44 protein-coding genes and 2 pseudogenes are annotated in these 57,671 nt (G+C 65.7%); 21 read left to right on the top strand and 25 right to left on the bottom strand.

Annotation, left to right across the window (positions count from 1 at the left end):
* Window positions 1-149 precede the first annotated feature (149 nt).
* On the top strand, window positions 150-1,334 hold the full coding sequence (locus ACVW17_RS29230) for a S1C family serine protease (protein WP_456755085.1): 1,185 nt from the start codon (window positions 150-152) through the stop codon (window positions 1,332-1,334).
* Here ACVW17_RS29230 and ACVW17_RS29225 read toward each other — a convergent pair.
* On the bottom strand, window positions 1,327-2,343 hold the full coding sequence (locus ACVW17_RS29225; RefSeq protein ID WP_456755084.1) for an LLM class flavin-dependent oxidoreductase: 1,017 nt from the start codon (window positions 2,341-2,343) through the stop codon (window positions 1,327-1,329). The two genes, ACVW17_RS29230 and ACVW17_RS29225, sit on opposite strands and share 8 nt — an antisense overlap.
* A 555-nt stretch (window positions 2,344-2,898) precedes the next feature.
* Here ACVW17_RS29225 and ACVW17_RS29220 point away from each other — a divergent pair.
* Entirely contained in the window at window positions 2,899-4,029 is a 1,131-nt protein-coding gene (locus ACVW17_RS29220; protein ID WP_456799002.1) for a metallophosphoesterase, read from the top strand.
* Between the two features lie 336 nt (window positions 4,030-4,365).
* Entirely contained in the window at window positions 4,366-4,638 is a 273-nt protein-coding gene (locus tag ACVW17_RS29215; RefSeq protein ID WP_456756553.1) for a DUF2312 domain-containing protein, read from the top strand.
* Between the two features lie 152 nt (window positions 4,639-4,790).
* On the opposite strand, the gene ACVW17_RS29210 is transcribed toward ACVW17_RS29215, so the two are convergent.
* Together ACVW17_RS29210 and ACVW17_RS29205 are read right to left on the bottom strand one after the other, a co-directional pair.
* Window positions 4,791-5,117, bottom strand: a complete 327-nt coding sequence (locus ACVW17_RS29210) for a phosphoribosyltransferase-like protein (protein ID WP_456798169.1) — start codon at window positions 5,115-5,117, stop codon at window positions 4,791-4,793.
* Window positions 5,118-5,478: 361 nt separating this feature from the next.
* Window positions 5,479-9,258, bottom strand: coding sequence for a vitamin B12-dependent ribonucleotide reductase (locus tag ACVW17_RS29205; protein WP_456755082.1), 3,780 nt, complete (start codon window positions 9,256-9,258; stop codon window positions 5,479-5,481).
* An 815-nt stretch (window positions 9,259-10,073) separates the two neighbouring features.
* On the opposite strand from ACVW17_RS29205, the gene ACVW17_RS29200 reads away from it, so the two are divergent.
* Entirely contained in the window at window positions 10,074-10,967 is an 894-nt protein-coding gene (locus ACVW17_RS29200; protein ID WP_456755081.1) for a DMT family transporter, read from the top strand.
* Window positions 10,968-11,127: 160 nt separating this feature from the next.
* Here ACVW17_RS29200 and ACVW17_RS29195 read toward each other — a convergent pair whose 3' ends face one another.
* Together ACVW17_RS29195 and ACVW17_RS29190 are read right to left on the bottom strand one after the other, a co-directional pair.
* A complete protein-coding gene (locus tag ACVW17_RS29195; protein WP_456755080.1) occupies window positions 11,128-13,365 on the bottom strand; it encodes a CHASE3 domain-containing protein in 2,238 nt (745 codons plus the stop codon).
* A 21-nt stretch (window positions 13,366-13,386) separates the two neighbouring features.
* Window positions 13,387-13,791 carry a response regulator gene (locus ACVW17_RS29190; protein ID WP_076860141.1) on the bottom strand — a complete coding sequence of 135 codons (405 nt, stop codon included), beginning with the start codon at window positions 13,789-13,791 and terminating at the stop codon, window positions 13,387-13,389.
* 180 nt (window positions 13,792-13,971) lie between these two features.
* On the opposite strand from ACVW17_RS29190, the gene ACVW17_RS29185 reads away from it, so the two are divergent.
* A complete protein-coding gene (locus tag ACVW17_RS29185) occupies window positions 13,972-14,868 on the top strand; it encodes a DMT family transporter (protein ID WP_456755079.1) in 897 nt (298 codons plus the stop codon).
* 52 nt (window positions 14,869-14,920) lie between these two features.
* On the opposite strand, the gene ACVW17_RS29180 is transcribed toward ACVW17_RS29185, so the two are convergent.
* A complete protein-coding gene (locus ACVW17_RS29180; RefSeq protein WP_456755078.1) occupies window positions 14,921-15,481 on the bottom strand; it encodes a BA14K family protein in 561 nt (186 codons plus the stop codon).
* 267 nt (window positions 15,482-15,748) lie between these two features.
* On the opposite strand from ACVW17_RS29180, the gene ACVW17_RS29175 reads away from it, so the two are divergent.
* Both ACVW17_RS29175 and ACVW17_RS29170 read left to right on the top strand, forming a co-directional pair.
* Window positions 15,749-16,159, top strand: a complete 411-nt coding sequence (locus ACVW17_RS29175; RefSeq protein WP_456755077.1) for an NADH:ubiquinone oxidoreductase subunit NDUFA12 — start codon at window positions 15,749-15,751, stop codon at window positions 16,157-16,159.
* 424 nt (window positions 16,160-16,583) lie between these two features.
* A complete protein-coding gene (locus ACVW17_RS29170) occupies window positions 16,584-16,973 on the top strand; it encodes a VOC family protein (protein ID WP_456755076.1) in 390 nt (129 codons plus the stop codon).
* Window positions 16,974-16,986: 13 nt separating this feature from the next.
* On the opposite strand, the gene ACVW17_RS29165 is transcribed toward ACVW17_RS29170, so the two are convergent.
* A complete protein-coding gene (locus ACVW17_RS29165; RefSeq protein WP_456755075.1) occupies window positions 16,987-17,688 on the bottom strand; it encodes a DJ-1/PfpI family protein in 702 nt (233 codons plus the stop codon).
* 128 nt (window positions 17,689-17,816) lie between these two features.
* Between ACVW17_RS29165 and ACVW17_RS29160 the strand changes: the two genes are divergently transcribed.
* Window positions 17,817-18,755 (top strand): GlxA family transcriptional regulator, encoded by a 939-nt coding sequence (locus ACVW17_RS29160; protein WP_456755074.1) that lies wholly within the window; start codon window positions 17,817-17,819, stop codon window positions 18,753-18,755.
* 532 nt (window positions 18,756-19,287) lie between these two features.
* Here ACVW17_RS29160 and ACVW17_RS29155 read toward each other — a convergent pair.
* From ACVW17_RS29155 to ACVW17_RS29140, 4 genes are all read right to left on the bottom strand, one after another.
* Entirely contained in the window at window positions 19,288-19,611 is a 324-nt protein-coding gene (locus ACVW17_RS29155) for a hypothetical protein (protein ID WP_456755073.1), read from the bottom strand.
* Between the two features lie 235 nt (window positions 19,612-19,846).
* Window positions 19,847-21,070, bottom strand: coding sequence for an SLC13 family permease (locus ACVW17_RS29150; RefSeq protein ID WP_456755072.1), 1,224 nt, complete (start codon window positions 21,068-21,070; stop codon window positions 19,847-19,849).
* 163 nt (window positions 21,071-21,233) lie between these two features.
* Window positions 21,234-22,175, bottom strand: coding sequence for an alpha/beta hydrolase (locus ACVW17_RS29145; protein ID WP_456755071.1), 942 nt, complete (start codon window positions 22,173-22,175; stop codon window positions 21,234-21,236).
* A gap of 108 nt (window positions 22,176-22,283) precedes the next feature.
* Window positions 22,284-23,063, bottom strand: a complete 780-nt coding sequence (locus ACVW17_RS29140; RefSeq protein WP_456798168.1) for an SDR family NAD(P)-dependent oxidoreductase — start codon at window positions 23,061-23,063, stop codon at window positions 22,284-22,286.
* A gap of 246 nt (window positions 23,064-23,309) precedes the next feature.
* Between ACVW17_RS29140 and ACVW17_RS29135 the strand changes: the two genes are divergently transcribed.
* A complete protein-coding gene (locus tag ACVW17_RS29135; RefSeq protein ID WP_456755069.1) occupies window positions 23,310-24,320 on the top strand; it encodes a DUF2155 domain-containing protein in 1,011 nt (336 codons plus the stop codon).
* A 123-nt stretch (window positions 24,321-24,443) separates the two neighbouring features.
* On the opposite strand, the gene aat is transcribed toward ACVW17_RS29135, so the two are convergent.
* Window positions 24,444-25,124, bottom strand: coding sequence for a leucyl/phenylalanyl-tRNA--protein transferase (gene aat, locus ACVW17_RS29130; protein ID WP_456755068.1), 681 nt, complete (start codon window positions 25,122-25,124; stop codon window positions 24,444-24,446).
* 236 nt (window positions 25,125-25,360) lie between these two features.
* Here aat and ACVW17_RS29125 point away from each other — a divergent pair, with 236 nt between their 5' ends.
* The 8 genes and pseudogenes from ACVW17_RS29125 (at window position 25,361) to ACVW17_RS29090 (ending at window position 36,861) form a co-directional block, all read left to right on the top strand.
* Window positions 25,361-26,806 carry a DASS family sodium-coupled anion symporter gene (locus tag ACVW17_RS29125; RefSeq protein WP_456755067.1) on the top strand — a complete coding sequence of 482 codons (1,446 nt, stop codon included), beginning with the start codon at window positions 25,361-25,363 and terminating at the stop codon, window positions 26,804-26,806.
* Between the two features lie 268 nt (window positions 26,807-27,074).
* Complete coding sequence (locus ACVW17_RS29120; protein ID WP_456755066.1) at window positions 27,075-28,304, top strand: MdtA/MuxA family multidrug efflux RND transporter periplasmic adaptor subunit; 1,230 nt, start codon at window positions 27,075-27,077, stop codon at window positions 28,302-28,304.
* A pseudogene (locus ACVW17_RS29115) lies at window positions 28,301-29,425 on the top strand (efflux RND transporter permease subunit); the annotation flags it as partial. The gene ACVW17_RS29120 and the pseudogene ACVW17_RS29115, both read left to right, overlap by 4 nt.
* Before the next feature lie 70 nt (window positions 29,426-29,495).
* The gene (locus tag ACVW17_RS29110) at window positions 29,496-31,409 is read left to right on the top strand and encodes an efflux RND transporter permease subunit (protein ID WP_456798167.1); all 1,914 of its coding nucleotides are present in this window, start codon (window positions 29,496-29,498) and stop codon (window positions 31,407-31,409) included.
* A 3-nt stretch (window positions 31,410-31,412) separates the two neighbouring features.
* Complete coding sequence (locus ACVW17_RS29105; protein WP_456755064.1) at window positions 31,413-34,697, top strand: efflux RND transporter permease subunit; 3,285 nt, start codon at window positions 31,413-31,415, stop codon at window positions 34,695-34,697.
* Complete coding sequence (locus ACVW17_RS29100) at window positions 34,698-36,182, top strand: efflux transporter outer membrane subunit (RefSeq protein WP_456755063.1); 1,485 nt, start codon at window positions 34,698-34,700, stop codon at window positions 36,180-36,182.
* 8 nt (window positions 36,183-36,190) lie between these two features.
* Window positions 36,191-36,511, top strand: coding sequence for a hypothetical protein (locus ACVW17_RS29095; RefSeq protein ID WP_456798166.1), 321 nt, complete (start codon window positions 36,191-36,193; stop codon window positions 36,509-36,511).
* Window positions 36,512-36,522: 11 nt separating this feature from the next.
* Window positions 36,523-36,861 carry a BA14K family protein gene (locus ACVW17_RS29090; protein WP_456798165.1) on the top strand — a complete coding sequence of 113 codons (339 nt, stop codon included), beginning with the start codon at window positions 36,523-36,525 and terminating at the stop codon, window positions 36,859-36,861.
* Between the two features lie 23 nt (window positions 36,862-36,884).
* Here ACVW17_RS29090 and ACVW17_RS29085 read toward each other — a convergent pair whose 3' ends face one another.
* From ACVW17_RS29085 to ACVW17_RS29035, 11 genes are all read right to left on the bottom strand, one after another.
* Window positions 36,885-37,562 (bottom strand): hypothetical protein, encoded by a 678-nt coding sequence (locus ACVW17_RS29085; protein ID WP_456798164.1) that lies wholly within the window; start codon window positions 37,560-37,562, stop codon window positions 36,885-36,887.
* 140 nt (window positions 37,563-37,702) lie between these two features.
* Window positions 37,703-38,794, bottom strand: a complete 1,092-nt coding sequence (locus tag ACVW17_RS29080; RefSeq protein ID WP_456755059.1) for a sensor histidine kinase — start codon at window positions 38,792-38,794, stop codon at window positions 37,703-37,705.
* Entirely contained in the window at window positions 38,791-39,231 is a 441-nt protein-coding gene (locus ACVW17_RS29075) for a response regulator (protein WP_456755058.1), read from the bottom strand. The genes ACVW17_RS29080 and ACVW17_RS29075 overlap by 4 nt, the downstream gene beginning before the upstream one ends.
* Window positions 39,228-40,769, bottom strand: coding sequence for a sensor histidine kinase (locus ACVW17_RS29070; RefSeq protein ID WP_456798163.1), 1,542 nt, complete (start codon window positions 40,767-40,769; stop codon window positions 39,228-39,230). Before ACVW17_RS29070 ends, ACVW17_RS29075 begins: the two co-directional genes overlap by 4 nt.
* Window positions 40,770-40,868: 99 nt before the next feature.
* Window positions 40,869-42,227, bottom strand: a complete 1,359-nt coding sequence (accC, locus tag ACVW17_RS29065; protein WP_456798162.1) for an acetyl-CoA carboxylase biotin carboxylase subunit — start codon at window positions 42,225-42,227, stop codon at window positions 40,869-40,871.
* A gap of 86 nt (window positions 42,228-42,313) precedes the next feature.
* Window positions 42,314-42,811 (bottom strand): acetyl-CoA carboxylase biotin carboxyl carrier protein, encoded by a 498-nt coding sequence (accB, locus tag ACVW17_RS29060; RefSeq protein WP_456798161.1) that lies wholly within the window; start codon window positions 42,809-42,811, stop codon window positions 42,314-42,316.
* Window positions 42,812-42,863: 52 nt separating this feature from the next.
* Window positions 42,864-43,349: a type II 3-dehydroquinate dehydratase gene (gene aroQ, locus ACVW17_RS29055; RefSeq protein WP_456755054.1), complete on the bottom strand. Its 486-nt coding sequence runs from the start codon at window positions 43,347-43,349 to the stop codon at window positions 42,864-42,866.
* A gap of 300 nt (window positions 43,350-43,649) precedes the next feature.
* Window positions 43,650-44,504: a DUF1236 domain-containing protein gene (locus tag ACVW17_RS29050; protein ID WP_456798160.1), complete on the bottom strand. Its 855-nt coding sequence runs from the start codon at window positions 44,502-44,504 to the stop codon at window positions 43,650-43,652.
* 126 nt (window positions 44,505-44,630) lie between these two features.
* On the bottom strand, window positions 44,631-45,563 hold the full coding sequence (locus ACVW17_RS29045; protein WP_456798159.1) for a hypothetical protein: 933 nt from the start codon (window positions 45,561-45,563) through the stop codon (window positions 44,631-44,633).
* Between the two features lie 130 nt (window positions 45,564-45,693).
* Complete coding sequence (locus tag ACVW17_RS29040) at window positions 45,694-46,461, bottom strand: DsbA family protein (RefSeq protein WP_456798158.1); 768 nt, start codon at window positions 46,459-46,461, stop codon at window positions 45,694-45,696.
* Between the two features lie 86 nt (window positions 46,462-46,547).
* Window positions 46,548-47,957 carry a M48 family metalloprotease gene (locus ACVW17_RS29035; RefSeq protein WP_456755050.1) on the bottom strand — a complete coding sequence of 470 codons (1,410 nt, stop codon included), beginning with the start codon at window positions 47,955-47,957 and terminating at the stop codon, window positions 46,548-46,550.
* A 227-nt stretch (window positions 47,958-48,184) separates the two neighbouring features.
* On the opposite strand from ACVW17_RS29035, the gene ACVW17_RS29030 reads away from it, so the two are divergent.
* Together ACVW17_RS29030 and ACVW17_RS29025 are read left to right on the top strand one after the other, a co-directional pair.
* Window positions 48,185-49,372 carry a pyridoxal phosphate-dependent aminotransferase gene (locus ACVW17_RS29030; RefSeq protein ID WP_456755049.1) on the top strand — a complete coding sequence of 396 codons (1,188 nt, stop codon included), beginning with the start codon at window positions 48,185-48,187 and terminating at the stop codon, window positions 49,370-49,372.
* Window positions 49,373-49,557: 185 nt separating this feature from the next.
* Window positions 49,558-50,892, top strand: coding sequence for a dicarboxylate/amino acid:cation symporter (locus ACVW17_RS29025; RefSeq protein WP_456755048.1), 1,335 nt, complete (start codon window positions 49,558-49,560; stop codon window positions 50,890-50,892).
* A 13-nt stretch (window positions 50,893-50,905) separates the two neighbouring features.
* Here ACVW17_RS29025 and ACVW17_RS29020 read toward each other — a convergent pair whose 3' ends face one another.
* Window positions 50,906-52,138, bottom strand: a complete 1,233-nt coding sequence (locus ACVW17_RS29020; RefSeq protein WP_456755047.1) for an NAD(P)/FAD-dependent oxidoreductase — start codon at window positions 52,136-52,138, stop codon at window positions 50,906-50,908.
* Window positions 52,139-52,243: 105 nt separating this feature from the next.
* The gene (locus ACVW17_RS29015) at window positions 52,244-54,778 is read right to left on the bottom strand and encodes an Rne/Rng family ribonuclease (protein WP_456755046.1); all 2,535 of its coding nucleotides are present in this window, start codon (window positions 54,776-54,778) and stop codon (window positions 52,244-52,246) included.
* 21 nt (window positions 54,779-54,799) lie between these two features.
* Between ACVW17_RS29015 and ACVW17_RS29010 the strand changes: the two genes are divergently transcribed.
* Window positions 54,800-55,537 carry a hypothetical protein gene (locus ACVW17_RS29010; protein ID WP_456755045.1) on the top strand — a complete coding sequence of 246 codons (738 nt, stop codon included), beginning with the start codon at window positions 54,800-54,802 and terminating at the stop codon, window positions 55,535-55,537.
* A 615-nt stretch (window positions 55,538-56,152) separates the two neighbouring features.
* Window positions 56,153-57,479 (top strand): annotated as a pseudogene (locus ACVW17_RS29005) (N-acetylmuramoyl-L-alanine amidase).
* Window positions 57,480-57,671 lie beyond the last annotated feature (192 nt).

Raw genomic sequence — 57,671 nt, 5'->3', positions numbered from 1 at the left:
TTCGCGATGATCTCGGGAATCGGTGGAACGGTCTGCTCCGCGCTCCGTTAGCATCGGTCGCTCGGTAGTGCGGCCCGCCGCGTGCGGGGACGGTCCGCCGACGTCGCGCCTCGCTCAGCAGCTGGCTGATCCAACCACGGATGCGAACAATGATTCACGGAACCTTGGCTTTCGCCGGCCTTCGTACGTCACTGATCGGTGCCGCCGTCTCGTCGGCATTGTTCGTGATCGCAAGTCTCGCCCACGCGCAGCCTGCGAATTCGCCTGCGGATCATGGCGCTGATGCCGGTCCCGGCGGCTTCGCCGACCTCGCGGAGAAGGTCGGGCCTGCCGTGATCGGTGTCGCCGCCAAGGTGGTGGCGGCAGACGATGACGACTCTGCGGGCCAGTCCGATGCGCCGGACGGATCCGATCAGGACATGCCGGGGAAGATCGTTCCGGGTCCCGGCAAGCGTGGTCCGGGCTCGACGTCGACGCCAACCGAGATGACCTCGATCGGTTCGGGCTTCTTCATTTCCGCGGACGGCTATGCGGTGACCAACAATCACCTGCTGGCGGGCAGCGACACCGCCGATGTCCGCACCAGCGACAACAAGATCTACAAGGCGAGAGTCCTGGCCAAGGACCAGGTCAGCGATCTGGCGCTGCTCAAGGTCGATGGACGGAGCGACTTCGCCTACGTCAAAATGGCGGATCAAGCGCCGCGCGCCGGCGATTGGATCCTCGCGGTCGGCAATTCATTCGGACTCGGCAATACCGTCAATGCCGGCATCGTCTCGGCGCGTGCGCGCGATCTGGAGACGGGGCCTTCGGAAGACTTCGTGCAGATCGATGCGCGGATCAACCGCGGCGATTCCGGCGGACCGAGCTTCAACGCGCAGGGCGAGGTGATCGGCGTCAACAGCATGATCGTCTCGCCCTCGGGCGGCTCGGTCGGTGTCGCCTTCGCGATCCCCGCCGACACCGTGAAGACGGTGATTCCGCAGCTGAAAGAGAAGGGCGCGGTCACGCGCGGCTGGATGGGCGCGCAGGTGCAATCGATCACCCCCGACGTTGCCGAGAGCCTCGGTGCCAACAATCTCCGCGGTGCGGTCGTGGTCGGCGTCCAGAACGGCGGCCCGGCAGCGCAGGCCGGATTGAAGCGCGGCGATGCGATCACTTCGGTCAATGACGAGCCGATCAAGAGCGCGAACGAGCTGACCAAGAAGGTCTATGCGGCGGCGCCGGGCAGTTCGGTCAAGCTGTCGATGGTGCGCGACAACGCGCAGAACTCGCTCAACGTGACCGTGGGCAAGCTCGCGCAGTCGCAGGCGCCCGGCGGCGCGCTCAAGTAATTCCGCCGGTCTTAATTCCGCCCGTCTTGATCCCACCAGCCTCGGCGATCAGCTCGAACGAGCGCAGCCGCTTCTGGTGATCATAGACGTCGGAGACGATCATCAGCTCGTCGGCGCCGGTTTCCGCGACCAGCGCATCGATGCCGGCACGCACCGTCTCCACCGAACCGATGATGGAGCGCTCCAGCATCCGCATCGCCTGGACTTTCTCAGACGGCGACCAATAGGTCTCGATGTCGTCGATCGGCGGCTGGCTCAGGCCGCGCGCGCCGCGGAAGATGTTGGTGAACGACATCTGCTGCGTGGTCGCAAGGCGCCGCGCTTCCGCGTCGGTGTCGGCGGCGATGATGTTGACGCCGACCATGGTGTAGGGGCGCTGTAGCTGTTCCGACGGCTTGAAGCGGGCGCGATAGATCTGCAGCGCCTGGTTCAACAGCTCGGGGGCGAAATGCGAGGCGAAGGCGTAGGGCAGGCCGAGCTCGCCGGCCAGCATCGCGCCGAAATTGCTCGAGCCGAGAATCCACAGCGGCACGTCGGTGCCGGCGGCCGGCACCGCCTGGATGCGCTGGTTCGGACCGGCGGCGGCGAGGAAGGCCTGCACCTCGAGCACGTCCTGCGGAAAATTCTCGGCGGATTCCGGCGTGCGGCGCAGCGCGCGCAGCGTCAGCTGATCGGTGCCCGGCGCGCGGCCGAGGCCGAGATCGATCCGGCCCGGAAACAGCCGCGCCAGCGTGCCGAACTGCTCGGCGATCACATAAGGCGCGTGGTTCGGCAGCATGATGCCGCCGGCGCCGACCCGGATGGTGTTGGTGCCCGCCGCGATATGCCCGATCACGACCGACGTCGCAGCGCTCGCAATGCCTGCCATGTTGTGGTGCTCCGCCACCCAGATCCGGCGATAGCCCAGCGCCTCGGCATGGCGCGCGACATCGCGCGCATTGTACAGCGCGCCGGTCGCGTCGGTTTCCTCGGTGACGCGGACGAGATCGAGAATGGAGAGGGCGGCCACGGGAGCTCCGGAGCGTTTGGGACGGGGAGCCGATGGTATTGGCTGTGTCCGGGGTGGGTGCGAACCGGCGAGGCGGCCGGTTCATGCAGATGCATATGGATACGGCCGCGGTGTGGGTCAATCCGCCGGCCGCGGGAACGCGCCGAAGAGACGACGCGGGGCTGCGAGTCCAAAACAGCGAGAACAACCCCATGCAAAGGAGGCGGGAGGCCGCCGGGACGTTGAAAAGCGACTTGACACGTCGGGCAACTCAGCGGTATTTTTCCATTATTCCGAAATTGTGCAGGCTGCCCGCCCCACGCGACGGTGGGAGAGGGCGGTGACGGAGGTGCCTGGCGACCTCCCCCGGCTTCCGCACGGCCATTGGCGGCCCGCCCGCGAAGCTGCGGCCGCGTCAGCCTTTCTCCCGGGGCAAAGCTGCGCGCGCAGGGCGTTCCAGCGATGCGCGACTTGCCGAAAATGTGTCCATGATGGCAGCTACCGTCTGCGGCCGATCCGCCCTACCTTCGCGGAGCGCCAACCGCGTGGCCAACGATCCGATCCGGAGCGAGACCCATTCCCCAGCTCATCTTCGGCCTGACCAGTCTGTTGATCCTGGCCCGCTTCATCTGGCCGCTCGATTGGCCGCTCGCGGCCAAGATCGTCGCCGCGGTGCTGGTGCTGGTCGCCCTGCAATTTCACCGCTGGAACAGGCTGTCGTCGGGATCGGTGTTCGCGCCGGAGTTTCCGCGTCCGGTGGTCGCGCTGTTCAACTGGGCGTTCGGCGCGGTCATGCTGCTGGCGCTGCTGCAACTGGCGCTCGATGTCGGGCTGATCGTCGCCGCGGTGATCCACGGCGGCTTCGTCGGCGTGCCCGACGGCGTGCGCTACGCGCTACTCGCGCTGGCGGCCACGGCCGCCGCGATCGGCGTCCATCAGGCGATGCGCATTCCGCCGCTGCACGATGTCGAGGTCGCGATCCCTGGACTGCCGCGCGAGTTCGACGGCTACACCATCCTGCACCTGACCGATCTGCATATCAGCCGGCTGTTTCCCGCGTCATGGGCGCGTGAGGTCGTCGCGCGATCGAACAAGCTTCGCGCCGACCTGATCGCGATCACCGGCGACCTGATCGACGGCAGCATCGATGCGCGGCGGAGCGACATCGCGCCGCTGGCCGACCTGATCGCCGCCGACGGCGTCTACGTGATCTCGGGCAATCACGAATATATCTTCGGCTATGACGGCTGGATGGCGCATTACGAAGCGCTCGGCCTGCGCTCGCTCGAGAACCGGCACATCGTGCTCGGACGCGGCGGCGGCCAATTGGTGATCGCGGGGATCACCGACCGCGCGTCGCGCCACCGGACGCATCCCGTCCGCGACCTCGCCGCGGTGCTCGACGGCGTCCCCAAGGGCGCGCCGGTCATCCTGCTCGACCACCAGCCGGCCGACGCGCGCAATTCCGCGGCGCACGGCGTCGCCCTGCAACTCTCCGGGCACACTCATGGCGGATTGATCTGGGGCATCGACCGCCTCGCCGCGCGCGCCAACGCCGGCTTCGTCTCGGGCCGCTACGACGTCGACGGCATGACGCTCTACGTCAACAACGGCACCGCGCTGTGGCCGGGCTTTGCCTTGCGGCTCGGCCGTCCCTCCGAATTGACGCGGATCACGTTGCGTGCGGCTGATGTCAGGTCCACCTGATTCACGCGTCAAACGGCTAGACCGGTGTCATCACCCGCGAAAGCGGGTGATCCAGTATTCCAGAGACGCCGATGCTTGAATCGAGAAGCCGCGGCGTACTGGATCGCCCGGTCCATGTGCGCAATTGCGCACAGGCCGGGCGATGACAGCGTGGGTGAGGGCACAGCTTCGCGTCTTCGCGACATGATTTGTCCGAACTGTGCTCCTCGTCTTGTTGCGAGCGAAGCGAAGCAACGCATGGTTCAAGCCATGAACATTCCGCCCCGCTCGCGCATGCTTAAGACATTGGTCATCTCTTTGCTTGCATTTTCACGACCTCATTCAGCAGGAGGCACCATGTCCGACATCACCATTCCCGGCGGAAAAATCCGTTCCTTCGTCGAGCGGATCGAGAACCTTGACGCCGAAATGGCGGAACTCAGCGAGCAGAAGAAGGAAGTCTTCTCGGAGGCGAAGGGCGAAGGTTTCGACGTGAAGATCCTCAAGGAGATCATCAAGCTGCGCAAGCAGGACCAGGACGAGCGCGACGAACGTGAAAGCCTGCTCGATCTCTACATGCGCGCAATGGAAACGGCGCCGGCGGGAGAGAAGACCGCGAAAGCGGCGTGAGGTCTGCGGAGGCGATGTGCTTCCGCAATCTACAGCGAGTAGGGCGGGTCAGCGAAGCGTAACCCGCTGAAACTGTTGCGAGCCAAGGGGCGGATTGCGCGTGCGGCTAATCCGCCCTCCGCTTGCTGCGGCTACGAAGCTCAGTCTCTGCTTCACTCCTTCCGGCGCCGACGCAGTAAAGGATACCACTCCGCACCGTTGTAGTCTCCCTCGCGCCAAAGGCAGGTTAGTACCTGGGTTGGTACGTTATAGCTGGAGAGCATCAGCATAGCGCGATTGCCATAACCAAGCGCCCTTTCGTTGGCGACCTCTTCCAATTTACCATTAGAAAGAAGGATCTTCCTGCCGATGTCGAGGCACTTTGCCCGAAAGCTCTGGGTGCCTTCTGCATCCATGCCTTCTAGAGGCTGGTCGAACGCAAATGGAATTTTGTCTTCGCCGAGATGCGCATAAATTGAGGCTTTTAGCCCGATCGTCACCATAAAGTCTTGGCGATCGAAGCGATGGTTGAAGCACTATTCGTTACGCTTGGGGAAATTGCCTCCCCGATCACTCTAATCAAACTCGCCCAAGCCTATACTGACGACAGACTGCTATACGCTGGTGAGGGTGGGGTAGCTTGCTGACGCCACGTAGTTTCAGCGCGCACAGCAGCCCGGTGACAAATTGGCTTGAAGTAATGAGTTTTGACATGCTGATAGATGGTTGTCGGTTGCGGCGCGGACAACTAACGAGGGTAGGTCAACTCTAGTTAGGATGTCTAGTGAATTTGTTGGGGGCAGGGGATGACGCGCCCCCAACAAAAGTAGAGTGTTGCGATACAGCAATACTGGCCGCGTCTCACGAACACCCCGTCGTGCTTCCGCAAGTATCGCACTTCATGCACGTCCCGTTCCGCACCAGCGTGAAGTTGCCGCACTCCGAGCACATCTCGCCTTCGTAGCCTTTTGCTTTCGCTTCGGCGCGACGCTCCGCCTTGGACGGGGTGGCGGCTGCGGCTGAGCCGGGCTTGCTCCACGCTTGCAGGGCCTCGAGCTTCTCGGTCGGCGAGAGGTCGTGGCTGACTTCCTGCTTCAGGGCGACCGCGCCCTCGACGGTGTCGGAGGCACCGCGCGCGGTTGCGCCGTGCGAGGCCAGTGAGGTCACGCGGTTGCCGCCGGCCGGCGCGTTGTCGGCGTTCTGGCTCACCGCGGCCGAGCCGCCGCGCATGATGACGAGGTTGTCGGTGCGCGAGCGGGTGAGGCCGCGCGACAGATACTTCGTCGCCTGGTGCTGCGGCGCTTCTTCCGGCTGCTCCTTGCCTTCCTCGACGCCCTTGCCGAGCGCGTCGAAGCCAGACTCGTTCGGATCGACATGGGCGAGATCGAAGCGCGACATGTAGCTCACCGCGAGCTCGCGGAAGACATAGTCGAGGATCGAGGTCGCGTATTTGATCGAGTCGTTGCCCTGCACGGGGCCTGCGGGCTCGAAGCGGGTGAAGGTGAAGGCGTCGACATATTCTTCCAGCGGCACGCCGTATTGCAGGCCGAGCGAGACCGCAATCGCGAAGTTGTTGATGAAGGAGCGGAGTGCCGCGCCTTCCTTGTGCATGTCGATGAAGATCTCGCCGAGCCGTCCGTCGTCATATTCGCCGGTACGGAGATAGACCTTGTGGCCGCCGACAACCGCCTTCTGGGTGTAACCCTTGCGTCGGTCAGGCATCTTCTCGCGCTCGCGCATCACCACGATGCGCTCGACCAGCTTCTCGACGATCTTCTCCGAGACCTGGGCGGCACGCGCGGCCATCGGCTTCTCGTAGAGCGCCTCGACCACGTCGTCCTCGTCCTCGTCGTCGGAGATCAGCTGCGAGTTCAGCGGCTGCGACAGCTTCGAGCCGTCGCGGTACAGCGCGTTGGCCTTCAGCGCCAGCTTCCACGACAAGAGGTAAGCGGACTTGCAGTCCTCCACCGTGGCGTCGTTCGGCATGTTGATGGTCTTGGAGATCGCGCCCGAGATGAACGGCTGCGAGGCCGCCATCATCCGGATGTGGCTCTCGACCGAGAGATAGCGCTTGCCGATCTTGCCGCAGGGGTTGGCGCAGTCGAACACCGGGTAGTGCTCGGCCTTCAGATGCGGGGCGCCTTCCACCGTCATCGCGCCGCAGATGTGCACGTTGGCGGCTTCGATCTCGCGTTTTGTAAACCCGACGGCCTGGAGCAGGTCGAAGCCGGGGGCAGCGATGGCCTCGGCGCCGATGCCGAGCTGGTCGCGGATGAAATCTTCGCCAAACGTCCACTTGTTGAAGGCGAACTTGATGTCGAACGCGGTCGGCAGCGCCTTTTCCACTTTTGCTATCGCTTCATCGGTGAAGCCTTTTGCCTTCAGCGTCGAGGCGTTGATCCCGGGCGCATTCGACAGCGAGCCGTGGCCGACGGCGTAGGCCTCGATCTCGGCGATCTCGCTCTCGCGATAGCCGAGCGCACGCAGCGCTGACGGCACCGCCTGGTTGATGATCTTGAAGTAGCCGCCGCCGGCGAGCTTCTTGAACTTCACCAGCGCAAAATCAGGCTCGATGCCGGTGGTGTCGCAATCCATCACCAGGCCGATGGTGCCGGTCGGCGCCACCACCGTGGTCTGGGCGTTGCGATAGCCGTTGACCTCGCCGAGCGCCAGCGCGTCGTCCCAGGCCAGCTTGGCGTGGGCGACGATGTCGGCTTGCGGGCAGGAGGCGTGATCGAGCGGCACCGGGTTGACCGAGAGCGCCTCATAGCCGGTCGCGTTGCCGTGGGCGGCGCGGCGGTGGTTGCGGATCACGCGCAGCATGTGCGCGGCGTTCTTCTTGTAGCCGGGGAAGGTGCCAAGCTCGGCGGCCATCTCCGCCGAGGTCTTGTAGGCGATGCCGGTCATCACAGCGGTCAGCGCGCCGCACAGCGAACGGCCTTCCTTCGAGTCATAGGGCAGGCCCATGGTCATCAACAGGCCGCCGATATTGGCGAAGCCGAGGCCGAGGGTGCGGAACTCGTAGGACAGCTCCGCGATCGCCTTCGACGGGAACTGGGCCATCATCACGGAGATTTCGAGCACGATGGTCCAGAGCCGGCAGAGATGCTCGTAGGACTCGATGTCGAACCGTTTTGTGCTGGTGCTGTAGAACGTGAGTAGATTAGCAGAAGCCAGGTTGCACGCCGTGTCGTCCAGGAACATGTATTCCGAGCACGGATTGGAGGCGCGGATGTCGCCGGACGCCTTGCAGGTGTGCCAGTCGTTCATCGTGGTGTTGAAGTGCAGACCGGGATCGGCCGACGCCCAGGCGGCGTAACCGATCTTCTCCCAGAGGTCGCGGGCCTTCAGCGTCTTGGTGACCTTCTTGGTGGTGCGGCCGACCAGATTCCAGTCGCCGTCGGTCTCCACCGCGCGCAGGAAATCGTCCTTCAGCGAGACCGAGTTGTTGGAGTTCTGGCCGGAGACGGTGAGATACGCCTCGGAATCCCAGTCGGTGTCGTAGGTGTCGAACGAGATCTCCTTGTAGCCCTGTTTTGCAAATTGGATGACGCGCTTGATGTAGTTGTCAGGGACCAGCGCGCGGCGGGCGAGCTTGATCTCGCGGCGCAGCGCCGGGTTTTTCTCGGGATCGAAGCAGTCGTCGCCAGAACCTTCGCAGTTGACGCAGGCCTTCATCACGGCCTTGAGATGCTTCTGGTTGATCTTGGAGCCGGTGACGAGCGCCGCAACCTTCTGCTCCTCCTTCACCTTCCAGTCGATATAGGTCTCGATGTCGGGGTGATCGGCATCGACCACGACCATCTTGGCGGCGCGGCGGGTGGTGCCGCCCGACTTGATCGCACCGGCTGCGCGGTCGCCGATCTTGAGGAAGCTCATCAGGCCGGACGAGCGGCCGCCGCCGGACAGCTTTTCGCCTTCGCCGCGCAGGCTCGAGAAGTTGGAGCCGGTGCCGGAGCCGTACTTGAACAGGCGCGCCTCGCGCACCCAGAGGTCCATGATGCCGCCCTCGTTGACGAGGTCGTCGCCGACGCCCTGGATGAAGCAGGCATGCGGCTGCGGATGCTCATAGGCCGACTTCGATTTGGTCAGCTTGCCGGTCTTCCAGTCGACGTAATAGTGGCCCTGGCCGGGACCATCGACGCCATAGGCCCAGTGCAGGCCAGTGTTGAACCACTGCGGCGAGTTCGGCGCGACCATCTGCTTTGCCAGCTGGAAGCGGATCTCGTCGAAGAAGGCCAGCGCATCGTCTTCACTCGAGAAGTAGCCGCCCTTCCAGCCCCAATAGGTCCAGCAGCCGGCGAGGCGATCGAACACCTGCTTGGCGCTGGTCTCACCGACGATGCGCTCGTTCTCGGGGAGGCTCGCGAGCGCCTCGGTGTCCGGCACCGAACGCCACAGCCACGACGGCACGGTCTCTTCCTCGACCTTCTTCAGGCGCGCGGCGACGCCGGCCTTGCGGAAATACTTCTGCGCCAGCACGTCGGAGGCGACCTGCGACCAGAACTCCGGAACCTCGACGTTCTCGGCACGGAACACGACCGAGCCGTCCGGATTGCGGATCTCTGAGGTGGTCAGGCGGAAATTGATCCCGGCATAGGGAGACTGTCCGCTGGTGGTGTTGCGTCGTTCGATTCGCATGGTCGAGCCCCGTCACTTCTTCTGCCCGGTCCCACGTTTCCCCGCAGGTTGCCGGAATGTTGTCTATTCGCGGAGTCCGGAACACGTGTGGGCACGCCTCCCGTCATCCGCAGCTCAGCCGGTGGATCCGGCCTGTTCTCTCGTCCGCTCGGCGCCGGTTTGGCCCGGCCCTGCGGCGGCACAATCCCTAAGGGGTGCCCGACTGGTCGGGTCCTCCGGGTCATGCATTCAACGCCCCAAACGCTCACGCGACACGTCACGCGTACGCTCACTTGCGGGCCGGTTTCGGCCTCTGTTTGCGGGTCCTTCTCGGCCCGTTCGTCGTCCCCGTCGGCGTCCCAAAATCAGGGCAGACAAGCCCTTCACCCGCGGCCCGAAGGCCTGGCGGAGTGGTCATTTTGGAACCCTTGTGGGAGCGACCGGCGGGGACCCAAACACACTCGCGCCGAACAGGTTGAAAGCTAGGCCATGTCCGTTGCGCCCGTCAAGGACTAGTACGAGTTTCTGAATCAAACACTAAATATGGTGGAGGGGAGGGGGATAACAGGGCTGGTGCCGCGCCTGTGATCGCGCCAACTATCGGTGAGTCCTCAGGGATTCCCAAGCCAAAAAAATTCCTCAGCCCTGTGGATTGGCGTTTCGCCCCGCTGTTCACAGGTGAAGTTTTTATTCGCCGCCCCGGATTGAATTTTGGGGACTCACGTAGGGCTACGGGCAAACTACGGATCAGGCATGTCAGCGGCGTGATGGTCGGGCGACAAAATCGCGGGCAAGGTGGGGCCGACTCACATCGTTTCACACCCTTGCCGGGTTCCATGACAGTCCAGAAGCCTTCCGGGCGGCCGCGCCTTGCGCCCGCCGGCCTGATGTTCCTCGCCATCACCTCCGTGGGTTGGGGATTCAACTGGCCGTCCACCAAATTCCTGCTCAGCGAGCTGCCGCCGCTGACCTTGCGCGGCACCACCGGCGTCATCGGCGCGGTGCTGCTGGCGGCGTTGGCGCTGATCCGCGCCCAGAGCCTGCATGTCGAGGCCAGGCTGTGGCCGCGCCTCGTGCTGTATTCGCTGCTCAACGTCACCGGCTGGATGGTGCTGATGGGGCTCGCGCTGCTCTGGCTGCCGGCGAGCGAGACCGCGCTGATCGCCTACACCATGCCGGTCTGGGCTTCGCTGCTGGCCTGGCCGGTGCTCGGCGAGCGGCCGACGCTGTTGCGCACCATCGCGCTGGTGATGGCGTTCGCGGGGCTTGCCGCGATCATGGGCGGCAACGGCATTTCCGCGAGCACGGAGAAGCTGCCCGGAATCATCATGGCGCTCGGCGGCGCGTTCGGCTTTGCGCTCGGCACGGTGCTGGCGAAGAAATACCCGCTGGTGATGCCGCCGATCCCGGCGGCGGCCTGGCAGATCGGCCTCGGCTGCGTGCCGATCGCGATCATCGGCCTCCTGATCGAGACCACGCATCTCGACCGCATCACGGCGGTGGGCTGGTGGCTGCTGGTCTATTCGACCGTGATCCAGTTCTGCGTCGCCTATGTCGCCTGGTTCGCAGCACTGGCCCGCCTGCCGGCCTCGGTGGCGGCGATCGGTACCATGGCGGTGCCGGTGATCGGCGTGATCGCCTCCGCAGTCGCGCTGCATGAGCCGCTGGGGCCGACCCAGATTGTCGCTTTGCTGTTCACGCTCGCCGGCGTCGCGCTGGCGACGCGGTGAGCTTTCCTCTCCTCCGTCATTGCGAGCGAAGCGAAGCAATCCATTTCGCCACTTGTTGAGGCAATGGATTGCCGCGGCGCTGCGCGCCTCGCAATGACGGGAGAGAGAGCAGAGCTGCTATCCGCGCGCGAGACGCCGGGCGTACCCGCAAGCGCTCACATCACTCACCCAGCGCCTGCTGCAGCATGCTGGCGAGCTGCGCCTTGCGATAGGGTTTTGCCAGCAGCAGCACGCCTTCGTCGAGGCGGCCGTGATGCACGATGGCGTTCTCGGTATAGCCCGAAGTGTAGAGCACCTTGAGGCCGGGTCGCCGTTTTCTCACTTCGTCGGCGAGCTGGCGGCCGTTCATGCCGCCAGGCATGATGACGTCGGTGAACAGCAGGTCGAACTTCTCGCCCTTGTCGACCAGCGCCAGCGCGGCGCGGGCGTCCGGCACCGCGATGGTCTTGTAGCCGAGGCTGCCGAGCTGCGTGACCACGTAGTTGCGCACCAGCTGATCGTCTTCCACCACCAGGATGACTTCGCTGCCGCGCCGCACCGGCTCGGGCGCTGCGGCCTCGACCTCGACCTGGCCGCGGGCAGGGGGCAGATAGAGCTTGATCGTGGTGCCGTGGCCTTCCTCGCTGTAGATCTTGATGTGGCCGCCGGACTGCTTGACGAAGCCGTACACCATGCTCATGCCGAGGCCGGAGCCCTTGCCGACCTCCTTGGTGGTGAAGAACGGCTCGAACACCTTGTCCTGCACCGCGTGCGACATGCCGGTGCCGGTGTCGCTGACCGCGAGCAGCACGTAGCGGCCCGGCGTGATGTCGGGATTGACAGAAGCATAGGCGTCGTCGAGCACGATGTTCTTGGTCTCGAACAAGAGCTTGCCGCCGTTCGGCATCGCGTCGCGGGCGTTGATCGCCATGTTGAGCAGCGAATTGGCGAGCTGCGACGGATCGATATGGACGCTGGCGACATCGGGCGCCAGCACCGAACTGATCTCGATCTGCTCGCCGAGCGTCGGCCGCAGCAGCTTTGCGATATCGACCACGGTGCCGTTGATGTCGACGGTGCGCGGCTCCAGCGGCTGGCGGCGGGCGAAGGCGAGCAGATGCTGGATCAGCTCGCGGCAGCGTTCGGCGGCGCGGTCGATCAGCTCGGCAGTCTGCGCCAGCTTCGGCTGCGTGCGCAGGCTGTCGACCAGCGTCTCCGTCGTGCCGGTGATGACGGTCAGCATGTTGTTGAAGTCGTGCGCGACGCCGCCGGTCAGCTTGCCGATGGCGTCGAGCTTCTGCGCCTGTTGCAGCTTGTGCTCGGTTTCGCGCGAGGCGGTGATGTCGTGATAGATCAGCGCAGCGCCGGTGATGGCGTTGTCGCCGTCGCGCAGCGGCCGGCCCGACACCACGAGGTGGATTTCCGGCGCGCCGCGCACCGGCTTGGCGACGAACTCCAGCCCGTCGAATTCCTCGCCGCGCAACGCCCTCGCCGAGGGCATGTCGTCGGCCCGCATCGGCGTCTCGCCGTCGGCCTGGAACACGTTGCTCATGGCGCGCAGCTGCCGCACCGTCATGCCCGGCTTGTAGCGCAGCATCTTCTCGGCCGCCGGGTTGGAGAGCAGCACCGTGCCGGTGCCGTCGAGCACCAGCACCGCCTCCGCCATGGTGCGGAAGGTGGTTTCCATCACCGAGGTGGAGCGGCGCAGCTCCTCGAGGGCGGCGCCGAGATCCTTGGTGCGCTCGGCCACCTTGCCCTCGAGTGACAGATTGGTCGCCTTGGTCGCGCTGAGCGCGCCCTGCAATTCGCGGCTGGCGCGCCGCGCCGTCAGCGTCAGCGCGACCGCGAGCGCCAGGATCATCGCAACGCCGGCGAGGTCGATGGCCAGCAGCAGCCGGCCGTTGGTCTTCGACTGGTCGGTGCGAATCGCGAGCAGGCGGCGCTCCTCGGCGACCAGGCGGTCGAGCGCGGCCCCGACCTTGTCGGTCAGGGCACGGCTCTCGCCCGCGGAGATCAGCGCCGCGGCGCCGGCGGTATCGCCCGCGGTGCGCAAGCGGATCAGTTCGGCGCCGAGCGCAATCGCGCGCTCGACCTGTCCCCTGGTGCCGGCGAGCAACTGGGCTTCCTGCGGCGCCGACTTCACGGCGGTCATCAGCTCGTCGAATGCGGCGGTGAGGGCCGTGCTCTGGTCGCGGAACTCGTCGGCGAAGGAGGCGTCGCCGGTCAGCGCGAAGCCGCGTGCCGCGCTCTCGACGCCGCGCGGCAGCGGCCGCGCGTCGGAGATGCATTTGAGTATCTTCAGCGTGTGATCGACCGAATCAATCGCGCTGCGCGACTTGACATCCAGCCCGATCGACGCCGCGCTGATGACAAGGAGGATCGCAAGGCCGCTGCCAAGAATGAGACGCTGGGAAGCCATCGACGACGAGAGTACGAGCAATTATTTCGAAAGACGAGCGGAAGGAGCGGACTTCGCCAGACATTCGTTAACGGCGGCAATCAGCGCCTGCGGGGTGAACGGCTTGCGCAGGCAGGCGGAGGCGCCAAGCTCGATCGTCATCCGCAGGAAGTCCGGCGCCCGGTCGGCATTGGCGAAGGCGTAGCCGGACATCGCGATCACGGGAATATCGGGAGCGCGCTCGTGGAAGACGCGAATCGCCTCGAAACCGCGCATATGCGGCATGAAGACGTCGACCAGCATCACGTCGAAGGTGGCTTTTTCCAGCGCGCGCATGCCGGCTTCACCGCCGTCGGCGACGGTGACGTCGAAGCCCTGGCGCTGCAAACACACCTCGATGGCAACGCACACCATCGGGTCGTCATCGACCACGAGAACGCTCGGCACGATGCATCCTCTTTTTGCGGCCCCGCGTGCCGTCGACTCGCTTGGCCCGTCTGCCGATTAAGGCGGAACCCAAGTGGAAAGTCTGTATCATAGAATGCATATGCCGTTTGCTGACAAGCGGATTTCCAGCTAGCCCTGACGCCATCACTTGTATTTGTCCGCCCACATGACGACAGGTCCATGATCGCAGTTCCCGTCGCCGGCCGCGCCCCGCTGTCACCGTTCGGCCTCGCATCTCTGGTGGTCGCCTCGACCGGCTGGGGTCTCAATTTCCCGATCATGAAATTCCTGCTGACCGAGTGGCCGCCGCTGTCGTCGCGCGGGCTGTGCGGCGTGATCGGCGCGCTCGCGCTCGGTTTGGTGGCGCTCGCGCGCGGCGAGACGTTGCGCGTGCCGGATGGCATGTGGCCGCGGCTTGCCTTGGTGTCGACGCTGTCGATCGGCGGCTGGGTCGCCTCGATGGGCCTCGCGCTGATCTGGCTGCGCGCCAGCGAAGCGGCCGTGCTCGGGATCTCGATCCCGGTATGGGTCGCGCTGGTGGCCTGGCCGGTTCTCGGCGAGCGGGTGTCGCTGCCGCGCGCGACAGCGCTTGCCGTGGCGGTGGCCGGGATTGCCGCGCTGATCGGCGGCGGCGGCATCGATGCGAGCCTTGGCAAGTTGCCGGGCATCCTGTTCGCGCTCGCCGGCGCGCTTTGTGTCGCGCTCGGCACGGTGCTGACCAAGTATTTCAAGCTCGCAATGCCGCCGCTGTCGCTCGCCGCCTGGCAGCTTGCGATCGGCTGCGTGCCGGTCGCGATCGCGGGCCTCGTGATCGAGCAGCCGCAGCTTGCCGCGCTGTCGCAGCTCGGCTGGGCGTCGATGGTCTACATGACGCTGATCCAGTTCTGCCTTTGCTATGTCTGCTGGTTTGCGGCGCTGCAGCGGCTGCCGGCGGCGACTGCATCGATCGGCACGCTGCTGGTGCCGGTCGTCGGCGTGCTGGCGGCGGCGGCGATGCTGCGCGAGCCGCTCAGCACGAGCGACATCGCGGCGCTGCTCGTGACCTTCGCAGCCGTGGCGGTCGCCCTGCGCACATGAAAAGGGCGGCGTTGCCGCCGCCCCTTTTTTTAACCAGCGATTCAGGCCTTCGTTACGGGCAGGGGTGCCGCAGACCGTCATAGCCGAGATAGGTGCCCGAGGCCGGGTCGTAGGACTTGTAGCGCTGCGCGCAATAGCTCGCGTCGCCGCCCGGTACGGCTTCCACGGCGACAGACGGTTCGTCGTAATAGCCGTAGCTGTCGTCATAGTAGCCGGGGCCGTAGCCATAATAGCCGGAGCCGTAATACGCGCCCGAGGCGAGGGCGCCGCCAACGACTGCACCGGCCACCGCGCCGGGCCAGAACCCGCCGCCACGGTGATAACCGCCGTGCCATCCGCCACCGCCGCCGCGCCAACCGCCGCCGCCACCACCGGCCCACTGGCCGCCACCGCCACCACCGTGCCAGCCGCCGCCAGCACCCATGGCCGCACCACGGCCGCCGCCGAAGCCACCACCACCGCCGCCGCCACCGCCGCCACCGCGGGCACCACCGCCACCGCCCATCGCGCCCATCTGCGCGGCGGACTGGGCGAACGAAACGGTCGGCGCCACGGCCAGCGGCAGCGCAAGCGCCAGCGCCGCAGCGGTGCTCAGAACCTTCATATTGATCATTTTGGACTCCATCAAAACGGACAATGTCTAACCGCTTCTGCGGCCGGACGTTCCAGCGCGCGACGTTGATTGTCCGTCATCTTTGCTTGCCCGCCGGCGCATGTATGGCAGGTGAACAAAACTTCCCGTGACCGCGTCATTTGGCCGCCAAACGGGCCGCATCAAGCAGGCGATAGGGGAGTGCCTGGCTACCTCGGCGGCGGCTGGACATTTCGGGATTCAGGTGGCATCAGAGCCCGATAGCCTCGAACCCGTGACCGGCGACGCATGAAACAATTCCTGCTGAAATTCTTCACCTGGTGGAACGGCCAGACCTTTGGCACGCAATTGTGGACCTCGCGCTACGGCGAGCTGGTCGGCGAGGACGAGCAGGGCAATCGCTACTACCGCACCAAGGGCGGCGAGATCGACCCGACGCTGCATTTCGAGCGCCGCTGGGTGGTCTATAACGGCTATGCCGAAGCCTCCCGGATCCCGGCGGGCTGGCACGGCTGGCTGCATCACACCGTCGATGTGCCCCCGACCGAGCAGAAATATGCACCGCGGGAGTGGGAAAAGCCGCATCTGCCGAACCTGACCGGCACCGCGCAGGCTTACCGCCCATCCGGCTCGACGCTGGCGAGCGGCCGTCGCCCCAAGGCGACCGGCGACTACCACGCCTGGACCCCGGGAAGCTGACCCTCACGCCGTGTTGTCGCGAGCGTGCGCGCGTAGTAGCGCGCGTGCGTTGCACGCGCGACCGGCGGCGCAAGTGCGTGCCTGTGGACAACGGTAACAGCGGGGACAGGTGCATCGCCGCTGCCGGCGCCCGCTTGCGCCACGTGCGCCTTCGCGGCTCAATGAAGCCATCTTGCGGAGATGGGAAACCATCGCGTCGGATCGGGCTCCAGATCGCGACTGTCCCGATGAGCAGCGGCCTCCGAGTTGGATGCGGCCGGGAGATAGGCCCCCGGTACAGACGTCCTGAAATCGCCCGCAAATGTGGGGCCACCGTGAGACAGGAAGGGCCGCTCGGGAAACCGGGCGGCCTTTTTCTGTTGCAACGCGCACGACAGGCTCGGCATCTTTCGGCGATCAATCCAGCAGGCGTCGGGAGCATCAGATGAAGCGCTTGTGGACGATCATCGGCGTCGCCGACGTGCCCCGGAGCTTCAGGTGGTACCAGTCGTTGCTGGGCTTGCCGGAGTCAGCGCCTGCGCACGACCATTTCGGACAAATCGTCGATTCCGATGGCACGGTCCTGCTCTGCCTGCACGCCTGGGGGGCCCACGAACATCCTACGTTGACCAATCCCCGCGACGTCCGCCCCGGCAACGGTCTTCTGCTGTTCTTCCGGGTCGACGACCTTGACGTCGCTCTGCCAAGGGCGCGCGCGCTCGTCAGCCTTTTGGAAGAAGAGCCGCATCAAAATCCCAACACCGGGACCATGGAGTTTTCGCTCCGGGATCCTGACGGCTACTACGTCACGATCAGCGCGCTCGATCCGGCCTGACGCCCGCCTGGCGTTATGGCGACGCGCCCTGGGCGAGCCGCGCCGCCGCGCGGCCCATCAATTCGCCGCGGCGCGCATGCGCCGGCCCCATCCGCTCCTTCATGAAGGCGAGGATCTCGGCCGGCGCGGTATCGGGCGAACCGGCATTGAACGGCGGCGCCGGGTTGTATTCGAGCCTGAGCTGAATGGCTTCCGCGGTCTTGCGGTCGACCAGCTCGGACACCAGCGTCAGCGCGAAATCGATGCCTGCGGTGACGCCGCCGCCGGTGAAGCGATTGCGGTCGACGCAGACGCGGGTCCTGGTGGGGATCGCGCCAAAGCCGGCGAGGAAATCGATCGCGCTCCAATGCGTGGTGGCGCGGTAGCCTTTCAGCAGACCGGCGGCGCCGAGCACCAGGGACCCCGTGCACACCGACGTGACGTATTTCGCTCGCTCGGCCTGCTTGCGCAGGAAGGCCAGCATCTCCTCGTCGCCGACCATGTCGTCGGTGCCGAACCCGCCGGGCACGCAGATCACGTCGAGCTGCGGGCAGTCGGCGAAGCTGGTGGTCGGCGTCAGGACCATCACGGAATCAGTCTGCACGGGTTCGATCCGCTTCCAGATCAGATGCACGTTGGCGCCGGGCACCGAGGAGAACACCTGCAGCGGGCCGGTCAGGTCGAGCTGAGTCACCTTCGGGAAGACGAGCAATCCAATCTGCAGGGGTTCGGACATCGGAAGTCTCCAAATAGCGCTTGACGGAACCACGATGCCATGATGGCCTCTTGTCCAAAATGGCGTAATTCCCTCATTTTAGGACGTGTCGCCATTTGCCAGGATTTGGCGTAGCGAGGATTTGGCACATGATCGGCATCCTGATCTTTCCCGACTTCCAGCTGCTCGACGCGGCCGGCCCGATCGCGGCGTTCGAGATCGCTGCGCGTTTCGCCGACAGCCCGCCTGCTATCAAGACGATCGCGGTGAAGGCGGGGCCGGTGCGCTCGTCGTCCGGCGTCGAGATGCTTGCGCGCGGCTTCAAGCCGTCGGCGGCGATCACGACGCTGATCATTGCGGGCGGCAACGGCGTGCGCGCGCCGGCGACCTGTCCGACGACGCTTGCATTCGTGCGGCGGATGGCGGGCCGCGGCATCCGCGTCGCCAGCGTCTGTTCCGGGGCCTACGTGCTGGCCGAGGCGGGCTTGCTCGATGGCCGCCGCGCCACCACGCATTGGCAGCGCACACCGCATTTCGTGAAGGCCTATCCGAAGATCAAGCTCGAGCCGGACCAGATCTTCGTCCGCGACGGCAATATCTGGAGCTCGGCCGGCATCACCGCCGGCATCGACCTCGCGCTCGCCATGATCACCGAGGATTACGGCGACGAGATCGCGCAGAAAACCGCGCGCCAGCTCGTGCTGTACCACCGCCGCAGCGGCGGGCAGTCGCAGTTCTCCTCGCTGCTGGAATTGAAGACGCCGAACGGACGGTTCGGGCCGCTGCTGGCCTGGGCGCGCGAGCATCTCGACGCGCCGCTGACGGTCGAGGATCTCGCCGACAAGGCCGGGATGAGCTCACGGCACTTCACCCGCGCCTTCATCGCGGAGACCGGGACCACGCCGTCGAAGGCGGTGGAGCGGCTGCGCATCGAAGTGGCGCGGCAGCGCGTGCAGTCGTCGGGCGAGGCGATCGAGCGCGTCGCCGAGATCACCGGCTTCCGCGATCCCGAGCGGATGCGCCGCGCCTTCATCCGCGCCTTCGGCCAGCCGCCGCAATCGCTGCGCCGAGCGGCGCGCGTCGGGTAGGTGATTTGGGACAAGTTCGTTGTCCGATCTCGCACGATCCGTTTTGTCTTTGCATTGATGAACCAGTGCGACGGTTCCTGTGACCCACGTGAAGTGGGCGTGGGACCGGAGGAGGTTCTAATGACAAAGCATCGAACGATTACCGGGTTCGTGGCCGTCGCCGTGCTGGCTGTCACGGCAACTGCCGCGACGGTGAGGTCGCACTTGCCCCGGACCGCGGGCGTTGTGGTCGCCGACACGGACGCGCTCCCGGCCAGGGATTTCAGCGACCGCTGGTCCGCGATATCCGCCTTGGCTCCCGCAACGGACATGGCTGAGCGCGCACCTGACGCGCGTTAAATCGGTCAGGTCCGGCGGTTCGAGGCGCGTAGCGTTTGCTGCAGCACAAAAGCCCCCGCCAAGGCGGGGCAGCATGTCGAACGACTTGGTCTCAAATAGAACTAACGGTTCAACCGCGCCGGGATTGCGCGGCCATTCACCAATACACGCTTAATAATCCACGGACGTGCTGCGCACGAAACGAGCCCAGATCTCACCGGGTCAATGTGTCGGTCGCGATCTTCTTCTTGAGTGCTTCGCAGGTGTCCCTGACCTCCGTGGTCATCAACGAGACGGCTTCGATCTGCAGGAAGAAGCGCTTGCCCTGATCACGATAGCCCGCAGCGAACTCCTTGATTTCCGCGATCATGTCATGGACCCCGGCCACCATGACCTCGCAATTCTTGGCGGCCAATTGCAGTTCGGATCCGAGGGCCTCGATCTCTTTCACCGCCGCTTCATATTCGCGCACGACGGCCTCAGCCGACAGCATGCCCACCTCGTTGACGCCGTTGCGGTGCTCGACGTAGTCCGGCATCGGCGAGAGCGGCCGAATGTTGCTGCGTGGTCGATGCGGACTGGCAGCGCTGACGTCGCCATCGATCTGTTCCGACGGGGCACGGGCGAGAACTTCTGCACTAACACTCATGCGAACGCTCCATAAGTTGTTACGGCGAATGGAGTTTACCAATGTCAACGGATTTGTCTCGCTTTTCCACAAGTTTGAGACAGGTCCGATTGTGCATCGCAGCACGGCAAATTCCGCATTGGTATCAATGCGGCGCGTCGGGGTGCCAGCCGAGCAACGCCAGCATCACGAAGAAGCCGACAACATAAGCCACCATGATCGGCCAGCCCTGGGTGATCCAACGGACCACCGATTTGGCTTCCGGATACATGTTGGACACCGCAACACCGGCGGACGAACCGAACCAGACCATCGATCCGCCAAATCCAACCGCATAGGCGAGCAAACCCCAATCGTAGCCGCCTTGCCTCAGCGCCAGCGCGGTCAGCGGGATGTTGTCGAACACCGCGGAGACGAAGCCGAGCCCGAGTGCGGTCTGCCATGACGCGGTCGGCAGCTTCTCGACCGGCATCAGCGAGGCCGCAGTCACCAGCGCGAGCAGGAACACGGTGCCCTTCAGCGTCTCCGGCATGACCGACCAATCGGGCCGCCGCAGCAGCGAGGTGACGAGGATCGCGGCCCAGACCGCGAGCCCGAGCACCGGCAGGGCATCGAGCAGCGCAGGGAATTTCAGGTTCGCCGTCACGTTGGCGGTCAGCGCAGCGAGCAGGATCACGGCGACGATGGCAACCCGCGTCCAGTGGATCTTGAGGCCGGACGGTGCCTTTTTCACAATGGGCGAGAAGCGGTGCTGCTGCAGCGAGGCCGGCACCGCGAACACCAGCATTGCCGCGATGGCAGCGACATAGGCATCAATGACGGTGAGCGGGCTGATGCCGTCGATCCACATCATCGTCGTCGTGGTGTCGCCGACGACGCTGCCGGCGCCGCCGGCATTGGAGGCTGCGACAAGGGCCGCGAGATAGCCGATATGGACACGGCCGCGGAACACATGACGCGCAATGGTGCCGCCGATCAGCGCGGCTGCGATATTGTCGAGAAATGCGGACAGCACGAATACGAGCACCAGCAGGATCAGTCCGCCCTTCCAGTCATCGGGCAGCAGCGCCGGCATCTCGTCGGGGATGCGGCTCTCCTCGAAATGCCGCGACAGCAGCGCAAATCCCATCAACAGCAGGAACAGGTTCGCGAGCGTGACCCACTCATGCTCCATGTGGTGCACGAGGCCGGGCAGGCCCGCGCCGAATTTCGCAAAGCCGGCGAAGATCAGCTTGTAGGCGACGATCGCGGCAAGGCCCGTCAACGCCACCGCGAGCGTGTGGTGATGGAAGATCGCGACGCCGAGCAGGGTCAGCGCGAACAGGATGAAATCGAGCGGGATACCGTAGACGAGGATGGGCGTGAGCAAGAGGGTCTCGCGGGCTGGAGTGCTCGGCGGCGAAGCGCGCCCGGCCGCACTATCGCGTGAGGCGGGGAACTGCAAGACGCGCTAACGCCGCAAGGTGCGCCTGCCATGCGCTCCCGAGCCTCGATCAGGAGGCGACGCGACCGGCGTCGCCCGATCCGATCGGTCAGCCCAGCGTCTTCAGCCAGGCACTGATCTCGGTGACCGCGACGTTGGCCTGATTGAGCAGCTTGCCCATCGTGAAGAAGCCGTGGAACTGGCCGGGGAAATGCCGGTAGGTCACGGGCACGCCGGCGTCTTTGAGGATTTTGGCGTACTCGTCGCCTTCGTCGCGCAAGGGATCGGCGCCGGCGGTCAGCACATAGGCCGGCGGCAATCCGGCGAAGTTTTTCGCGCGCGCTGGCGAGGCGCGCCAATCACTATTGTCGGCGTCGCCGAGATAGTGGTTGGCGAACCAGCCGATCACCGAATGCGTCAACAGGATGCTGGTCTCGGGCTCGCGGTGCGAGGGATGCTTCCGCGAAAACTCCGTCGCGGGATAGACCAGGAGCTGGGCCGCGAGCTTCGGCCCATTGTCGCGAGCGGTGAGGGCAACCACAGCCGCAAGGTTGCCGCCGGCGCTGTCGCCGCCGACGATCAGGCGCGCGGCATCGATGCCGAGGTCTTTCGCGTTGGCAGCGACCCATCTGGTCGCGGTGACGGCGTCGTCGACCGCGGCGGGAAAGCGGTGCTCCGGTGCCAGCCGATAATCGACCGAGATCACGATCAGCTCGCCCTCATGGGCAAGCTTCTGGCAAACGACTTCGTGGGTATCGAGATCGCCGATCACCCAGCCGCCGCCATGGAAGAACACCAGGCATGGCGCGAGCCCGTTGGTCGTGCGCAGTGTGTTCGGCGTGTAGATGCGGGCCGGGATCGTGCCGTGCGGCGCCGGGATCGCGAGCTCCTTGCTCGATTCAAGCGCGGGCGGCTCGGGATTGGAGACGATGCGGGCGGCCCGATAATATTCGCGCGCTTCCGGCGCGGTCAGCGATTCATAGGCGGGACGGCCGGCCTCCTGGAAGGCCTTGTAGACAGCGGCGGCATCGGGATCGAGAACGACGGGCATTCGTGGACCTTCTTTCTGTTACGCCATCCGGGGCGATGCGGAGCATCGAACCCGGAATCTCTAGATTCCGGGTTCGGTCCTGCGGACCGCCCCGGAATGACAGTTGTATCAGGCGGCGGTGCGGCCGCCGTCGACGGTGTAAGCGGAACCTGAAACGTAGCTCGCTTCGTCGGAGGCCAGGAAAGCGACGATCGAGGCGACTTCGCTGGCGAGCCCGAGCCGGCGCGCCGGGATGCGGTCGACGATCTTCTCGACCGGCGGCGGCGCGTTGCCGCCGGAGCGGCCCTGCAGGATGGTGCTCAGCATCCGGCTCTCGATCATGCCGGGGCAGACGCAATTGACCCGCACGCCGGTGCCGCCGCACTCCCAGGCCGCGCTCTTGGTCAGTCCGATGACCGCGTGCTTGCTGGCGCTATAGACTGCGATCATCGGCGATCCCACCAGGCCCGCGATCGAGGCGGTGTTGATGATGCTGCCCTTGTTCTGCTTCAGCATGACGGGCAGCACTTGCTTCATGCCGAGGAAGACGCCGACCACGTTGACGTCGAGCACCCGGCGAAAACTCTCCAGCGAATATTCGGGGATCGGCTTGATGTCGCCCTCGATGCCGGCATTGTTGTAGAAGGCGTCGATGGTGCCGAAGCGGTCGACGGCGGCGCGGACATAGTCCTTCACCTCGTCCTCATCGGTGACGTCGGCAGTGATCGCGAGTGGTTCGGCCGAGGCGGGGAGGTCCTTGATGGCGGCGGCAAGATCGGCGCCCTTGCGGTCGACTGCGACAATCCGCGCGCCCCGTTCGGCGAGCAGGTGCAGGGTCGCGGTTCCGATGACGCCGGCAGCCCCGGTGACGACGGCGACCCGGCCATCGAGCCTGATGCGATCTGGCATGTTGGGTTTCCTCTGGCTGGTCCGGTTCAATCCGGATTTTCTCAGGTTTTCACGCGCTGCCGCGTGCCTTCAGCGTGAGCACTATCACACGTGCTCCCAACGGTGACCAGAGGCTGACGATGGCCCGGGGAGAGGTGGCCGGGTGCCCTTTCCCCGCCGTATTCGGCGTGTTAACCGGTGGCCTGCGAGCGGCCGATATCAAGGTAGACTGTCGCGAGCCCGATTCGCCCTTTAAAGCCGCGCGAGATGCTTCGAACCGTTGCCCTGACTGGCTTTGCGGCCTTGATTGCCGCCTCAACTATCTCGCTTGCGCCGCCCGCGCGCGCGCAGATCGGAACGATTTTCTCCGATCCCGCGCCGCGTCCGCCCGGCGCGATCCCGCGCGGCCAGGTGGCGCCGCCCAGCGACGACGACGAGGAAGTGCCGGAATTGCCGCGCGGCCGCCTGCTGCCGACGCAGCCACGCGCGTTGCCGCCAGGGCAGGCGGTGCCGCCGCCCGGCAGCGTGCAGTCGCAGCCCTTGGCGCCGCCGCCCGGTTCAACGGTTGCTCCGCCCGGGGTGGCCGTGCAGCCGCCGCAGCCCAATGGGCCCGCCGTTGCCAATACGCCGCCCGGAGCCAACCCTCTGCCGCCGGGGCAGCGTCCCAAGGGGGCGCCGCAAGCTGCGCCTCAGGGCGCGCCGGGCACCGCACCGCAGACGCCGGCCGCGTTGCAGCCCGGCGACGAGGTGGTGCAGGAACCGCCGTCGACCAAGATCACCAACAAGAAGGCGAGCTTCTCCGGCCTCGACAAGATCACCGGACGCATCATCAATTTCGACGAGGATATCGGCGAGACCGTGCAGTTCGGCGCGCTGCGGGTGAAGACCGATGCCTGCTACACGCGGCCGTCGACCGAAGCCGCCAACACCGATGCCTTCGTCGAGGTCGACGAGATCACGTTGCAGGGCGAGGTGAAGCGGATTTTCTCCGGCTGGATGTTCGCGGCGAGCCCCGGTCTGCATGGCGTCGAGCATCCGATCTACGACATCTGGCTGACCGACTGCAAAGGGCCGGACCAGACCATCGTGACCGCCGCGCCCGATCCGCCGAAGGCGCCGACGCCGCCTCCACCGCCGGCCCAGAAGCGCGCGCCGCCGAAGCAGGCCGCGCCGCGTCCGCCGCCGCAGCCGCTGCCGCAATACCAGCAGCAGCCGCCGCCTCCGCCGCCCCAGCAGCAGCGGCCGGGCGGGCTGTTCGGCGGATTGTTCGGGAATTAGTCGACACTGCGTAGCCCGGATGGAGCGAAGCGAAATCCGGGTTTCTCTCCGCGGAGAGACTTTCCCGGATTGCGCTTCCCCGGATTGCGCTCCGCTGCATCCGGGCTATGGCATCAGCTCAATTCAATTGCGCTCGGCGACGATCGCCAGCGCGTCGACGCCCTTGACCGGCTGTGTCGTGTCGAGCCTGCGGAAATCCGCCGGCGCGCCCGTGATCGCCTTGTCGAGCAGCGCGCGATAGCGGCGGCGGGAGATTTCGACCGCACCGAACGTCTTCAGGTGCTCGGTCACATATTGCGTGTCGAGCAGCTCGAACCCGCCGGCGATCAGCCGCGCCACCAGATGCACCAGCGCGACCTTCGACGCGTCGCGTTCGGTGTGGAACATGCTCTCGCCGAAGAAGGCGCGGCCGAGGCTGACGCCGTAGAGCCCGCCGACCAGATTGTCGTCCTGCCAGACCTCGACGCTGTGGCAATGGCCCGAGGCGTGCAGCCCGACATAGAGATCGCGGATGCGCTTGTTGATCCAGGTGTCGTCGCGGCCGGGCTGCGGCGCCGCGCAGCCGGCGATCACGGCCTTGAAGGCGGTGTCGACGGTGACGGTAAAAGCATCCGAGCGCACGGTGCGCGCCAGGCGTGAGGCGACACGGAAGCCGTCGAACGGGATCACGCCGCGCAATTCCGGCTCGACCCAGAACAGGGTCGGATCGTCGGCGCTCTCCGCCATCGGGAAGATGCCGCAGGCATAGGCGCGCAGCAGCACCTCGGGCGTGATCTCGGAGGAGGCGGAGTCGCGTGACGTCATGCCTGTCAAGATAGCAAAACGCGGGCGGTCTTGCGATGGGCCCGCCGCCATGGTCGCGACGTGTTGACGAAACGCGCCGGTTCCTCCACAAGCCGCGCCATTCGGCCGCAGTCACCCGAAACGGACTGCGCGGCCGTGCTACATTGCAACAAAAAGATGGCGGCGCCGCCCGGGACTTGATGGGGAATTGGCGGCTTGCACGCCCGACAATCAAAACACGTTGAGGGGGACGCTGCATGAAGTGGTCATGGCGGACGTTTGCGCCGCTGCTGGTCTGGCTGGTGATCTATCTGGTTCCGGTGCCATCAGGGCTGAACGCCAATCAGTGGCACTATTTTGCGGTGTTCGCCGCGGTCATCACCGGACTGATCCTCGAATCGATGCCGGTCGGCGCGGTGGGCCTGATCGGCCTGACGGTCGCGGGCGTCGGCGGCTATGTCGAGCCCGATCCGAACAAGTCGCTGCGCTGGATGCTCGGCGGCTTTTCCGAAAGCACGGTGTGGCTGATCGTCGGCGCCTTCGTGTTCTCGATCGGCTATCGCAAGAGCGGGCTCGGCCGCAGGTTGGCGCTGCTGCTGGTGCGCGGGCTCGGCCGCCGCACCATCGGGCTCGGCTATGCGGTGGCGTTCTCCGATCTGGTGCTGGCGCCGGCGACGCCGTCCAACACTGCGCGCTCGGGCGGCACGATCTATCCGATCGTCAGCAACATCCCGCGCATCTATGGCTCGGAGCCGGGGCCGACCGCGGGCAAGATCGGCACCTTCGTGATGTGGACGGCGTTCGCGACCACCGCGGTCACCAGCTCGCTGTTCCTGACCGCGCTGGCACCGAATGCCGCCGCGCTCTCGATCGCCAAGAAGCTCGTCAATATCGAGGTCGGCTGGTCGCAATGGTTCATCGGCTTCGCGCCGCTCGGAATCCTGTTGCTGCTCGTGGTGCCGCTGCTGAGCTACGTCGTGTGCCGGCCGGAGATCAAGGCGAGCCCGGAGATCGTGACCTGGAGCGAGGGCGAACTCGCCAAGATGGGGCCGCCGTCGCGGCACGAATGGATCATGGCGGTGCTGGTCCTGCTCGCGATGTTCCTGTGGATCTGCGGCTCCAATCCCAATATCAGCGTGCCGCTGCTCGGCGCGAACTTCATCAACGCGACCACGGTGGTGTTCGTCGTGATCTCGCTGATGCTGCTGACCGGCGTAATCGGCTTCGAGGACATCGTCGCCGAGAAGAGCGCGTGGGAGGTGTTCTTCTATTTCACCTCGCTGCTCACGCTGTCGTCGGGCCTCAACGAGATCGGCTTCATCAAATGGGTCGCCGAAGGCTATGCGAAGCCGCTCGCCGGCACGTCGCCGCTGGTCGGGATGATCCTGCTCGTCACCTTCTTTTTCTGGATCCACTATTTCTTCTCGAGCATCACTTCGCATACCGCAGCCGTGCTGCCCGTGGTGCTCGCCGTCGGCTCCAGCATTCCCGGCCTGTCGGTGCAGACCCTGATGCTGCTCTGCGTCTATTCGCTCGGGCTGATGGGCGTGATCTCGCCCTACGCCACGGGACCGGCGCCGATGTATTACGGCAGCGGCTATATCGGCAAAGGCGACTTCTGGAAGTTCGGGTTGATCTTCGGCCTGATCTACTTTGCCGGATTGTTGCTGATCGTGTTGCCCTGGCTACAGACGATCGGGTAAAATAGCCACAATCCAGCGAGAAATAGCGGCCGACGGGGAGGGAGGGCTATCCTTTCCGATTCTTAACGCGCTTTGTCGGACGGAAGCGTTCAAAATGCTTTCTCGGATGTGGCGCGCGCGGATTTCAGGGGACACATAGAGCCGCGCGAGCTCGTTCGTGTTTCTTCGTGGGCAGGTTATGGACCAGCAGATCAAAGACCCGTCGATCATCGCACCTGGACCAGTCAGGCGAGCGTCGCGTTGGCCGGGGATTCTGACAGGATGTCTCGTGCTGGCGGTGCTTGCCGGCATCGTCTGGTGGACGCGGCAGCAGGCCGCGCCACAGCAGGCCGGAGGCGGGCGCAACGCCGGGCCGATGTCGATCGTGCCGGAGACGGTCGGCAAGGGCGATATCGGCGTCAGCCTGAATGCGCTCGGCACCGTGACGTCGCTCGCGACCGTGACGATCAGGAGCCAGATCAGCGGCTACCTGATGAAGATCGATTTCAAGGAGGGCGATGAGGCCAAGAAGGGTGACCTGATCGCCGAGATCGATTCGCGGCCTTACGAGGCGACGCTGGCGCAGGCGAAGGGCACGCTGGCGCGCGACGAGGCGCAGCTCAAGGGTGCGCAGGTCGACCTCACGCGCTACCAGGGCCTCGCCACCCAGAACGCGGTGCCGCACCAGACGCTGGACACCCAGATCGCGCTGGTCGCGCAGTATCAGGGCACGGTGGAAGCCGACCGTGCCTCCGTGAAATCGGCTGAAGTGAACTTGGCGTATTGCCACATCGTGTCGCCGATCAACGGCCGCGTCGGACTGCGCCAGGTCGACCTCGGCAATTACGTGACGCCGGGCGACACCAACGGCCTCGTCGTGATCACGCAGCTCGAGCCGATCAGCGTGCTGTTCACGCTGCCCGAGGACAATCTGCAGGCGGTGAAGAAGCGACTGAAGGAGGGCGCCGTGATGCCGACGGCGGCCTATGACCGCAGCGGCGCCAACAAGCTCGCCGACGGATCGCTGCAGACCTTCGACAGCCAGATCGATGCGACCACCGGCACGATCAAGCTGCGCGCGCAGTTCGAGAACGGCGATCGCACGCTGTATCCGAACCAGTTCGTCAACGTCCGCCTGCTGCTCGATACCCACAAGGACGCCACCACGATGTCGACCGCCGGCATCCAGCGCGGCGTCCCCGGCACCTTCGTCTATCTCGTGAACGCCGACAGCACGGTCTCGGTGCGGCCGGTGAAGATCGGCGTCACCGACGGCGACCGTGTCGAGGTGCTGTCGGGGCTGGTGCCCGGCGATCGCGTCGTGATCGACGGTGCCGACAAGCTGCGCGAGGGCGCTAAGATCGTGGTGCGTTCCGCCGCCGACGCCGCGAACCCGGCCGCTGCGGCCAAGGGGGATGCCAAGGGTGCCGCGAACGGGACTGCGAAGGGTGACGGCAAGGACGGCACCGATCCCGGCGGCGGCCACCACAAGCGGTCCGAGGACGGGCAGAAGAAATGAACCCGTCGCGGCCATTCATCCTGCGGCCGGTGGCGACGACCCTGCTGATGATCGCCATCATGCTGTCGGGCATGCTGGCGTTCCGCTTCCTGCCCGTCGCGGCGCTGCCCGAGGTCGACTATCCGACCATCCAGGTGCAGACCTTCTATCCGGGCGCCAGCCCCGACGTGATGACCTCGTCGGTGACCGCGCCGCTCGAGGTGCAGTTCGGCCAGATGCCGAATTTGAACCAGATGAGCTCGGTGAGCTCGGCCGGCTCCTCCGTCATCACGCTGCAATTCGGCCTGTCGATCTCGCTCGACGTCGCCGAGCAGGAGGTGCAGGCCGCGATCAACGCCGCCGGCAATCTGTTGCCGACGGACCTGCCGGCCCCGCCGATCTACGCCAAGGTCAATCCGGCTGACGCGCCGATCCTGACGCTTGGCCTGACCTCGAAGACCATGCCGCTGACCCAGGTGCAGGACTTCGTCGACACAAGGCTGGCGCAGAAGATCTCGCAGCTGCCCGGCGTCGGCCTCGTCAGCATCAGCGGCGGCCAGCGCCCTGCGGTGCGGATCCAGGCCGACATCCGCAAGCTCGCGGCCTACGGGCTGAACATCGACGATCTCCGCACCACGCTCGGCAACGCCAACGTCAATACGCCGAAGGGCAATTTCGACGGCGCGATGCGCGCCTATACCATCAATGCCAACGACCAGATCCGCAACGCCAGCGACTACCGCTCGCTGATCATCGCCTACAAGAACGGCTCGCCGGTCCGCCTCAGCGACGTCGGCAACGTCGTCGACGGCGCGCAGAACGACAAGCTCGGCGCCTGGATGAACGAGACGCCGGCGATCATCCTCAACATCCAGCGCCAGCCCGGCGCCAACGTCATCTCGGTCGTGCAGGGCATCAAGGACCTGCTGCCGCAGCTGCAAGCCACACTGCCGGCCGCGATCGACCTCAACATCCTGACCGACCGGACCATCACGATCCGGGCCTCGGTGCGCGACGTCGAATACGAACTGTCGCTGGCTGTGATCCTGGTCGTGCTGGTCATCTTCGTGTTCCTGCGCTCGACCCGGGCCACGCTGATCCCGAGCCTGTCGGTGCCGCTGTCGCTGGTCGGCACGCTCGGCGCGATGTATCTGTTCGGCTTCAGCCTCAACAACCTGTCGCTGATGGCGCTGACGATCGCGAACCGGCTTCGTGGTCGACGACGCCATCGTCGTGATCGAGAACATCTCGCGCTACATCGAGGAGGGCGAATCTCCGCTCGAGGCGGCGCTGCGCGGCTCCGAGCAGATCGGCTTCACCATCATCTCGCTGACGGTATCGCTGATCGCGGTGCTGATTCCGCTGCTGTTCATGGGCGACGTGGTCGGCCGCCTGTTCCGCGAGTTCGCCATCACGCTGTCGGTCACGATCCTGATCTCCGCCGTGGTGTCGCTGACGCTGGTGCCGATGGCCTGCGCCAAACTGCTGAAGCCGGAGAGCATGGCGCGCGAGAACACCTTCCAGCGGCTCAGCCGGGAAGGCTTCGATCATGTCATCGCGATCTACGGCCGGATGCTGAACTGGGTGCTCGATCGCCAGACCTTCGTGCTGCTGATTGCGCTCGCCACCTTTGGCCTGACCGCGCTGCTTTACGTCGTGATCCCCAAGGGCTTCTTCCCGGTGCAGGACACCGGCGTGATCCAGGCGATCTCCGAGGCGCCGCAATCGGTGTCCTATGCGGCGATGGCCGAGCGGCAGCAGCGGCTCGCCAGCGCGATCCTCAGAGATCCTGACGTCGAGAGCCTATCGTCGTTCATCGGCGTCGACGGCACCAACACCACGCTCAACAGCGGCCGCATCCTGATCAACCTGAAGCCGCACGAGCAGCGCAAGGCCAATGTGTCGACGGTGATGGACCGGATCAAGGCGAGCACCGCGGAACTGACCGGCATCGCGCTCTACATGCAGCCGGTGCAGGACCTCACCATCGAGGGCACGGTGAGCCGCACGCAGTATCAATTCATCCTGCAGGACGCCGATCCGAACGAGCTCGCGGAATGGACGCCGAAGCTGGTCGACAAGCTCCGCGAATTGCCCGAGCTCAGCGACGTCACCAGCGATATCTCGGCGCAGGGGCTGTCGGTGTTCGTCGACATCGACCGCGACCAGGCGGCGCGGTTCGGCATCACGCCGGCGACGATCGACAACGCGCTGTACGATTCCTACGGCCAGCGCATCGTCTCGACCGTCTTCACCAACTCGAACCAGTATCGCGTCATCCTCGAGGCCGATCCGTCGCTGCAGAATTCGCTGGATTCGCTGTCGTCGATCTACCTGCCGTCATCGGTGGGCACGACGCCGGTGCCGCTGTCTGTCATGGCCAAGATGCGGGTGGAGACCGCGCCGCTGCAGGTCTCGCATCTTGGCCAGTTCCCGTCGGCAACCGTCTCGTTCAACCTCGCGCCGGGCGCCTCGCTCGGCGGCGCGGTGGCCGCGATCAAGCAGGCGCAGGCCGACATCAACCAGCCGCTCGGCATGATCACGAGCTTCCAGGGCGCGGCGCTGGCCTTCCAGTCCTCGCTGTCCAATCAGCTGTTCCTGATCCTGGCGGCGATCATCACGGTCTATATCGTGCTCGGCGTGCTCTACGAGAGCTTCATCCATCCGCTGACCATCCTCTCGACGCTGCCGTCGGCCGGCATCGGCGCGTTGCTGGCGCTGATGATGGCGGGGCAGGATCTGACGATCATCGCGATCATCGGCATCATCCTGCTGATCGGCATCGTGAAGAAGAACGCGATCATGATGATCGACTTCGCGCTCGATGCCGAGCGCAACGAGGGCAAGCCGCCGCGGGAGGCGATCTACCAGGCCTGCCTGCTCCGGTTCCGGCCGATCATCATGACGACGATGGCAGCCGTGCTCGGCGCGCTGCCGCTGATGATCGGCAGCGGCGCCGGCTCCGAACTCAGGCATCCGCTCGGCATCTCGATCGTCGGCGGCCTCCTGGTGAGCCAGCTGCTGACCCTGTTCACGACGCCGGTGATCTATCTCTGGTTCGATCGACTGGCGCTGCGGTTCGCCGGGCGGGCGGACGCGGTCGGCGAGGCGAGCGGGTCGCGTTGAGCCATGGGTCCGTCAACGCCATTCATCCGTCGGCCGGTCGCCACCACGCTGTTGACCTTCGGGCTTGCGGCGGCCGGCATCGTGGCGTTCTTCAAGCTGCCGGTGTCGCCGCTGCCGGCAGTGGATTTTCCGACCATCTCGGTGCAGGCGACGCTGCCCGGCGCCAGCCCCGAGGACGTCGCGACCACGGTGGCAAGCCCGCTGGAGCGGCATCTCGGCCAGATTGCCGACGTCAGCGAGATGACGTCGTCGAGTTCGGTCGGGCAGACCCGGATCACGCTGCAGTTCAACCTCAACCGTGACATCGACGGCGCGGCGCGCGACGTGCAGGCCGCGATCAATGCGGCGCGGGCCGATCTGCCGACCAGCCTGCGCAGCAATCCGACCTACCGCAAGGTCAATCCGGCCGACGCGCCGATCCTGATCCTGACCTTGACGTCCGACACGCTGACGCGCGGCGATCTCTATGATGCGGCCTCCACGGTGCTGGCGCAGAAGCTGTCGCAGGTCGAGGGCATCGGCCAGGTCGTGGTGGGCGGCAGCTCGCTCCCTGCCGTCCGCGTCGATCTGATCCCGCAGGCGCTCTACAAATACGGCATCGGCCTGGAAGACGTGCGCGCGGCGCTGTCGAACGCCAACGCCCACAGCCCCAAGGGCGGCATCGATGTCGGCGAGCAGCGCTACCAGGTCTACGCCAACGACCAGGCCAACAAGGCCGACGATTACCGGTCGCTGATCGTGGCCTACCGCAACGGTGCACCGGTCCATCTCTCCGACGTCGGCGAGGTGGCCGACGGCGTGGAAAATCTGCGCAATGCCGGGTTGGCCGACGGCAAGCCGGCCGTGCTGGTCATCCTCTACCGCCAGCCCAACGCCAACATCATCTCGACCGTCGACCTGGTGAAGGCGCTGATGCCGCAGCTGCAGGCGTCGGTGTCGCCGGCGATCGACATCGGCCTTGCGGTGGACCGCTCGACCACCATCCGTACCTCGCTCAGGGATGTCGAGCGAACGCTGATCCTCGCGGTGCTGCTGGTGGTCATCGTGGTGTTCGCGTTCCTGCGCAGCGCACGCGCCACCTTCATCCCGGTGGTCGCGGTCTCGGTGTCGCTGGTCGCGACCTTCGGGGCGATGTACCTGTTCGGTTACAGCCTCGACAATCTGTCATTGATGGCGCTGACCGTGGCGACCGGCTTCGTGGTCGACGACGCCATCGTGGTGCTGGAGAACGTCACCCGATACATCGAGCAGGGCCTGAGCCCGCTCGAGGCGGCGCTGAAGGGCGCCAACGAGGTCGGCTTCACCGTGCTGTCGATGAGCATCTCGCTGATCGCGGTGTTCATCCCGATCCTGATGATGTCGGGCATCATCGGCCGCCTGTTCCGCGAATTCGCCGTGACGATCTCGATTTCGATCCTGATCTCGCTGGCGGTCTCGCTGGCGACGACGCCGATGATGTGCGCGGTGCTGCTGCGGCCGCACAGCGGTGGTCACGGCAAGCTCTATCAGCTCAGCGAACGCTTCTTCGATGCGATGCTGGGCTTCTATCGAAGGACGCTGACCGGCGCGCTCGAACATCCGCTGAGCGTCGTGCTGATCTTCTTCGTCACGATCGCCCTGACCGGCTATCTCTACGTCGTGATCCCGAAGGGCTTCTTTCCGCAGCAGGACACCGGCCGGCTGGTCGGCTCGATCCAGGCCGACCAGAGCGTGTCGTTCCAGCTGATGCAGCAGAAGCTCGCGCAGTTCGTCGGCATCATCAAGCGCGATCCGGCTGTTGAGACCGTGGTCGGCTTCACCGGCGGCGGGCAGACCAATTCCGGCTTCGTGTTCGTGTCGCTGCGGCCGCTCGATCAGCGCAAGCTCGGCGCCGACGGCGTGATCGCGCGGCTGCGCCGCCAGATGTCGGTGGTGCCCGGCGCGACCCTGTTCCTGCAAGCGGTGCAGGACATCAGGGTCGGGGGCAGGGCGTCGAACGCGCAGTATCAGTATACGCTCCAGGGCTCGACGCTGGAGGAGCTCAACGATTGGACGCCGAAGATCGCGGCAGCCTTGCAGCGCGATCCGAACCTCGCCGACGTCAACAGCGACCAGCAGAACAAGGGCCTGGAGTCCGACCTCGTGATCGACCGCGACGCCGCAGCGCGGCTCGGCATCACGGTCAGCCAGATCGACAATACCCTCTACGACGCCTTCGGCCAGCGCCAGGTGTCGACGATCTATGTCGCGCGCAACCAGTACCACGTCATCATGGAGGTGGCGCCACGCTACTGGCAGAACCCGGAGACGCTGAAGGACGTCTATATCAGCACCTCGGGCGCATCGGTCGGCGGGTCGCAATCGACCAACGCGGTGGCGGGCACCGTGGTGGCGCCGGGAACCTCGAGCGCAACCAGTTCGGCCAACGCCCAGGCCGCGCGCAACCAGGCCACCAATTCGATCGGCTCGACCGGGAAGGGCGCGGCCTCGACCGGGTCGGCGGTCTCGACCAGCAGCGAGACCATGATCCCGCTCTCGGCGGTCGCGGCCTTCAAGCAGGGCGCCACGCCGCTGGCGGTCAATCACCAGGGCCTGCTGGTCGCCAACACCATCTCGTTCAACCTGCCGCCGAACGTGTCGCTGAGCACCGCGGTCACCAGCATCGAGGCGACCATGAACCGGATCGGCGTCCCGGCGACGATCCGGGGCACCTTCCAGGGCTCCGCCAAGGCCTTCCAGGACTCGCTCAACAACCAGCCGTTCCTGATCCTGGCCGCGATCATCACGATCTACATCGTGCTCGGCGTGCTCTATGAGAGCTACGTCCATCCGCTGACCATCTTGTCCACACTGCCTTCGGCAGGTGTGGGCGCCTTGCTGGCGCTGATGGCATTCAAGACCGAGTTCAGTATCATGGCGCTGATCGGCGTCATCCTGCTGATCGGCATTGTGAAGAAGAACGCCATCATGATGATCGACTTTGCACTCGAGGCGGAACGCGGGCGCGGGCTCGAGCCGCTCGAGGCGATCAGGGAGGCCAGCCTGTTGCGCTTCCGTCCGATCATGATGACGACGATGGCCGCGCTGCTCGGCGCCGTGCCGCTGGCGATCGGCATGGGCGACGGCGGCGAGCTGCGGCAGCCGCTCGGCATCGCCATCGTCGGCGGCCTGATCCTGAGCCAGGTCCTGACGCTCTACACGACGCCCGTGATCTATCTCTATCTCGACCGCTTTCGCCTTTGGGCCCTGCGCGTTCGCCGCGGCGGCGCCATGCGGATGCCGGGCTCCTCACTTCAACCGGGCGCGTAAATGCCGACAGGTGCAGCGTTGCGAAGTCTTGAAATATTGCGAAAGCCGGTCCGGTTCCTGCGCGGGGCGGCGCTCGTCGGCCTCGGCCTCGGGCTGGGCGTCGGCCTGTCCGGCTGCATCCCCGGGGTGGAGAAACCCGAGCTCAGTCTCGAAGTGCCGGCGAGCTACAAGACCGCGGCCAAGGGCGATGCGGACGCGGCCGTTCCGGCGCTGGCCTGGTGGCGCGGCTTCCGCTCGACGGAGCTGACCGGGCTGATGGAATCCGCGCAGCTCTACAATCTCGATATCGCGGTGGCGATCGCCCAGATCGTGCAGGCCGACGCCCAGGTCGGGGTGTCCGGCGCCGCGCTGCTGCCGTCGATCTCCGGATCGGCGAATGCCGAGAGCCAGCGGGTGGCGGCGGGATCGAGTTCGTCGCTCGCCGCGGGCAGCACGTTCTCGCAGTACAGCCTCGGACTGAGCGCGAGCTACATCGTCGATTTCTGGGGCAAGAACCGCGCGACGCTGTCGGCCTCGGAAGAGAGCGCCACCAGCGCCCGCTACAATCGCGAGGTGGTCGCGCTCACCACCATGGCGACGGTGGCCAATACCTATTTCCAGGTGCTGGCCGCACAGGATCAGATCAAGGTCACCCGCCGCAACCTGGCGGCGGCCGAGCGCATCCTGGCTTTGATCAAGTCGCAATTCGCCGGCGGCACCGCCTCGCAGCTCGACCTGTCGCAGCAGGAGGCGCTGGTCGCCACGCAGCGTGCCGCGATCCCGCCGCTCGAGGTGACGGTCGGGCAGAACACCGCGGCGCTCGCGGTGCTGGTGGCGCGGGCGCCGGCCGATTTCAAGGTCCGCGGCGGCAGTACCACGCAGATCGCCGTACCGCGGGTCACGCCCGGGCTGCCGTCGGAACTGCTCTACCAGCGGCCTGACGTCCGTCAGGCCGAAGCGCAGCTCGCGTCCTCCAATTTCAGCGTCGATGCGGCGCGCGCGGCGTTCTTCCCGCAGATCCAGCTGACCGGCACCACCGGCTTCCAGAGCGCGGCGCTGGCCTCGCTGTTCGCGCCGGGCGCCTGGTACTACACGCTGGCCGCCGGCCTGACCCAGCCGCTGTTCGACGGCTTCCTGCTGGAGAGCCAGTTCAAGCTCGCCAAGGGCCAGCAACTGCAATACCTGCAGACCTATCGCAAGGCCGTGTTGTCGGCCTTCGCCGATGTCGAGAAGGCGCTGATCGCGTTGCAGAAGTACACGTTGCAGGAGCGCCTGCAATCCGACGTCGTCGCCGCCTCGCGCAAGGCATTCGAGGTCGCCGAGACGCAATTGCGTGGCGGCACGGTCAATCTCATCACGGTGCTGCAGGCGCAGCAGACGCTGTTCACCGCCGAGAACAACCTGGTCACGGTCAGGCTCAACAAGCTGCTGGCGGCGAGCAGCCTGTTCCAGGCGCTCGGCGGCGGCTGGACGCCCGCCGGTACGCTCGCGGCGGCAGTGCCATGAGGTCGGTCATGCAGCGGTTCGTCACAGCTTTCGTCATGGTCCTCTTGCCCCTCATCGTCGCGCTGGGCGCGCCCGCCGGCGCGGTCCGCGCGCAGCAGCGACCACCGAACAGCGTGCCGCTGGCCTTCGGCATGAGTGCCGACCAGGCCAGCCAGTCGCTCGGTGTTCCCTTGAATTACGTTCGCGGCACGCGGGGCAACGAGCTGTTCGTGGCGCTGCCCAATGTCAGGGGCAGCGTGCTGTCGCGGCGGAGCGACGGGCTCTATCTGCAATTCGGCAAGGGGCGTCTGATCGCCTGGAAAGGCGACTGGGGGACCAATCCGCAATGAGGACCTGGACGATGACCGCCACCAGAGCACTGATCGCCTGCGCCGCCATCGCGCTTGGCACGGCTGCTGCCTCTGCTCAGGACTTGGCGCCGCAACGGCCGCTGCGCTACGGCAGCACCGGGGGTGCGTATTTCGACGGCAGGAATGACGATCGCGATTTCCGCAGCAACGGCTCGTTTCCGGGCAGCTTTGCCGCCGATCCCTTCAGCGCGGGCTTCGGCGCGGCCGGCCTGTTCGGCTCGACGCCCTATCACTCGGCGCGGCCGTATCCCTCGCAGGTGATCTTCGGCGCGCCCTGTCAGGATTGCCGGCCGTATCGCACGCGGCGGCACCGCGACCGGCACGATTGAGGCGTTCGGGAAGGCGCGTGACGCTAGCCCCTGAGCAGCAGGTCGTCGATGATGCGCCGCTTCATCCAGCCGACCTTGTCGATGATCTCCCGGCGCAGCGTGTCTTTTTCCATCTCATATTCATCGTGTGGGATGTCGCGATCACCGGAGGCGACGATTCCGAACGTCTCGAGCAGGGCATTGTGCCGCGCCTTCCATTCGATCACATGCTCGATCATGGTCTGCGTCAGGGCCGGGAGGAAGCCGGGATGTCCGGCCAGGCCGCATGACGCCGTGGTCTGCGGATCTGACGCCAGCATGATCACGTTCCACTCGTCGTAGCCGATCAGATCCATCTGCGCGTAGAGAAACGCGCCATGCGGCCCGTCCCAGATCTTCTGGTCGATGACCAGGAACGGCACCGCGTTGCAGTGGCCGTGGCGCGCCGTCATGTCGCGGTTGAAGGCCTCGGTGCGCTCCTGTAGCCGCTTGTTGGCCGCGGCGAACACGGCGAGCCGATTGTCCGCCGTCGGCGCGATGCTGCCGGCGTCGTCAGGCGCGAAACCGGCATCACGCAGCATCGGCCCGATCCGCGGATCGTCCCATTGCTTCTTGTGAAACGCAGGCGCCGCGACGTCGCGGTTCGGTGCCGGACGCTCGGGCTCCTTGAGGTCGCCCAAGGTCTCCTGTTTCTTTCCGAAAACCACCCTGCGCCCGAACATATCTGCCGTTCCTGCCAAGTTGGGGGAAAAGCCTGGCAAACAATGCCGAGATTTCCCTTAATGGGTCAGGGCCGGCGGCCGCGATCGAGCGACAGGGTGACGCAGCCGTTAAGGGCAACGCGACAAATCGATCAATCCGGCTAGCTCGCGGCGGCGCTCGTCGATTTTGCCAGGGCCGGGCTGACGCGGGCGAACCGCACCACGAAGCGGGTGCCGTTGTGGGCCGGGTCGCGCTCGACGCTGGCGTCGAGCTTGGCGGCCATCGCCGCGACGATGCGCTGGCCCATGCCGGTGCCGCGCGGGTCGGCCTTGTCGGAATAGCCCACGCCTTCATCGCTGATCGCGAGCTGCACGTCGTCGCCCTGCGGCTTCAGCTCGACATGGATCGGGCCGGCGCCGTCCGGATAGGCGTATTTCACCGCGTTCATCACCAGCTCGTTGACGATGATGCCGATCGCGACCGCGCGGTCGGGATCGATCTCGACCGGGGCGGCGTTGAGCGTCAGCCGCGACATCTTGTTGCCCTCGGCCGATCGCCTGAGATCCTCGAGCAGCGCTTCGAGATACTGGTTGAGCATCACCGTCTTGAAATCGTGCGAGGTGTAGAGGCGGCGGTGCACCTGCGCGACGGCGGCGACCCGACCCATCGCATTGGTCAGCGCTGCCTTGACGTCCTGCTGGCTCGCGGAGTTGGCCTGCAGATGCAGCAGCGAGGCGATGATCTGCAACGAATTGCCGACGCGATGGTTGACCTCGCGGAGCAGGACCTCGCGCTCCGCGGCCAGCGCGGCGTAGCGGTCGCGCGAGGCATGCACCTCGGCCTCGGCTTCGTCGCGTGCCCTCTGGATCTCGGCCTGACGGATCGCGCCGTTCACCGCGACCTGGAGCAGGGGGATGAAGTCGCCCCTGACGTCCTTGACCAGATAGTCCGCCGCACCGGCCTTCAGCGCGGTGACGGCGATCGCCGAATCCTGCGAGGCGGTGACGAACACCACCGGCGGGGCGTCGGCAATCTTGAGGATCTGCTCCAGCGTCTCCAGCCCGTCGAGGCCCGGCATGACCTGATCGAGCGCGATGACGTCGATGCCGCCCTGGGCAAGCCGGTCGAGACCCTCCTGACCGCTTGCGGCGTGCACGACCTTGTAGCCCGCGCGCGTCAGCCCGCGTTCGACCAGGCGCGCCAGCGCCGCGTCGTCGTCGATATAGAGCAGTGTCGGCGTTGCGCTGGTCATAGCGAAGCTGGCGGCACCTGAATCACGGAAAAGAACAGGCCAAGCTGGCGAATGGCGTTGGCAAAGCTTTCGTAGTTCACCGGCTTGGTGATGTAGACGTTGCACCCGAGTTCGTAGCAACGCTTGATCTCCTGGCTGTCGTCGGTCGTGGTCAGCACGACCACCGGCGTCGACTTGAGATGCTTGTTCTCCTTGACCCGCTTCAGAATATCGATGCCGGTCATGTCAGGCAGATTGAGATCAAGCAGGATGAGCAGGGCCTGGCCCTTGCGCTCGACCGCGCTGCCATCCTTGCCGAACAGGTAGTTCACCGCCTCTGTACCGTTGCTGAACGGGACGATCTCATTGTTGACACCTGAGCGCCGGATATTCCGCTCAATCAGGCGGGCATGGCCCTCGTCGTCCTCGATCATGATGATGGTGACTGGATCGCTCATGATGCCTTATCCCGGTTCTTGCTTAAGTTCTTGTCTGACCATTTGATAGGCAGCGTGATCGTGAACGTGCTGCCGTTGTGAAGTTCCGATGCTACCGACATGGTGCCGCCGAGTCTGCGCACAAGTGCGCGGACATGGGCAAGTCCGATGCCCTGGCCGGGCTTGTCCTGGGTTCCGGCACGACGGAACAGATCAAAGATGCGCTGATGGTCCTTCGGATCGATGCCGCGGCCGTTGTCGGCGACCTCGAAGATCGCAAAGCCCAGCTTGGTGCGGCCCTCGATCGAGATCTCGCCGGGAACGCCGTCCCTGAGGTACTTCAGCGCATTGTCGATCAGGTTGGAGAAGATCTGCTCCAGCGCGAGGCGATCGCTGACGATATTCGGCAGCGTGCCGACCTCGACGGTCGCATTGGCCTCGACCGCCTGATGGGCGACCGTCTTGACGATGCCGTCGATCAGCTCGCGCAGATCGATCCGCTCCGGCTTGAACTCACGGCGGCCCTCGCGGGTCAGATTGAGGATCGCGCTGATCAGGCGGTCCATCTTGGCGATCGACGATTTGATGAAGCCGATCGATTCGTTGAAGTCGTCGGACAGCTGCTTGTCGGAGCCTTCGAGCTCGGGCTCGGCCACGTCGGTGGCGTCTTCCGGCATCGCCGGTGCCAGCGACGCGGTGCGATTGAGCGTGGCGATGCGCTTGAAGATGTCGCCGCGCAGCTCCTCAAGCTCGCTGGTGAAGCCCATGATGTTGACCAGCGGCGAGCGCAGATCGTGGCTGACGATATAGGCGAAGCGCTGGATCTCCTCGTTGGCCTCGCGCAGGTCCGCGGTGCGCTCGTCGACGATGGTTTCGAGGTTGACGTTGCTGTCGCGCAGCTTGGCCTCGGCCTCGTCGCGCGCCCGCGAGGAGTGCCGCAGCAGCACGACCGAGAGGGCGGCGAGCGCCAGCACCATGCAGGAGCCGGCGATGGTGACGGACGACGCCAGCACCTGGGTCCTGTCAGCGGTTGCGGTGCGCATCGCCAGCAGGCGATCCTCCTCGGCGCGCATGTCGCGGCCGATCCGCGTGATCGCCTCCGTCGCATCGCCCGACGTACCCTTGCGCAGGACGTCGATGCTGGTCGCCGCGTCGTTGTTCTGGACCCGCTCGATGCTGAGGGTGAAGTCGGCCAGCCGCTGTTCGACGGCGGCCTTCAGCCTCGCGGCGTTGGCGACCTGCACCGGATTATCGACGGTCATCATCTGCAGATGACCGAGCGTGGCCGGGAGGCCCGCGGCGGCAGACTGGTATTCTGACAGGTATTGCGGTGCCGACGTCAGCAGATACGCCCGGGTCGCGCTTTCGGCGCGCCTGACGTCAAACAGCAGATTGGCAACCGCGTTCTCGACCTCGACCGTGTGGACGACCAGGGCGTTGTCCTCGCGCGCCTTGTTGACCAGCAGGACCGAGGCCACGCTGATCGCGACCAGCACGAAAAATCCCGCCGAGAGCAGCAGGACCTGTAGGGTAGAGCGGCGTCGTGAAACTGCTGTCACGACGGTCTCTTTACCGGAGTGGGATTCAATGCGTCCCCGTGGAAAGCCAATACCCCTATAGTACGTTTGGAGCCGCGGCTGGGTTCCACAGGTTCCGAACTATTTAGGGGCGTCGGCGGGCTGGCCGGCGAGATACTGCTCCAGCCAGTGGATATGATAGTCGCCTTCGATGATGTCGGGCTCGCGCACCAATGCGCGGAACAGCGGCAGCGTCGTCTCGATCCCGTCGACCACCATCTCGTCCAGCGCCCGGCGCAGCCGCATCAGGCATTCGCCGCGGGTCTTGCCGTGCACGATCAGCTTGCCGACCAGCGAGTCGTAGTAGGGCGGAATCACGTAGCCCTGATAGACGGCGGAATCGATCCGCACCCCAAGGCCGCCGGGCGGATGGAATTGCGTGATCCGTCCGGGCGAGGGACGGAAGGTCTGCGGGTTCTCCGCGTTGATGCGGCATTCGATGGCGTGGCCGATGATCGCGATGTCGCTCTGCCTGGCCGGCAGATCGCCGCCGGCGGCAATCCGGATCTGCTCCAGCACCAGATCGATATCGGTGATGCTTTCGGTGACGGGATGCTCGACCTGGATACGGGTGTTCATTTCGATGAAATAGAACTCGCCGTCCTCGTAGAGGAATTCGATGGTGCCGACGCCGAGATACTTCATGTCCCGCATCGCCTTGGCGCAGGTCTCGCCGATCCTGGCGCGCGCGGCCGCCGCGAGCACGGGCGAGGGACCTTCCTCCCAGACCTTCTGGTGGCGGCGCTGCAGCGAGCAATCGCGCTCGCCGAGATGGATGGCGCCGCCGCGGCCGTCGCCGAGAACCTGGATCTCGATGTGGCGCGGCTTCTGCAGGTACTTCTCCAGATAGACCGAGGCGTCGCCGAACGCCGACTTGGCCTCGTTGGCCGCGGTCGAGAGCGCCAGCGCAAGATCGGCCTCGGTGTGCGCGACTTTCATGCCGCGGCCGCCACCGCCGGCCGCCGCCTTCACCAGCACCGGGAAGCCGATCTCCTTGCCGATCGCGAGCGCATCGGCCTCCGAGGTCACTGCGCCGTCCGAGCCTGGCACCACGGGGATGCCGAGCCGCTTGGCGGTCTTCTTGGCTTCGATCTTGTCGCCCATCAGGCGGATGTGCTCGGCCTTCGGTCCGATGAAGCCCAGATTATGGTCGGCGAGGATCTCGGCGAAGCGCGCATTCTCGGACAGGAAGCCGTAGCCGGGATGCACGGCGTCGGCGCCGGTGATCTCGCAGGCGGCGAGCAGCGCCGGTATGTTGAGATAGGAGTCCTTCGACGGCGGCGGGCCGATGCACACGCTCTCGTCGGCGAGCCGTACATGCATGGCATCGGCATCGGCGGTGGAATGCACCGCGACGGTTGCGATGCCGAGTTCCTTGCAGGCGCGCAGCACGCGAAGCGCGATCTCGCCGCGATTGGCTATGAGGATCTTGTCGAACATGGCGCCTCAGGGGAGCGAGTAGCGAATGGCGGGTGGCGAATGGTGACGCGGCATTCTATTCGCCATTGGCCATTCGCCATTGGCGTCTACTCTATGATTACGAGCGGCTCGCCGAATTCGACGGGCTGGCCGTCCTCGACGAGGATCTGCGTCACGGTGCCGGCGCGCGGCGACGGGATCTGGTTCATCGTCTTCATCGCCTCGATGATCAGAAGCGTCTGGCCGGCCGAGACCTTGGTGCCGACTTCAATGAACGGCTTGGCGCCAGGCTCGGGCGACCAATAGGCGGTGCCGACCATCGGCGAGGGCACGGCGCCCGGATGCTTGGCAAGGTCGGTCGCAGCGGCGACGGCGGCAGCCGGCACCGCGACCGGCGCGGCAACCGCGTGCACGGCCGACGGAACGGAGGCCGCGATGCTGACGTTGCGGGCGACCCGGACGCGCAGGCCGGCGCGCTCGATCTCGATCTCGGTCAGATTGGTCTCGGCAAGCAGAAGCGCAAGCTCGCGAATGAGCACGCTGTCGTCGCTCTTGGAGTCGCTTTTGGACTTTGCGGCTGATTTGTCGTCTGGCTGGCGCGCCATGTTGTTTGATCCGAAATCTCTGTCTGGTGACGGGGAACGTCAGGATTGACGATTAACTCTTTGCCTTGGCATCGGTCCTGGCATCGCTCTTGGCACCGATCTTGGTGGCAAGGCCGATGATCGCGAGCCGGTAACCGTCGATGCCGAAGCCGCAAAGCGACGCGAAGGCGGCTTTAGCAGTGAACGAGTGGTGCCGGAAGCTCTCGCGGGCGTGGATGTTGCTGACATGGACCTCGACGGCGGGAATCTTGACCGCGACCAGCGCGTCATGCAGCGCGATCGAGGTATGGGAGTAGCCACCGGCGTTGATGATGATGCCGACGGCCTTCTTGGCGTGGGCCTCATGGACGAAGTCGATCAGCTCGCCCTCGCGGTTGGACTGGCGGCAATCGGCGGTCAGTCCGAACGAGCGCGCGGTGTCCGCGCACAGCTTCTCGACGTCGGCGAGGGTGGCGTGGCCATACGTCTCCGGCTCGCGCGTCCCCAAGAGGTTGAGGTTCGGGCCGTTCAGCACATAGATCGTTCCGGCAGCAGCCATTCCAGGGGGTTCCGGGCGAGGGGTGGAGTGGGCGGGGTTATAGGTAACAACCGGCCGCAGGGGAAGTCTTTAGGTGAAATCGGAACGTCTGCAACAGCTTCTCGCGGGCTGTTAGGTAGTTGCCCTAACCTACGGAAATTGCTGATTAACCAAACTTCACGGAAGACGCGGTGGCGCAATGCCTGAGCCCGCCATCCACCGGGGACTGCGGGGCAGGGGCGAATGCAAAACCCCGCCCCCTGGAGGGGCGGGGTTGGGATTGCGGCGAGGGCGCGCATGGCGTCCTCGGGCCGAGGCCGGTTAGCCCTCGATGATGTAGACGATCTCGTGGGTCTCCGGCTGCACGATGATGTAGCGGCCCTTGACCAGGATGAAGTCATAACCGCGCCACTGCGGGTAGATCGACACGACCCGCTCCGGCAGCGGATAGAAGTGCACATCAGCCGGGACGCGGGTGCCGACCGCCACGTTGAAGTTCGCATTCGTGACTTCGGTGACGTGCTCCGACTTGATCGCGGTCGAGATCTCGGTGCGCTTCTCGGCCGGCGGAGCCGCGGTGGCCGACGTCGCCGCGTTGCCCGTCGTGGTCTGGGTGCGGCTGGAGTCGTTGGTCTGCGCGCGGTTGGTGTTGTCGGCCGGGTTCTTGGTCTGAGCGTTCTGGTTGGTGGTGGCGCCGCTCTTGTCGCGGCTCTCGGCGGCGTTGTTGCGATCGCGGCCCTCACGGGTTTCCGCGTTCATCTTGCCGCTCTTGTCACGCTCCTCGGCCTTCATGTTCCCGCTCTTGTCGCGGCCCTCGGCCTTCATGTCCTTCGAGCTCTCCCGGGAGCCCTTGGTGGCCTCGTTCTCCGAGCTCATGCCCTTCGACCTTTGGGTGCTGTCCTCCGCACCCTTGGTGGCCGTGCCCGACTTCTCGGACTCAGCGCCCTTCGTGCTCGGGGACTGACCTGTCGTCGAATGCTCGGAACCCTTCATGCCACCCGAATCGTGCTGCATCGCGCCGGACGACGCGCCACCGGACGGGGCGCTGTGCTGCATGCTCGCGCCGCCGCCAGCCCCGGACTCCTTGTTGGCGCCGCCGGCGCCCTGTGCATTCGCGAAACCAGTGCCGGCGATCAGCGCCGCCGCAGCAACAGAAATCAGAAAGCGGTTTGTCATCATAGTCCTCCTCGTTATTCAGCATTGCCCGCGCCGACAACGAGAGAGGATGTGCGATGTTCCTGTTGATTTACGGTTCCCTGCAGTTGGTATCCTATGTGAACGCGCGATGAACGCGCGCGCTTGTCAACCGCAGGCCCAGTCGAACTCCATGCTCGCAAGATCGAGCTGGCCGTTGCCGCCGCCGAAATTGAAGCCGCCGAAATGCTCTTCGATCTCGAGATAGGTCGCGCTGAATTTCGGCGTCCATTGGTTCGGAAACATCGTGCCGCCGAGATGGTTGCGGCCGTGCAACCGTTCGAGACCGTGTGCGCCGCCGTGCTCGCCGTAAGGTGCGATGTAGTCGCCGAGCTCACCCTTGTGCAGCAGATGATCGCGCGGCGGCTTGCCGATGTTGGGGTCGCCGTTGCGCGCCGTCAGCGCGATTCCGTAAGCATGGTGTCCGCTCTCGGGGATCTGGCCGAACAGGCGATACCAGTACGTCTTCTCCAGCTCCTCGATCCGCGTGGTGCGGCCGACATGGACGTCGAACGCCGTGCGCGCCGCGCCCTTCACCAGCCAGCGCGGCGGCGGATTGGCGTCCAGCAATGGATTGCCGGCAAGCTCCGGCGGCTGGCACAGCGGTGCTGCGAACTCGCTCTCGGTGAGCCAGATCGCCGCGAAATTGTGGTCGATGATGTCCTGCATCCGAAACTCCATCGGATGGCGGTTCTGCCGATAGACGAAGTAGGGCAGCAGATTGCGATCTGCCGGACGCTCTGTCGTCTCGGCAGTGAGATGTTGGGCGACCGCGTCGATCGCGACGGGTTCGTCATATTGCTGGTCGGCGAACATCGCGAGCGCGACATAGGCGTCGCCCGCGGCGCGATATTGCGCGGGAATCCGCAGTGTGAAGCAGTGCTGCATCGGAAAGCCGTCATGCGGGCTGAGCGGCCATTGCTCGCTGCGAATGCCTGGTGGCAGTCCGTAGCACCAGCCGTGATCGTGCTCGGTGCCGCGCTGTGGCGCCGTCTTCAGCAGTGTGAGGTCGTAGGCAAGATTTGGCGGGGCCAGGGGCATGGCGCGCGGGGTCCGTTTGTTGGTGACGGCCCTTGGTTGCGGCCCGCGCCGCACCGGTTCGATGCGCGAAATAAAAAATCCGGCCGCCTGGCAGCCGGATTTTGTTGAATGAACGCGGCTGGAGCGGCGATCAGCAGGTCGCCTTGCCGCAGCGGGCGATGCCGATCTTCTCCTTGAGATTGTCGACGCCGACCGCGCCGACCACGACCTGCTTGCCGATCACGTAGCTCGGCGTGCCGTTCATGCCCATGGATTCGGCGAGGCGGAAATTCTCCTCGATGGTCGCCTTGACCTCGGGGCTCGCCATGTCCTTCTCGATCTTCGCCATGTCGAGACCGACCTCCTTGGCGACCGCCAGCGCGCGCGCCTTGTCGGCGGCGCCGCGGCCGCCCAGCAGCTTCTGGTGAAACTCAAGATACTTCTTGCCGGTCGGATCCTGCATCCGCACGGCGACCGCGACCTGCGCGGCCTCGACCGAGCCCTGGCTCAGCACCGGGAATTCCTTCAGCACTACCTTCAGCTTCGGATCCGATTTCATCAGGTCCATCATGTCGGCCATCGCGCGCTTGCAGTAGCCGCAATTGTAATCGAAGAACTCGACGAAGGTGACGTCGCCGTCCTTGTTGCCGAGCATGACGCCGCGCGGCGAATTGAAGATGGTGTCGGCGTTCTTGGCAACGCTCTGCTCGTGCTTCTCGGCTTCGGCGGCGGCCTGCCGCTTGCTGAGCTCGTTCATCGCCTCTTCGAGCACCTCGGGATGCGCGATGAGATAGTTGCGCACGATGGTCTCGATGTCGCCGCGCTGGGTGTCGTTGAAGCTCTGCGCGGACGCCGGCAGCGGCGCGGCGCAGATGCCGAGCGCGAGCAGGGCAGGGGCAAGAAAACGAAGCGCTGGCATGGCGAAATCCTTGTTCGAGATGGCCCGAAATGCGGCTGAGCCGTGGGCCGGTTGCAGTGATCGTTGTATGGAACTACGGTTTATTTCTAGTTGTTTTTCTGGCCCGGCATCGGCTTGGCGCTCACAATGTCGTCAGCTTTGACCCAGCCGGGCGTGCCGATCGCGAACCGCGTCTTGGCGCGCGATGCCAGCTCGCGGGCGGTCTTGGCGTCGCCACGCAGATAGGCCGCCTGCGCCGAGGCGAGGTCGGCCTGGGCGTAGTCGCCCTTGCGGCCATAGGCCATCGCGAGCTGGGTATAGCCGAGCGGCGCCTCGGGCTCGCGCGCCACGGCGGCCCGCAGCATGTTGATCGCCTCGTCGGTCAGGGCCTTGTTGTCGGAGGCAACCAGCGCCTGGCCGAGCAGCATCTCGATCAAGGGCGCGCTGCCGGACAGTTGCACCGCGCGGCGCAGCGGTGCGATCGCCTCGGCCGGCCGGCCGCCTTCGAGCAGCGCCTGGCCGCGCAATTCGTAGAAATAGGGATTGTTGGGCTGCACCTGGATCAGGCCGTCGATCTGCGCGATCGCCGAACGCAGATCGCCGTGCAGGTAGGTGGTGATCGCGCGCGCATAACGTGCCGGCAGGCTGGTGTTGGTCAGCGGATAGCGGCGATACACCGTGTCCTGCCGCTCCATGAAGCCGGAGATCTTGGCGCGCATCATGTCGTGACGCAGTTGCAGTGCCGGATCGTCCTTCTTGTCCCAATAGGGGCTGGAGCGCGCCAGCTCCTCCAGCGCGGAGACGCGGTCGACCGGCATCGGGTGCGATTGCAGATAGGGGTCGGCGCCGCGCGCCGCGAACAGGCTCTCGTCGGTGAAGCGCTTGAAGGTCTCGTACATGCCGCGGGCAGACTGACCGGTCGCGGTCAGGAACCTGACGCCGGCACGGTCCGCATTCTCTTCCTGTTGGCGCTGGTAGGACAGCAGCGTGCGCTGAATCACCGATTGCGGCGCCGAGATCGCGGCGGCGCCTGCGCTGGAGAGGCCGTTGCCACCGCCGCCACCCGCAGCACCCGCGGCCAGCGCGCCGACGCCGAGCAGCATCGCGATGATCATCTGGGTCTGCGCCTGCGCCAGCTGCTCGCGCATCTTGGCAAGATGACCACCGGCCAGATGGCCCGTCTCATGCGCCAGCACGCCGATGATCTGGTTCGGCGTCTCCGATTGCAGCAGTGCGCCGTAATTGACGAAGATGCGGCGGCCATCGGCGACGAAAGCGTTGAACGAACTCTCGTTGATGATGACGATCTGGATGTTCTGCTTCTCGAGACCCGCGGCGCGCAGGATCGGCCTTGTGTATTCGCGCAGCAGCTGCTCGGATTCGGTGTCGCGTAGCACCGGCGGCCCCTTCTGCTGCTGCGCGTGCACGGGGACGACAGGTCCCATTGCGAGCGCGACCGCGGTCAACAAGGCGGTCAGCTTGAAGGTCTCGGTGCGGCGCGTGAGGCGGAACAGCATGGGCGATCTATCGGCAATCACCGGCCGCGCCGGCGTGAAGCCGGGTTCCGGGTCCGACCGGATCAGGCGCGTGGCGCAGTCTGTTGTTTTTGCAGTTCTTCTTCACGCGAACCGGGTATGCACTTGAGCTGAAAACGCTATAAGGAGCCACCGAATGCGGCCAGTCTGGGGCGGCCGCATGTAACGGGAACCCAAATCCGGCAGCGGCCGTGCAATAGCAGAAATCCATGCATGAAGCGACAGCGAGAGACCGTGTGAGCAGCCTTTTGACAGCGTCCGGACGGAGCGATGTTCCACCGTTCATGGTGATGGACGTGATGGCCGCTGCGGCGCGAATCGAGGCAGCCGGCGGCCACGTCATCCACATGGAGGTGGGGCAGCCCGCCGCATCCGCGCCGAAGCCGGCGATCGCGGCGGCGCAGGCCGCGCTTGTGGACGGGCGGATCGATTACACCTCGGCGCTCGGCATCCCCAGCTTGCGGGCGCGCATCGCCCGGCATTACCGCGACGCGCATGGCTGCGCGGTCGATCCCGAGCGCATCATCGTCACGACGGGCTCGTCGGGCGGGTTCATCCTGGCGTTCCTTGCGATGTTCGAGCCGGGCGACCGGGTCGCGGTCACCGTGCCCGGCTATCCGCCGTACCGGCATATCCTGACGGCGCTCGGCTGCGAGCCGGTGCTGATCGAGACCTCCAATGATACCCGGCATGCGTTGACCGGCGAGGCGCTGCTGGCGGCCCATCGCAAGGCGCCGCTGAAGGGCGTGCTGGTCGGCAGTCCCGCCAACCCGACCGGCACCATGATGTCACGCGAGGCGCTGTCGAGCCTGATGGCGGCCGCCGACAGCGCCGGCATCCGCTTCATCTCCGACGAGATCTATCACGGGCTCGACTACGCATTCCCCGCGGTGACGGCGGCGGAGCTGTCGCCGAACGCGCTCGTGATCAACTCGTTCTCGAAATACTTCTGCATGACAGGCTGGCGGGTCGGCTGGATGGTGGTGCCCGATGTGCTGGTGCGGCCGATCGAGCGGCTGCAGCAGAATTTGTCGATCTCGGTGCCGACATTGTCGCAGATCGCGGCCGAAGCGGCGTTCGAGGGCCGCGAGGAGATGGAGGCGATCAAGCGCGGCTATCAGGAGAACCGCCGCATTCTGATCGAGGGGCTGCCGAAGGCAGGGCTGACCAAATTCCTGCCCGCCGACGGCGCGTTCTATCTTTATACCGACGTCTCCGACTTCACCTCCGACAGCTTCGCCTTCGCCAGCGAGATGCTCGAGAAGGCGCATGTCGCAGCGACCCCGGGCGTCGATTTCGATCCGATCCACGGCCGCGCCTTTATCCGTTTTTCCTATGCCCGTTCGGCCGCGGACATGCAGGAAGCAGTTGCGCGGATCGCGCATTGGCTTAAATAGCCCGCAATCTCTGAGAGCCTTCCACCTTGTCGGTTCGATCGGTTTCGCGCGCCTGGCCCTGGTTTCGGCGGGAGCCACGCGCGACAGATCGCCGCGGATAAACGGCAGGCCCCACACAGTTCCATTTGACTTGAACGGCCAAGTTGATCTTGGCTGTTTCCGCCATTTCTGAGGGGGAGTGACACATGGCAACGGCAACCGTTGCCACGGCTTCACCGGCCAGCGCCGGTCGCAAGCCGTGGTACAAGATTCTCTACGTGCAGGTTCTGATCGCGATCGTGCTCGGCGCGCTGGTTGGCGCGTTCTGGCCACAGCTTGCCACCAATGAGTGGATCAAGGCGCTCGGCGACGGCTTCATCAAGCTGATCAAGATGGTGATCGCGCCGATCATCTTCTGCACGGTGGTCTCGGGCATCGCCCATATACAGGATGCCAAGAAGGTCGGCCGCATCGGCGTCAAGGCGCTGGTCTATTTCGAGGTGGTCTCGACCTTCGCGCTGGTGATCGGACTGCTGGTCGGCAATATCGTGAAGCCGGGCGCGGGCTTCGGCAACGCGGCGGCCAACGCGCAGGCGGTTGCCGGCTATGCCAAGCAGGCGGAGGCGCAGAAGAGCGTCGACTTCGTGCTGCACATCATCCCGGACACCGTCGTCGGCGCCTTCGCGCAGGGCGAGATCCTGCAAGTTCTGCTGTTCTCGGTGCTGTTCGGCTTTGCGATCATGGGCCTCGGCGAGCGCGGCCACACCATCCGCTCGTTCATCGACGACGCCGCGCATGCGGTGTTCGGCGTCATCTCGATCGTGATGCGGGCGGCGCCGCTCGGTGCGTTCGGCGCGATGGCCTTCACCATCGGCAAGTTCGGCACCGGCGCGATCCTCAATCTGATGGGGCTGATCGCGACGTTCTATCTGACCGCCGCGCTGTTCGTTCTCGTGGTGCTCGGCGTCATCGCGCGGATCGCGGGGTTCTCGATCTTCAGGTTCCTGGCTTACATCAAGGACGAGCTCCTGATCGTGCTCGGCACCTCGTCCTCGGAGAGCGCGCTGCCGTCATTGATGGAGAAGCTCGAACGGCTCGGCTGCTCGAAATCCGTGGTCGGCCTCGTGGTGCCCACGGGCTATTCGTTCAACCTCGACGGCACCAACATCTACATGACGCTGGCGACGTTGTTCATCGCGCAGGCGCTCGGCTACGATCTCACCTTCAGCCAGCAGCTCACCATCCTGATCGTGGCGATGCTGACCTCGAAGGGCGCCTCCGGCATCACCGGCGCGGGCTTCATCACGCTGGCGGCGACGCTTGCGGTGGTCGATCCGCGCCTGGTGCCGGGCATGGCGATCGTGCTCGGCATCGACAAGTTCATGAGCGAGTGCCGCGCGCTGACCAATCTGTGCGGCAACGGCGTCGCCTGCGTGATCGTAGCCTGGTGGGAGGGCGAGCTCGACCGCGACAAGCTCAACGCCAATCTGGCCCGGCAGATCGATCCGACCGACATGGAGACCGCGCTGACGACGGACTGATTTTCCTTCGACGTCAGAACCGGTCCAGCCGATACGGCGAGGTGTCCACGGCGGATGCCTCGCCGTTCATCGTTTCGGCCAGCACGCGTGCCGTCGCCGGGCCAAGCGTGAAGCCCTGGTGGCCGTGACCGAAATTGACCCACAGCCCGCGATGCCGCGGCGCGGTTCCCAGCACCGGCAGCATGTCGGTGGTGCAGGGGCGGGTGCCGAACCACGGCTCGGGCTCGACGCGGCTGCCGATCTCGAGCAGCTCGCGCGCGGCGACTTCGGCGTAGCCGAGCTGGATCGGCGTCGCCGGCGCGTCGGGACTCGTCAGCTCCGCGCCGGTCGTGATGCGGATGCCCTTGGCCATCGGCGCCATCGCATAGCCGTTCGCGGTGTCGACCAGCGGCAGGTCGAGCGAGCGGCCGCCCTGATAGTGCATGTGGTAGCCGCGCTTGCGCACCAAGGGGATGCGGTAGCCGAATTTGCGCAGCAATTGCGGTGACCACGGCCCGAGCGTGACGACGACATGGGCGGCATCGATCCGGCCGCCTGTCGTGTCGACCGACCAGCCCGATGGCGTCTGCGCCAGCGTCTGCGCGTCGCCGGTCAGCAGCGTCCCGCCGAGGCGCTCGAACAATCCGGCATAGGCCGAGACCAGACCGCCGGGGTCCGACACGGTCCACGGCCCGAGCCAGTGAATGGCGCCGGGCAGGTCGTCGCGCAGCAGCGGCTCGGCCTCGGCGAGCGCCTTGCCGTCCAGCACGCGGAAGGTCACGCCGAAGTCGCGCCGGTTCTCCTCGGCGACGGCGATCGCCTGCTCCAGCGCCGCCGGGTCGCGATGCAGCAGGCGATAGCCGGCGCGGCGGATCAGGTTGTCGGCATGGGCGTCGCGGATCAGCTTGTCGTGCTCGGCGGTGGCATGGGCAATCAGGCGCGCCCAGGCGATGGTCGCTTCGCGGTGCCGTTCGGGCGTCGAGTTCCACCAGTAGCGCAGCAGCGGACCGGCGTGCCGCGGCAGCGAGGCGAGGCGATAGCGCACGTCGTTGGTACGTCCCATCGCGATCTTGGCGAGGATGGCGGGATCGCGCGGCATCGGATAGGGCCGCACCGCCTCGCTCTGGATGATGCCGGCATTGCCGTAGCTGGTCTCGCGGCCGGGCTCCCTGCGATCGACGAGCGTCACCGCCCAGCCGCGGCGCTGCAAATGCAACGCCGTGCTGACGCCCACCATGCCGCCGCCAAGAACGATCGCGCTTTGCATGAGATCCGTCTCCGTCAGGCTCCGTTACGCCGGGCTCTGACGAACGGAATGCCTGTCCAACAAAAACGCCCGGCGCGAGCCGGGCGTTTCGATTTGCAGGGAGCCTTAGTTGCCGCCGCCGAAGCGGCGCGACCACCAGCCCTTGCGGGCCGGGGCCTCGGCCGCTGCGGCCGGCGCGGGCTCCGGTGTTGCTGCGGGTTCATGAGCAGGGGCAGCGTCCTCCGCCGTGCTCTGAACCAAGGCGGGGGCCGCGGCCTCGGGCTGTGGGCTCGACGCGAAGCTGACCTTTTCGCGGACCGTGGAACGGCGGCGCTGCGCGCGATCGCCTTCGGCGCCGGTGTCCTCTGCGGCTGCGGCCGGAGCCTCCGGCGCAGGCGCCGCAACGGCCTCGACAACAGCGGTCTCGACCGGCTGCCATTCCGGCGGAGCGGCAACCGGCTCGGGCTGCACGAGCGAGGGAGCCTGTTCCCCGTCACGGCTATCGAAATCGGCGACCGCGTCGCTGGCTTCGGGCGCCGGCGGCGGGCTCAACTCATCGGAAATCGATCCGGCGAGACCGTCATCCGGTCCGCCGCTGCCGCGCCGGCGGCGGCCGCCACGACGTCCGCGGCGGCGCGGGCGGCGATCGCCACTGCCGGCCTGGTCGTCGCGCGCTGCGCCCTGCTGCTCGTCGCCTTCCTCCTCATCGCCTTCGGCATCGCCGGCGGCAACCGCCTCGCTGCCTTCGGGCAGGACATGCATGAGGTCGCCGTCGTCGCGCGGCTGCTGGGCGCCGTCGCGCGCTTCGCTGCCACCCCCGCGGCCACGGCGGCGGCGGCGGCGCTTGCGGCGCTGACCATCGCCTTCGCCCTCGGCCGCACCTGGTTCTTCGCCGGCCGCCCGGTCGTCGGCGAGGCCTTCGGTCTCGTCGGTCTCGATCTCGGCCTCGTATTCGAACAGCTCTTCCTCGTCGTCGGCTTCGTCGACCTGCGCCGGTGCGGCAGCGGCCTGCGCGGCAAGCAGCGCCTTGGCGGCTTCGAGCGTATGCACCTGCTCGCCGCGATCGATGATGTAGGATTGCTGGCCGTGCACCGTGGCATCCGCAACGATCGACAGCGAGACGCGGAAGGCGTCCTCGAGGTCGCGCAGATGGCCGCGCTTGTGATTGAGCACATAGAGCGCGACGTCGGTGCGGGTACGGACCACCAGATTGTGGGTCGCCCCCTTCATCAGGATTTCCTCGATGCCGCGCAAGAGCTGCAGCGCTACCGACGAAACCGAGCGGACGTGACCGGAACCGCCGCATTGCGGGCAGGGCTCCGTCGAGCTTTCGAGCACGCTGGCGCGGATGCGCTGGCGCGACATCTCCAGCAGGCCGAAATGCGAGATGCGCCCGACCTGGATCCGCGCGCGATCCTGGCGCAGGCAGTCGGACAGCTTGCGTTCGACCGCGCGGTTGTTGCGCTTCTCGTCCATGTCGATGAAATCGATGACGATCAGGCCGGCGAGATCACGCAGGCGCAACTGCCGGGCGACTTCTTCGGCGGCTTCCAGATTGGTCTTGAGCGCGGTGTCCTCGATGTGGTGCTCGCGCGTCGCCCGTCCCGAGTTGACGTCGATCGAGACCAGCGCCTCGGTCTGGTTGATCACGATATAGCCGCCGGAGCGCAGCTGCACGGTCGGCGAGAACATCGCGTCGAGCTGGCTTTCAACGCCCATCCGCGAGAACAGCGGCTGGCCGTCGCGATATTGCTTCACTGCGCGCACATTGGCCGGCATCAGCATCTTCATGAAGTCGCGCGCTTCGCGGTAGCCGGCTTCGCCCGCCACCTGAATCTCGTCGATCTCCTTGTTGTAGAGGTCGCGCAGCGAGCGCTTGATCAGCGAGCCTTCCTCGTAGACCAGGGTCGGCGCCTGCGACTTCAGCGTCAGGTCGCGTACCGTCTCCCACATCCGGATCAGGTATTCGAAATCGCGCTTGATCTCCGGCTTGCTGCGGGAGGCGCCGGCGGTGCGCAGGATGATCCCCATGCCCTCGGGCACGTCGAGGTCCTGCACCACTTCCTTGAGCCGCGAGCGGTCCTGGGCCGAGGTGATCTTGCGGCTGATGCCGCCGCCGCGCGCGGTGTTGGGCATCAGCACGGCGTAGCGGCCGGCGAGCGACAGATAGGTGGTCAGCGCGGCGCCCTTGTTGCCGCGCTCTTCCTTGACGACCTGCACCAGCATCACCTGCCGGCGCTTGATCACTTCCTGGATCTTGTACTGGCGGCGCGGACGGAACGCGCGCTCCGGAACTTCCTCGAGTACATCGTCGCCGCCGACGGACTCGACGACGTCCTCTTCCTCGCCTTCTTCGCCCTCGTCCTCTTCGTCATCCTCGCCGGCCTCATCGCCATGCCCGGCTTCGGGCGCGGCGACCTCCGCCAACCCGGCGTATTCGGCGACCACATGCTCGTCGGCCGCGGCGTGGACGTCATCGGCGGCCGCAAGCGGCGCGTCGTCGGCATGCGCGGCGTTTTCCTCGACCTGCTCCTCGTGGGCCCGCTCGGGCTCATGGTTGGCCTCGGCGGGCTCGACGGATTCGGGCGCAGCCGACGCAACGGAGGCTTCGACCACCGCAACGACGGGGTCGGACAGGGGCCCGGCGGCCGCCTCGCTCACCGCGGGGGCGTGATCGTGATCATGGTCGTCGTGATCATGGGCATGATCGTGGTCATCATGGCCGTGATCGTCGTGACCATGGTCATGATGCGCGTGATCGTGGTGCTGCTCGTGGTCCTCGTGATGGGCGCGATCATGCGCCTCATGCTCGTGACCCTCATGGGCGACCACGCCATGATCGTGATGCCCGGCCTCATGGTCATGATGTTCAGCATCGACCGGCTGTTCGTGCGCCTCGATCGCGGGCTGCGGCTGTGCCTCGGCAGCCCCCTCGATCACCTCGCTCTGGACGCGGTCGCCATGGCCGCGGCGGCGGGCATTGCGGTGACGCGACCGGCGGCGATGGCCGCGGTTCTCGTGCTCTTCCTCGGCCTCGCGATGGGCGCGCTCGTCGGCTTCGATCAGCGCCTGACGGTCGGCGACCGGGATCTGGTAGTAATCGGGGTGGATCTCGCTGAAGGCCAGGAAGCCGTGACGGTTGCCACCATACTCGATGAAGGCGGCCTGCAGCGACGGCTCGACGCGCGTGACCTTGGCGAGATAAATGTTGCCGCGCAGTTGTTTGCGCTGGGCGGTCTCGAAATCAAACTCTTCGACGCGATTGCCGCGGACCACGACGACCCGGGTCTCTTCCGGGTGGGTGGCATCGATCAACATCTTGTTGGGCATTTTGGAGCTCTTGACGGCGGCGGGCGCGGATCATGGCGCGCGCAAACTGCGCCGCCCGGTGACGCGACGGTCCACCTGATTCGGGGGTGAGGGGAAGGCCAAAACGCATCTCGCGGCACAGCGCCGGACGGGAACCCACCGGGATGATGCGACGGGCGAGGCTTTCACCTCGCGTCAGCGCGATCATTCGGGAGATCCTGGTCGGCAATGCAGTCTGGCGCATTAAGCGTCGGCCCGTCTAAACATGTTGGCGGCGAGAAATACCGCCGTATCTTTTGCTGAAAGCCCAGCCCGGCGCCGAAGCCCCTGCTGGCCATCGCATATCGAGGCCCCAAGGGACCGGATAATCGGTTATGCCGTGTCTCAAACCGTCCCTCTGGCGAGGGAGTGTGTCTGGGACCGGACGCCGCTCGGGCTTGAATCCGCCACTCCGTGTCAGCCGCGCGCGGCGCTGGCTGGGGAGGGACCGGAAAAACACGGCGGGATCTTCGACTTGGAAGATTCCACCGCTGCACCGGGAGGCTGAACGCGACACAACCGGGAGTACTAGCCGTCAGCATCCCGTACATACGTGGATTGACCGCCGCGTGCAAGGGAAGCGTCACGCCGCCGCAACACTCGGTTCTTTTCATTGGAGCGTCATTAGGGTGCGATTAACCGTGCGGTTCTAATGCGGTAAGAAGCAGCTGGGAGGCTCCGAATCGGGTGGAGAACCGCGCAAAACACCTTGTTTTTCTGGGCGGCGGCCTGTTGTGCGCTGCAGCATTGGTGTTTGCCCTGGCCAGTGCCCCCAGCGCGGCCGAGGGTCCGCAGAATGGACAGGCAGCACCGGCCGCCGGTGCCACGGCCGCCGGCACGTCGGATTTCCCGGTCGCATCCGGCGCCAGGATCGCCGGCGATGACAAGCAGACCCGATTCATCCTCGATTTGGATCGCAAGATCGAATTTCGCGCCTTCCCGTTGGCCGATCCCTATCGCGTCGTGGTCGATATCCCGCAGGTCAATTTCCAGCTCCCCGCCGGCACCGGTGCGACGGGGCGGGGGGCTGGTGAAGGCGTTTCGCTACGGGCTCGTGATGCCCGGCGGCTCCAGAATCGTGTTCGACCTGAACGGGCCGGTGAAGATCGCCAACTCCTACGTGCTCGACGCCGCCAACGGCCAGCCGCCGCGGCTGGTGCTGGACTTCGAGGAGGTCGATCGCACCAGCTTCGTGCAGTCGCTCGCACCGGAGAGCCGGCCCGAACTGAAGCCGGCGATCTCCGAATCCACCACCGCGACCGTTCCGGCAGTCACGACCGCGGCGCTGCCGCCGGTGACGACCACCGACCCGCGTCCGCTGATCGTGATCGATCCCGGTCACGGCGGCATCGACAATGGCACCCAATCCGGTGACCAGACCGAGAAGAACCTGGTGCTGGGCTTCGGCCTTGCCCTGCGCGACCGGATCGAGAAATCGGGCAAATATCGCGTGGTCATGACCCGGTCCGACGACACCTTCATCCCGCTCAACGACCGGGTGAAGATCGCCCGCTCGCAGTCCGCGGCGCTGTTCGTCTCGATCCATGCCGATGCGCTGCCGCGCCGTGAGGGCGACGCCCAGGGCGCCACGATCTACACGGTGTCGGACAAGGCCTCTGACGCCGAGGCCGAGCGGCTGGCGGAAGCGGAAAACAAGGCCGACGCCATCGCCGGCGTGAACCTGACCGACGAGCCGACCGAGGTTGCCGACATCCTGATCGACCTCGCGCAGCGCGAAACCAAGACCTTCTCCAACCGTTTCGCCCGTCTCTTGATGGACGAGATGAAGACCACGGTGCGGATGCACAAGAATCCGCTCAAATCGGCCGGCTTCCGGGTGCTGAAGGCGCCCGACGTGCCGTCGGTGCTGGTCGAGATCGGCTATGTCTCCAACAAGGGCGACCTCGAACATCTGGTCTCCGAGAACTGGCGCAACAAGGCGGTCGGCTCGATGGTCCAGGCGATCGACGCGTTCTTTGCCAAACGGCTGGCAACTGCCGGACCGGCAAAGTGAAATCGGCCGACTGAAAAGCCGGCGCCGTGGCCCGGAAGCCCTAGTTTGGCCACAGCGGCGACGGTATAGACAGGGGACCGCAGGTCCGCAGAATCGACCATATTGTCCGGCGGCTCTTGTATATTCGCGTGCGCAAGGCGGCTCGCTGGGCCAAGCTTCGTTGTTGGAAGCCTCACTGTGGGGAGGCATCGT

The sequence above is a fragment of the Bradyrhizobium sp. USDA 4473 genome (assembly GCF_054063335.1).
The sequence above is the reverse complement of the archived record's forward strand: the minus strand, read 5'-3'. Positions and strand labels throughout refer to the sequence as shown.

What these genes read in the sequence shown, in the direction of transcription:
- ACVW17_RS29080 (WP_456755059.1), bottom strand. Translation starts at nt 38,794, where the DNA reads ATGACCAGCGCAACGCCGACACTGCTCTATATCGACGACGACGCGGCG.
- ACVW17_RS29180 (WP_456755078.1), bottom strand. Translation starts at nt 15,481, where the DNA reads ATGATCAATATGAAGGTTCTGAGCACCGCTGCGGCGCTGGCGCTTGCG.
- ACVW17_RS29135 (WP_456755069.1), top strand. Translation starts at nt 23,310, where the DNA reads ATGCTTCGAACCGTTGCCCTGACTGGCTTTGCGGCCTTGATTGCCGCC.
- ACVW17_RS29090 (WP_456798165.1), top strand. Translation starts at nt 36,523, where the DNA reads ATGACCGCCACCAGAGCACTGATCGCCTGCGCCGCCATCGCGCTTGGC.
- ACVW17_RS29045 (WP_456798159.1), bottom strand. Translation starts at nt 45,563, where the DNA reads ATGCCCCTGGCCCCGCCAAATCTTGCCTACGACCTCACACTGCTGAAG.
- ACVW17_RS29215 (WP_456756553.1), top strand. Translation starts at nt 4,366, where the DNA reads ATGTCCGACATCACCATTCCCGGCGGAAAAATCCGTTCCTTCGTCGAG.
- ACVW17_RS29100 (WP_456755063.1), top strand. Translation starts at nt 34,698, where the DNA reads ATGCCGACAGGTGCAGCGTTGCGAAGTCTTGAAATATTGCGAAAGCCG.
- ACVW17_RS29200 (WP_456755081.1), top strand. Translation starts at nt 10,074, where the DNA reads ATGACAGTCCAGAAGCCTTCCGGGCGGCCGCGCCTTGCGCCCGCCGGC.
- ACVW17_RS29165 (WP_456755075.1), bottom strand. Translation starts at nt 17,688, where the DNA reads ATGTCCGAACCCCTGCAGATTGGATTGCTCGTCTTCCCGAAGGTGACT.
- ACVW17_RS29085 (WP_456798164.1), bottom strand. Translation starts at nt 37,562, where the DNA reads ATGTTCGGGCGCAGGGTGGTTTTCGGAAAGAAACAGGAGACCTTGGGC.
- ACVW17_RS29185 (WP_456755079.1), top strand. Translation starts at nt 13,972, where the DNA reads ATGATCGCAGTTCCCGTCGCCGGCCGCGCCCCGCTGTCACCGTTCGGC.
- ACVW17_RS29205 (WP_456755082.1), bottom strand. Translation starts at nt 9,258, where the DNA reads ATGCGAATCGAACGACGCAACACCACCAGCGGACAGTCTCCCTATGCC.
- accC (WP_456798162.1), bottom strand. Translation starts at nt 42,227, where the DNA reads ATGTTCGACAAGATCCTCATAGCCAATCGCGGCGAGATCGCGCTTCGC.
- ACVW17_RS29155 (WP_456755073.1), bottom strand. Translation starts at nt 19,611, where the DNA reads ATGCCGGACTACGTCGAGCACCGCAACGGCGTCAACGAGGTGGGCATG.
- ACVW17_RS29025 (WP_456755048.1), top strand. Translation starts at nt 49,558, where the DNA reads ATGGCAACGGCAACCGTTGCCACGGCTTCACCGGCCAGCGCCGGTCGC.
- ACVW17_RS29020 (WP_456755047.1), bottom strand. Translation starts at nt 52,138, where the DNA reads ATGCAAAGCGCGATCGTTCTTGGCGGCGGCATGGTGGGCGTCAGCACG.
- ACVW17_RS29030 (WP_456755049.1), top strand. Translation starts at nt 48,185, where the DNA reads ATGCATGAAGCGACAGCGAGAGACCGTGTGAGCAGCCTTTTGACAGCG.
- ACVW17_RS29160 (WP_456755074.1), top strand. Translation starts at nt 17,817, where the DNA reads ATGATCGGCATCCTGATCTTTCCCGACTTCCAGCTGCTCGACGCGGCC.
- ACVW17_RS29170 (WP_456755076.1), top strand. Translation starts at nt 16,584, where the DNA reads ATGAAGCGCTTGTGGACGATCATCGGCGTCGCCGACGTGCCCCGGAGC.
- ACVW17_RS29125 (WP_456755067.1), top strand. Translation starts at nt 25,361, where the DNA reads ATGAAGTGGTCATGGCGGACGTTTGCGCCGCTGCTGGTCTGGCTGGTG.
- ACVW17_RS29145 (WP_456755071.1), bottom strand. Translation starts at nt 22,175, where the DNA reads ATGCCCGTCGTTCTCGATCCCGATGCCGCCGCTGTCTACAAGGCCTTC.
- ACVW17_RS29230 (WP_456755085.1), top strand. Translation starts at nt 150, where the DNA reads ATGATTCACGGAACCTTGGCTTTCGCCGGCCTTCGTACGTCACTGATC.
- ACVW17_RS29010 (WP_456755045.1), top strand. Translation starts at nt 54,800, where the DNA reads ATGGTCGTCGTGATCATGGGCATGATCGTGGTCATCATGGCCGTGATC.
- ACVW17_RS29050 (WP_456798160.1), bottom strand. Translation starts at nt 44,504, where the DNA reads ATGACAAACCGCTTTCTGATTTCTGTTGCTGCGGCGGCGCTGATCGCC.
- ACVW17_RS29140 (WP_456798168.1), bottom strand. Translation starts at nt 23,063, where the DNA reads ATGCCAGATCGCATCAGGCTCGATGGCCGGGTCGCCGTCGTCACCGGG.
- ACVW17_RS29195 (WP_456755080.1), bottom strand. Translation starts at nt 13,365, where the DNA reads ATGGCTTCCCAGCGTCTCATTCTTGGCAGCGGCCTTGCGATCCTCCTT.
- ACVW17_RS29175 (WP_456755077.1), top strand. Translation starts at nt 15,749, where the DNA reads ATGAAACAATTCCTGCTGAAATTCTTCACCTGGTGGAACGGCCAGACC.
- aroQ (WP_456755054.1), bottom strand. Translation starts at nt 43,349, where the DNA reads ATGGCTGCTGCCGGAACGATCTATGTGCTGAACGGCCCGAACCTCAAC.
- ACVW17_RS29035 (WP_456755050.1), bottom strand. Translation starts at nt 47,957, where the DNA reads ATGCTGTTCCGCCTCACGCGCCGCACCGAGACCTTCAAGCTGACCGCC.
- accB (WP_456798161.1), bottom strand. Translation starts at nt 42,811, where the DNA reads ATGGCGCGCCAGCCAGACGACAAATCAGCCGCAAAGTCCAAAAGCGAC.
- aat (WP_456755068.1), bottom strand. Translation starts at nt 25,124, where the DNA reads ATGACGTCACGCGACTCCGCCTCCTCCGAGATCACGCCCGAGGTGCTG.
- ACVW17_RS29095 (WP_456798166.1), top strand. Translation starts at nt 36,191, where the DNA reads ATGCAGCGGTTCGTCACAGCTTTCGTCATGGTCCTCTTGCCCCTCATC.
- ACVW17_RS29040 (WP_456798158.1), bottom strand. Translation starts at nt 46,461, where the DNA reads ATGCCAGCGCTTCGTTTTCTTGCCCCTGCCCTGCTCGCGCTCGGCATC.
- ACVW17_RS29075 (WP_456755058.1), bottom strand. Translation starts at nt 39,231, where the DNA reads ATGAGCGATCCAGTCACCATCATCATGATCGAGGACGACGAGGGCCAT.
- ACVW17_RS29105 (WP_456755064.1), top strand. Translation starts at nt 31,413, where the DNA reads ATGGGTCCGTCAACGCCATTCATCCGTCGGCCGGTCGCCACCACGCTG.